The sequence below is a fragment of the Parviterribacter multiflagellatus genome (assembly GCF_056863265.1).
On record NZ_JBXPIZ010000010.1, the window covers coordinates 1 to 54,637 of the forward strand.

Below are 54,637 nucleotides of genomic sequence, written 5' to 3' on the forward strand. Positions count from 1 at the left end.
GCTGAATCAGACTGAGCGCCGCGTTAGCGTGCAGCCGCATCCGGTGCCTCCTTCGGAGAGCTGGGCGTGGTTGGCACCACCCAGCCTCCGAAGAGGCCCGGACGAAACAACGTCCTCAGGACTTACACCTAGGGCAGCTTCGCGAACTCCGCCTTGACCGCGGCGACGGCCGGCTTGGGCTGGCCGTCGTAGTCCCACAGGCCCTTCTCGTTGAGGCCCGGGACGAGGGTGATCTCGTCCACGACCTCGCGGATGGAGCCGCCGCCGAACGTCGGGATGACGCCGAAGTCGCGCAGGTTCCAGATCAGCATCCCGGTGACGCCCGGCTGCTCGGCGTACGTGCGGATGTGCGTGCGCAGGACGCGGGTCTGGAAGCCGAAGCCGCCCGGCTTGTCCGACGGGTTCTGCGTCGAGCCCTCGGCGCCGAACTCGGTCACGACCATCACGCGGTCCGGGAAGACCTGCTGGAGCGCGCCAAGCTTGCTGACGATGAGGTCGCGCAGCTCCGCGGCCGTCGCGTCGGGCCGCTCGTACCAGCCGAGGTAGTTCGTCCACCCGATCGCGTCGACGTGCTCGTACATCGGCCCGTCCTCGCGCGGCGGGTGCGAGCCCCACACGTCGAGGCCGACGAGCCGGCCGGGGTCGCGCCGCTGGAGCTCCTCCGCCATCGCGTCGATGTACGCCGCCTGCCCCGCGGGATGGCCCTGGCCGGCGACCTCGTTGGCGAGGTTCCAGGCGAAGATCGACGGGTGCGTCTGGAGCTGGGAGAGCGACGCGCGCACGCGCGCCTTGGCCTGCTCGACGAGCTTCGCGCCGCGTGACGTCCACGCACCCGGCGCGTCGACCGGGCCGACCCCCATCCAGACGAGGATGCCCTTGGCGTCGAGCTGCTCGACGAGCGATGGGCTGAGCGGGTGCTGCGCGCGGGTCGCGTTGGCGCCCAGCGCGACGAGGTCGTTGACGAGGTCGCGCTCGTCGGCGGTGCGCAGGCCGTCGCCGCGGCCCTTGACGTCCTCGTGCATGGAGGCGCCGCGCAGGCTGATCTGCTGGTCGTTGAGGAGGAGCCTGCTGCCCTCGCGCCGCAGCTCACGCAGGCCGACGCGGCCGGTCCACGCCGCCTTGCCGTCCACGCTCAGCGTCAGGTCGTAGAGGTTCGGCGCGACCGTCGACCACAGCTGGGCGTTCCGGATCGTCGCGGTGGCGCGCGGTGCTGCCGGGTCGCCGCGGAACGCGAGCTTCACGGGCGGCGTCGTGCCGGCGCCGGCCGGCTTCAGCGTGCCCGTGACGGCGCCCTTCCCGCCGCGCAGCCGGGCGGTCACCTGGACGGTCGCGGTCGTCCCGTCGACCTCGGTCTGCACCGCCGCCGAGGACACCTCGCGGCCGTCGAACGGGCGGATCGTGACCTCGCGGTTGATGCCGCCGTAGTTGAACCACGCGCGGTGCCAGCCGGTCGCCTTCATCGCGTCCGGGTCACGCCAGTCGGCGCGGACGACGAGCGTGTGGTCCTTGCCGGCCTCCAGCGTCGGGCGCAGCTCGAACGGCAGGTAGGTGCCGACGTGCCCGCCGAGGCGCTTGCCGTCGAGCCACACCTCCGCCTCGTGGTTGACCGACTCGAAGCGCAGGGCGTAGCGGCCGGTCTCCGGCACTCGCAGCGTCGTGCGGTACCAGGCGACCGACCCCTGGAAGCTCCGCTCCCCCTCCGCGCCGGTGATCTGCTTCGCGTTCGGGACGTACGGGAGCGTCACCGCCTGCCCGTCGAAGCGGCCGGCCTGGAAGCCCTTGGACGTCCCGGTCGCGTTCGGGTCGAGCGCCACCCGCCAGCGCCCGTCGAGCGCCACGCGGCCGGTCGCACCGGTCTTCACCATCGGCGCGCCGCCGTGGCCGCCGTACTGCTCGCGCAGTGACGGGGCCTCGGGATCGCTCCCGCCACCCAGCAGGACGACGACGGCCACGACGAGGGCACCGACGAGCGCGGCGGCGGCGATCAACTGGGGGCGGCGCGGGCGGAGGCGCTGCGGGGCGGACGGCTGCGGCATCGGGGAGCCGCAGAGGATGGCACGCTGCGGGGCGATGCCGTGGACGCGATCCCGCTCCGAGCGCGAGACCGAGCTGCTGCGCGGCGCCGCCGCCCGGCTGGCGACGCTCGACCTCTACCCAGAGCCCGTCCGGACCCGCCACGTGCGGATCGTCCACGCGCCGTGGCTGTTCCGCCTGCCCTGGTACCGGCGCTTCGTCGGCTACGAGATCGGGCCGCTCATCCTCGTCCGGCGACCGCTAGAGGACGTGAGCGAGGACCTCGTCACGCACGAGCTCGTCCACGTCTGGCAGGACCAGCAGCGGCGGCTGCGGCTGTGGACGAGCTACCTGTGGCAGGGGTACCGCCTCAACGAGCACGAGATCGAGGCGCGCGAGGCGGTCCGCCGCACACGCCGTCGTTAGAGCGCGACCGCCACGTACTTCCACTCCAGGTACTCGTCGATGCCGACGTTGCCGCCCTCGCGGCCGAAGCCCGACTGCTTCACGCCGCCGAACGGCGCGCCGGCGTTCGAGACGACGCCCTGGTTGAGGCCGATCATGCCGGTGTCGAGCGCCTCGCTCACCCGCAGCGCCCGCTTGAGGTCCTGCGTGTAGAGGTACGCGACGAGGCCGTACTCGGTGTCGTTGGCGGCGGCGATCGCCTCCTCCTCGGTCGAGAAGGTCGCGATCGGCGCGACGGGGCCGAAGATCTCCTCCTTGAGCAGGAGCGCGTCGGCGGGGACGTCCTTGAGGACGGTCGGCTTGTAGAAGTAGCCGGGGCCGTCGACCTTCTCGCCGCCGGTGAGGACCTTCGCGCCCTTGGACGTCGCGTCCTCGACGAGCTCGGCGACCTTGCCGCGCTGCGTGTCGTCGATCAGCGGGCCGACCTTGGAGTCGGGCTCGGTGCCGCGCGCGATCGTCAGCGCGCCCATCCGCTCGGCCAGCTTCTCCGCGAACGCGTCGGCGACCGACTCGTGGACGTGGAAGCGGTTGGCGGCGGTGCAGGCCTCGCCGATGTTGCGCATCTTGGCGAGCATCGCGCCCTCGACCGCGTCGTCGAGGTCGGCGTCCTCGAAGACGATGAACGGCGCGTTGCCGCCGAGCTCCATCGAGACCTTGAGGACCTGCTCGGCCGACTGCTCGATGAGCTTCTTGCCGACCGGCGTGGAGCCGGTAAACGAGAGCTTGCGGGCGCGCGGGTCCTTGATCAGCGGCTCCATGATCGAGCCCGACGACTTGCCGGTGATGAGGTTGACCACGCCGCCCGGCAGGCCGGCCTCCTCGAGGATGCCGACGAGCGCGAGCATCGACAGCGGCGTCTGCTTGGCCGGCTTGATGACGCTCGTGCAGCCGGCCGCGATCTGCGGGCCGAGCTTGCGGGTGCCCATCGCGAGCGGGAAGTTCCACGGCGTGATGAAGATGCACGGCCCGACCGGCTGACGCATCGTCAGGACGCGGAAGCCGCCCTTCTCGGCGGGCTTGTAGCCGCCCTCGATCCGCGTCGCCTCACCGGAGAACCAGTGGAAGAAGTCCGCGGCGTACGCGACCTCGGCCTTCGACTCGGCCAGCGGCTTGCCCATCTCGAGCGTCATGACGAGCGCGAGGTCGTCGAGCCGCTCCTGGATGATGTCGTAGGCCTTGCGGAGGATCTCGCCGCGCTCGCGCGGAGACGTCTGCGCCCAGTCGGCCTGCGTGTCCGCGGCCGCCGTCAGCGCGTCCTTCGCGTCCTCGACCGTGGCATCGGCGACGTGCGCGATCACCGCACCCGTCGCGGGATCCTCGACCGGGAGCGTGCTCTCGGTCTCCCGCCACTCGCCGCCGATGTACAGCCCCTTCGGGACCGCGTCGACGACCGCCTGCTCCTTGGACGCCACCGCCATCTTCAGACCTCACTGCCGAAATTGGAACCGCTTGTAGGCCAACGTATCCAGTACGCCGCTCCGGCCAACGCCGTTGTGGCTGATCGCGCGGTGACGCGTGCGCCGGGCGGGAGGGGCGAGCTGCCCCGCGCGCCGGCTACGGCTGTCGGTGACGGACGACCGGCAGCACGCGCGCCACTGGCGCGACTACCGAACCGCGAGCGGCGGGCGACCGGTGAAGTGGTTCCTCATCTCGCTGACGAAGGAGGAGCGCGGTGCGGTGCTCGACGCCATGAGCGAGGTCCGCGTCGAGGGACTGCGGGCCGCGCGGCACCTCCGTGGGGACGTCTACGAGGTACGCGCCGCGACGCCGGACCGAACGTTCCGGGTCCTCTTCGCGGCCGAAGGGCGGTTCGGGCAGGTCCTGCTGGCGCTTGATGCGTTCGCGAAGACGACGCGCAAGACGCCACCCCAGAAGATCCGCCTGGCCGAGCAGCGCCTGCGGGACTGGCGGGGGCGACGTTGACCGCATACCAGTTCCCGTATACCGTTTCTGATATGGACGAGCTGCGCGACGAGCCGGACTTCCTCGACGAGATGATCGCGGAGTCGACCGCGCAGTGGCCGGACTTCCGCGCCGTTCTCGCTGCCGCGGAGGAGCGGCGGCGCCTCGTGCGCGAGCTCACAGCGGTGCGCAAGCAGAAGCGCCTCACGCAGACCGAGGTGGCCGCGCGCATGAAGACGTCGCAGTCCGCCGTGGCCCGGTTCGAGGGCAACGACGACGCGAAGCAGTCGATGATCGACCGGTACGCGCTTGCGATCGGCGTCCGCGTCGATCGCCGGATCGTCGACCCGGCGGCCTAGCGGAGGCGCGTGACCGGGCCGATGATCGAGCCGGCGCGCACGCGGTAGGCGCCGGTGCGCGCGACCGGGGCGCGGTAGCGGCCGTGCTTGCGGAGGGTGGCCGTGGTCTCGGTGGACCAGACGCCGTCGGCGCCGCGGCGCTCGATGCGGACGGTGGTGCCGCGGCGCAGGCCGGTGATCGTGCCGTGGACGACCCCGCGGCGGCGGGCCGCGGCCGCGCGGGCGGCGGCGCCGCCGCTGCCCGGATCGGTCGCGGTGGTGTCGGTGCCCGCGTCGTCCTCCTCGGCCTCCGTCCCGACGACCGTGAAGTAGGCCCACGAGTCGTTGAGGCCGAAGCGTGCGCGGAGCGTCGCGCCGTTCACCGTCGTGCGGCCGCGCGAGCCGACGATCTCCGCCGACACGATGCGCGGGGAGGCCCCGCGCTGCTTGACGTCGATCGAGCGGAACGAGCCCTTCACGAGCCCGCGGAGCTTCGCGCCCGCCTGGCCCATCGACAGCCGGATCGGCCCCCAGCGGTGCTTGGGCGACTCGTCGTCGTACGGGTCGTCGACCGAGCGCAGCCACGGCTTGGGGTCGCCGCCCAGCGCGCTCGTCTCGTTGTTCTCCGTCTTGCCGCCGGAGGTGGAGAAGAAGTACGTCACCGCGGGCTCGCCCTGGTACGTGACGACCTCGTGCGCCGTCGCGGCGACGGCGGCGTCGGTCGTCGGCGTCTCGGCCGCGACACCGCCGTAGACCTGCGAGCGCGTGTCGGCGTAGTGGTCGAACCCGACGCCGTTCTTCGAGGTCGTGATCGCGTACGTGCGCGCGGCGACCGCCTGCGCCTTGAGCGCCTCGGCCGGCCACGACGCCGGCGACTCGCGCGCGATGACGCCGCGCACGTACGTCTCGAGCGTCACCGCGTTCACCGCCGACAGGCCGGACGACAGCCCGGTGCGCAGCTCCAGCGCGCCGCGGTACCTGCCGGAGTTGGAGCCGCCGACGAGCCGCCACGGCGCGCCGCCCGGGCCGACGATCCGCACCGGCGAGGAGAACGTCTTGACGGTCTTGCCCGCGCTGGTGCGAACCACGACGCCGGAGCCGGCGAACGTCGTCGCGCGGTACGTCCGCGAGGGCGAGAGCCGCTTGTCGCCCGCCTGCGCGGCGCCCGTGAACGTCACGGTCGAGCGGCCGGCCTGGAGCAGCACGCGCACGGTCGGGTCCGCGTCGAGCTGCCCGAGCGACGTGCCCGAGTAGTAGTGGCCGAGGATCTCGCGGTACGTCTTGCCCTGCTTGGCGAAGCCCATCGCGCCGTACTGGCTCATCCCCACGCCGTGCCCGAAGCCGGCACCCCGGATGACGAGGCGGCTGGCGGCGTCGGCGGACGGCGCCGTGGCGAAGGCGACCACGACGGAGGCGGCGACGGGGAGGGCGAGCGTGCGAATGCGCGACATCAGGCGGTTGGGACCCGCGAACGCGGGAAGAGTTGCGGTGCCAGGTACGGTCACGGTTACCAGATCATCGGATCCAGGGGGTTGGAAGCTTGAGCGCACGCCGCGCATCGGACGTCTTCGTGGAGTGCCTCGAGGCCGAGGGCGTGCGCTACGTCTTCGGGATTCCCGGCGAGGAGACCCTCGATCTCAACGAGTCGCTCTCGAACTCCTCGGTCTCGTTCGTCCCCGTCCGCCACGAGCAGGGCGGCGCCTTCATGGCCGACATGTACGGGCGGCTGACCGGGCGCGCGGGCGTGTGCCTGGGCACGCTCGGGCCGGGCGCGACGAACCTCGTGACCGCCGTCGCCGACGCGTTCCTCGACCGCGCGCCGCTGGTCGCGCTCACCGGCCAGTCCGACCTGGAGCGGATGCACAAGGAGTCGCACCAGTACATCGACCTGGTCGACATCATGCGGCCGATCACGAAGTGGAACACGCGGCTGAACTCGCCCGAGATCATCCCCGAGGTCGTTCGCAAGGCGTTCAAGGTCGCTGAGTCCGAGAAGCCCGGCGCCACCCACATCGAGCTGCCCGAGGACGTCATGGGGCAGGACGTCGAGGCCACGCCGCTCCCCCGCCGCCGCCTCGTCGCGCCCGAGCCCAACGCGCGCGACCTGCTGCGCGCCGCCGACTTGATCCGCAACGCGATCAACCCCGTCGCGCTGGCCGGCAACGGCGTCATCCGCACCGGGGCGGCCGCGGCGCTGCGGGAGTTCTCGCGCGCGACCGGCATCGCGGTGGCCGAGACGTTCATGGGCAAGGGCGCGATCGACTACGAGGACCCGCGCGCGCTCGGCACGGTCGGCCTGCAGTCGCGCGACTACGCGATGGCCGGGTTCGAGGACGCCGACGTCGTGATCGCGATCGGCTACGACCTCGTCGAGCACGCGCCCAAGCACTGGAACCCGCGCAAGGACAAGAAGATCATCGTCATCGACTCGGTGCCCGCCGAGATCGACGAGTTCTTCCAGCCCGAGGTCGAGCTGGTCGGCGACCTCTACCACGTGCTCAGCCGGCTGGCCGAGGAGGGGCGCGACGTGCCGCACTCCGGCGGCTCGCACCGCCTGCGCGACGTCGTGCTCGGGCGGCTGGAGGCGGCCAAGGACGACGACCAGTTCCCCATGCAGCCCCCGCGCGCGCTGTGGGAGATCCGCAAGGCGCTCGGGCGCAGCGACATCCTCGTCAGCGACGTCGGCCTCCACAAGCTGTGGATCGCGCGGATGTTCCCCGCGCACGAGCCGAACACGGTGATCATCGCCAACGGCCTCGCCGGGATGGGCTTCGCGGTGCCGTGCGGCATCGCGGCCAAGCTCGTCCACCCCGAGCGCAAGGTCGTGACGGTCAACGGCGACGGCGGCTTCATGATGAACGTGCAGGAGCTGGAGACCGCGATGCGGCTCAAGACGCCCGTCGTCAACGTCGTCTGGGAGAACCGCCAGTACGGCTCGATCGTGTGGAAGCAGGACAAGAAGTTCGGCCGCCACTTCGGCGTCGACTTCACGAACCCCGACTTCGTCAAGCTCGCCGAGTCGTTCGGCATGCCGGCGCGGCGGTGCGACAGCGTCGAGTCGGTCGGCGAGAACCTGCGCTGGGCGCTCGGGCTCGACCTGCCGTCGCTGATCGTCGTGCCGATCGACTACTCGCTCGACGTCGCGATCTCTGAGGAGCTGGGCACCGCCACCGTCGCGACCTGAGCGGGGGCGCGCGCCTACCCGGTGTAGACGCGCGTCAGGGTCTCGGCGACGCAGACCGGCTTGTCGCCGCCCTCGCGCTCCAGCGTCGCGATCATCTTCACCTGCGCGCCGCCGGGGATCTCGTCGACCGCGCCGACGGCCAGCCGCATGCGCACCTTCGACCCGGTCGGCAGCGGCGCCGGGAAGCGCAGCTTGTCGAGGCCGTAGTTCAGCGCGAACGCGACCCCGGTCATCTGGTAGAGGTCGTACGAGAACCGCGGGATCAGCGAGAGCGTGAAGTACCCGTGCACGATCGTCCCGCCGAACGGCGTGTCCTTGGCGCGCTCGGGGTCGACGTGGATCCACTGGTCGTCGCCCGTGACGCGCGCGAACGTGTCGACGTCGTCCTGCGTGACCTCACGCCAGTCTGAGACGCCGATCTCCTCGCCGACCCGCGCCTTGAGCTCGTCGACGCCGTTGATGACCACTTGCTCTGCCATGCGGCGGCACGCTACCGGCGCGCCGCCCAGAACGCGGCATCCTCCTCGCCCATCGGCGTCGAGGGCGGAGCGTCCGCCGCGTACTCGCGCACCAGCGCGCCCCAGTCGGCGCCCGCGCGCAGCTCGCCGAGGACGCTGAACAGCAGGCCCTCCATCCGCCGCAGGAGCAGCGCCTGGGCGGGGATCGTCTGGCGCCGCATGGCCTCGAAGTGCGGCGAGCGCGGAGAGCCGGTCTGCTCGACGTGGACGCGGACGTACTCGGGGTCGAGCCGGCGGAACCCGGGCTGGAAGAACCACGCGCCCGCGTCGGCGATCTGGTCGAACACGTCCTCGGGCGCGAACGCGTCCGGGTCGGGCAGGTACCCGAGCCGCGCCAGCGCGTCGTGCACCGCGCCCGCGTCCTGCGCCCACACCGCGCGCGCGAGCACGCGCTCCTCCTCCAGGTACTCCGGCGCGATCCGCCGCATGAGGCCGTAGTCGAGGAAGCACACGCGCCCGTCGGGACAGAGCAGGTAGTTGCCGGGGTGCGGGTCGCCGGCGACGAGCCGCTCGTGCTGCAGCAGGCCCCAGAAGAAGCGGAAGACGATCTCCGCGAACCGGTCGCGGGCCGGCTGGTCCATCGCCTTGACCGCGCCGAACCCGACGCCCTCGACGAACTCGCTCACCAGCACGCGCCGGGTCGAGAGCGACGTGTCGACGGAGGGCACCTTCACGTACGGGTGGCCGCGGTACAGCCGCGCGACGAGCCGCTGGTGCTGCGCCTCGACCTCGTAGTCGAGCTCCTCCCCGATCCGCTCGCGCAGCTCGCCGCCCAGCGCCTTGGTGTCGAGCCCCGGCGCGAGGCGCTTGACGAGCGGGAAGAGCATCCCCATGTTGCGCAGGTCGGTCTCGACCGCCTCCGCCACCCCCGGGTACTGGACCTTCACCGCGACGTCGCGGCCGTCGCGCGTCGTCGCGCGGTGGACCTGGCCGATCGAGGCGGCGGCGACCGGCTGCTCGGAGAACTCGGCGAAGACGCTCGACACCGGCCCGCCGAGGTCCTGCCGCAGCAGCTTCTCGAGGTCCTTCAGCGGCACGGGCGGCGCCTGGTCGCGCAGCGCGGCCAGCCGCTCCTTGAACTCCTCGCGCTGGTCCTCGGGCACGAGGTCGAAGTCGACGGTGGAGAGCACCTGGCCGATCTTCATCGCGGCGCCCTTCATCTGCCCGAGCTGGCGGACGAGCTGATCGGCAACGGCGACAGGGTCGTCCCGCTTGAGCGCGGCGCCTGCGACCATCGAGCCGAAGCGCGCCGTCCGGGCGATGCGACCACGCGGGACCTTCGGCACACAGCAAGCGTAGGCCGAGGTACCGTTCCAACGGTGCGAGGGGTGACGGGAAACCCCGGGTTCTCCGCATCCGTGGCCGAGGAAGGTGGCCGCGCGGTCCTGACGGTGGTCGGGGAGGTGGACCTGGCGGCCGCGCGCGAGCTGCGCGACCTGCTGATGGGCCACCTGGCCGACGGCCCGGTCCTGCTCGACCTCGCCGAGCTGCAGTTCCTCGACTCCTCCGGCGTCCGCGTGCTGAGCCACGTCCTGAAGGCGTGCGAGCGCGAGGGGTGGGAGCTGCGCATCCATCCCGAGCTGACGCCGCCCGTCCGCCAGATCCTGGAGATGACCGGGATGCTCGCGGTGCTGCCGCTGGAGGAGGCGTGAGCGCGGCGGCCCGCCACAACGTCACCGTCCACGGCGACCCCGGCGCGCCGCCGATGCTCTTCGCACACGGCTTCGGCTGCGACCAGACCATGTGGCGGTTCGTCTGGCCGGCGTTCGCGGACGACCACCGCATCGTGCTCTTCGACTACCTCGGGATGGGCGGCGCCGACGCCACGGCCTACGACCCCGAGCGCTACGCGACGCTCGACGGGTATGCGCAGGACGTCCTCGACATCGCCGAGGAGCTCGACCTGCGCGACGTGACGTTCGTCGGCCACTCGGTCAGCGCGATGGTCGGCGTGCTCGCGGCCGCCCGGGCGCCGGAGCGGTTCGCGCGGCTCGTCCTGATCGGCCCGTCGCCGCGCTACCTCGACGACGAGGGCTACGTCGGCGGCTTCACGCGCGAGGCGATCGAGGAGCTGCTGCAGACGCTCGACAGCAACTACCTCGGCTGGTCGGCGGCGATGGCCCCGGCGATCATGGGCAACCCGGACCGGCCGGAGCTCGGCCAGGAGCTGACGAACGCGTTCTGCCAGGCCGACCCGGCGATCGCGTCCCGGTTCGCGCGCGCGACGTTCCTCAGCGACAACCGCGAGGACCTCGCGCACGCGCGCGTGCCGGCGCTCGTGCTCCAGTGCTCGAGCGACATCATCGCCCCGCAGGAGGTCGGCGAGTACGTCGCCGCGCACCTGCCCGAGGGCCGCCTCGTGCTGATGAAGGCGACCGGCCACTGCCCCAACCTCAGCGCGCCCGACGAGACCGTCGCGGCGATCCGCGCGTTCCTGGACGAGCAGTGAGCGGCCCGGGCGACCTCCTGGAGGAGACGGCGGACGAGCTCTTCGAGGAGGCGCCGTGCGGGTACCTGAGCGCGACGCTCGACGGGACGATCCTGCGCGTCAACCGGACGTTCGAGACGCTCACCGGGTACGACCGCGCCGAGCTCGTCGGCCGCCGCACGTTCCCGCAGCTGCTCACCGTCGGCGGGCAGATCTACTACGAGACGCACTTCGCGCCGCTGCTGCACATGCAGGGCGCGGTGAGCGAGATCGCGCTCGACCTCCTGCGCGCCTCAGGCGGGCCGCTGGCGGTGCTGGTCAACGCGACCGTGCGCGCCGACGCCGAGGGCCGGCCGCGCGTGGTGCGCATGGCGCTGTTCGACGCGTCGGACAGGCGGCGGTACGAGCGCGAGCTGCTCGAGGCGCGCAAGCGCGAGCACGAGATCGCCAGCGACCTGCAGCAGAGCCTGCTCGCGGGCGAGCTGCCGGAGTCCGAGCGGCTGAGCGTCGACGTCGCGTACCGGCCGGCGGTGCGGTCGCTCGACGTGGGCGGCGACTGGTACGACGCGTTCTGGCTCGACGAGCCGCGCACGGTCGGCCTCGTGGTCGGCGATGTCGTCGGGCGCGGGCTCGCCGCCGCGGCGACGATGGGGCAGCTGCGCAGCGCGGTGCGCGCGCTCGCGTCGACCGGCCTCGCGCCGGGGGAGCTGCTCCACGCGCTCGACCGCTACTCGCGCCGCCACGACGTCGGCCAGATGGCGACCGTCGTCTACGCGGACCTCGACCTCGACACCGGGCGCCTGCGCTACGCCTGCGCCGGCCACCCGCCCCCGCTCGTGCTCGCGCCCGGCGCGCCCGCGGAGTTCGCGCTGGAGGGCCGCTCGCTCCCGCTCGACGCGGTCGCGGCGCCCGTTCCGCGCGGCCACGCGACGGCCGAGCTGGCGCCCGGCGGCATGCTCCTGCTCTACACCGACGGGCTGATCGAGCGCAGCGACCGCCCGCTCCTCACCGGGATGGAGCGGCTGCGCACGGAGGTCGAGCGTGTGCGCTCCGGGCCGGCGGGGCTGCTGCCCGGCGCGCTCGTCCACGCGCTGACCGCGGAGGCGCCGCAGGCCGACGACGTCTGCGTGCTCGCGGTCTCCCGCCGGGGGTCCGAGCGCGCGCTGCCGTAGCCTCCGCGCCCATGCCTTCCGCGCCGCTGCTCGCCGTCGACGCGCCGTCGCTGCTCTACCGCGCCTTCTTCGCGCTCCCGAAGTCGATCAAGGGCTCCGACGGGGAGCCGGTCAACGCGCTGCTGGGCTGCGCGAACCTCGTGCTCGCCGTCGTCGAGGAGCGGGCGCCGCGCGCGGTCGTCATGTGCTTCGGCGCCGAGGCGGCGGTGTACCGCAAGGAGCTCTTCCCGCCCTACCACGCCGACCGGCCCGAGATGCCGCCCGAGCTGGCGCACCAGTGGCGCCAGGCCCGCGCGTGGTTCGAGGCGTTCGGCTGGACCGTGATGGAGCACGACACGCTCGAGGCCGACGACCTGCTCGGCTCGCTCGCGCACGAGGAGACCGAGGCCGGCGGCACGACGCTGCTCTTCACCGGCGACCGCGACATGTTCCAGTGCGTGTCCGAGCGCGTGAGCGTGCTGTTCCCGCGCGGGGGCAAGGACGGGCCGGAGCTGATCGACGTCGAGGGCGTCCGCAAGCGGTACGGCATCGAGCCGGCGCAGGTGCCGGACTTCATCGCGCTGCGCGGCGACCCGAGCGACGGGCTGCCCGGCGCGAAGGGCATCGGGGAGAAGACGGCGAAGGACCTGCTCCGTGAGCACGGGACGCTCGAGGAGTGCATCGCCCAGTCGCTGCGGATGCGGCCGCGCGTCGGCGCCGCACTGCGCGACGGGGCCGAGGAGCTGCGCGCCTTCCGGGAGATCGCGACGCTCGTGCGCGTGCCGCTGGAGCTGCCGGCCGACCGGCCGACGGACTTCGCGGCGGCCGCCGAGGCGGCGCGGGAGCGGGGCATGGCGCGGCTCGGCGATCGTCTCGACAAGCTCGCTGCTGCGCAGGCCTAGGCGCTCGCGCGGCACAATGGGCGGAGCCGTGCGTCGCTCCATCCTGCTGTGCGTCGCGGCCTGCCTCGCCGCGGTGGGGTCTGCCGCACCCGTGTCCGCCGCGCCGCCCGCGCCGGTCGAGCTCGCGCGCGGGTGGGAGGTCGCGGCGACGTCCGCCGGCCCGTGGAAGCGCGTCACGGTCCCGCACGTGTTCGACGGGCGGCCCGCCGCGGAGCTGTTCGCCGGCACGACGCGCGTGTACCGCCTGCGCTTCCGCGGCCCCGCCACGGCCGACGGCGGCGCGTGGGCGCTGCGGTTCGAGGGCGTCCGGCGGCGGGCGCGCGTGCTGCTGAACGGCGTCGAGCTGGGCCGCAACGAGGATCCGTACACGCCGTTCACCCTGCCCGCCTGGGGGCTGAAGCCGGGCGCCGAGAACGTGCTCGAGGTGCAGGTCGACAACCGGCGCGAGGTGGGCTGGCGCGAGGGCTGGTGGAACTGGGGCGGCATCACGCGCGCGGTGCGCCTGATCCCGCGCGGGAAGGTGTCGCTGCGCGGCGTCGCGGTGCTGGGCGACGTCGACTGCTCGGGCACGCCGTGCCGCGCGACCGCGATCGTCGACGGGTGGCTGTCCTCGCGCGCGTCCGCACCGGTGCGGCCCACGGTGACCGTGCGCCTGCGACCGCCGGGTGGGCGCGGCCCGGTCACCGAGCGGACGGTCCGGCTGCGCACGGTCGCGCCGGGCGACACCGCGCGCGTGCACTTCCGCGTGCCGGTCGAGGGGGACCCGCAGCTGTGGGCGCCCGAGCGGCCGCGGCTGTACTCCGCGGTGGTCGAGGCCGCGCTGGGCGGCGGGGCGGTCGAGGAGCGGGTGGAGGAGCGGCTCGGGCTGCGCAGCGTGCGCGTCCGTGACGGGCGGCTCGAGCTCAACGGCCGCCGGCTCGCGCTGCGCGGCGCGTCGATCCAGGAGGACGTCCCCGGCCGCGGCCCGGCGCTGACCGACGCGGACGTCGCCCGCATCGTGGCCGACCTGAAGGCGCTGCGCGCGAACGTCACCCGCGCGCACTACCTGATGGACGAGCGGCTGCTCGACCGGTTCGACGAGGAGGGCATCCTCGTGTGGAACCAGGCGCCCGTCTACCACCGCGACGTCCAGCTGCGGACCGCGGCGGGGCGATCGTACGAGCTGGGCACGCTGCGCCGGACGGTGATCGAGGCGCGCCGCCACCCGTCGGTCATCACCCACTCGGTCGCCAACGAGCTGTCGCCGCAGCCGGACGCGAACCCGACGACCGCGCAGTGGCTGGACTCCGCGCGCACGATGGCCGCCGACCTGGACCCGACGGTGCCGATCTCCGTCGACGTGATGGCCTGGCCGGGGTTCGAGCGGCAGCGGGCGTACGCGCGGTTCGAGCTGCTCGGGATCAACAGCTACTTCGGCTGGTACGAGGGTGCGGCGTCGCGCTCGACCGCGGACCTGGCCGACCTCCAGCCCTTCCTGCGCACGATGCACGCGCAGTACCCGCGCCAGGCGCTGGTGATGACGGAGTTCGGGGCGGAGTCGACGATGGACGGGCCGGCGAACGTGAAGGAGACGTTCGCCTACCAGTCGGCGTTCGTGCGGGCGTACCTGGACGTGATCGGCCGGACGCCGTGGCTGAGCGGCGGTCTGTACTGGACGCTGCGCGAGTTCGCGGTCAAGCCCGACTGGGACGGCGGCGCCGAGCGCGAGGGCGTGGCGCGTGACGCGATCCACGACAAGGGCCTGAGCGAGTACGAGTCGGGGGCGCGCAAGCCGGCGTGGGCGGTGGCCGAGCGGGCGTTCGCGACGAACGCGCTGTACCGCTCGCCGATGCCGCGCGCGGTCGCGCCGTCGCTCGCCGAGGCGCCGGAGGCCGGCGAGCCGTCGCGGGTCACGCTCCTGCTCGCGTCCGTCGCCCTGACCGCGCTGCTCGCCCTGGCGGGGCTGCTGATGTGGCTTGCGCGGGGAGCCTGGCGCGGTGACGCTCCGTCAGGTCCGTCCGGGGACGCGGCGCGTCCAGACGCGGTGGACGAGCTCGAGGAGCGCCGGCGCCGCGTGCGCGCTGCCGCATGACCGTCTCGACCGGCTGCTTGGGCGCCAGAATTACGTGAAGTGTCGGTTCTGATGAGCAGGAGTCAAGCTCGGGGGCACGTAGGTCGACTGAGCCCGAAGTGCCGATGACCACGCTTCCCCCCGACACGACCCCCGCCCTGCTGGCGCGCCAGCCGATCCTCGACCACGACGGCCGCGTGCGCGGCCACGAGCTGCTCTTCCGCGACGCCGCCTCCCCGGCCGAGCGCGCGACCGCGACCGCCCTGGGCGCGCTGAGCGGCGGACTGCCCGCCTGGATCAAGGTCTCCCGCGAGTTCCTGCTGACGTTCGACCCGTTCCCGGTCGCCCCCGGCGCCGTGGTGCTCGAGCTCGACCCGTACGCGGTCGTCGATGACGAGCTGATCGACCGGCTGGTCGGCCTGCGCGCGGAGGGGCACGTCCTCGCGCTCGACGACTTCATCCCCGTCGCGTCCCGCGCGCCGCTGCTCGGGATGACCGACTACGTGAAGCTCGACTTCAACGCGTACGGCCCGGCGGGCGTGTCGGCGGTGCTCACGCGGCTGGGGGACCGGCGCCCGGACGTCGTGGTCTACAACGTCGCGTCGCCCAAGCAGCGCGACACGCTGATCCGCCGCGGCGTCGAGCTCGTCCAGGGCTTCTTCTTCGAGATCCCGGAGCGGATCGAGGACACGCCGGTGCCCGTCGGCGAGACCGAGGTCGACCGCCTGCGCGGCCTCATGGCGCTCGGCTCCCAGCCGTCGTTCGAGGAGATCGAGGCGATCGTCTCCGGTGACCCCGGCCTGATCGTGCGCCTGCTGCGCTTCGCCAACTCCGCTGCCGTCGGCTCGCGCCGGCGCTTCGCGTCCGTGCGCGAGGCGATGGTGCTGCTGGGGAGCGAGCGCGTCCGCCAGTTCCTGCTCGTCGTCCTGCTGTCGAACCTCGGCCGCGGCCGCCCGGCGCTCGTCGCCGCCTCGGTCCTGCGCGGCCGCCTCGCCGAGCAGATCGCCCGCGACCTCGGCCTCGGCGACCCTGACGTCGCCTTCACCGCGGGCGTCCTGTCGATCGTCGACGCGCTGCTCGACCGCAAGCTCGTCGAGATCATGAAGTCCCTCCCGATCACCGAGGAGCTCCGCTGGGCCGTCGTCGGCCACGCCGGCCCCGCCGGCCAGGCCCTCGACCTCGCCATCCGCATGGAGCGCGGGCGCGCGGGCGCCGACGCGGACAAGTTCCCGCGGCTCGACGCCACGGTCCGCTGGACCGACCAGGCGCTCCGCGGCCTCATCTCCTAGCCGTCTCGCCGACCGCCGTCGGATGCGGTCGGCGCGTCTGCGCGCCTAGTAGATACGCGGTGTATACGCGCGGTGTACAGTGGTCGGCATGTCCGTCGCCCAGACCCTCCTGGGCCTCCTCGAGCAAGGGCCCAGCCACGGGTACGACCTCAAGCAGGCCTACGACCAGCGGTTCGCGCACTCCCGCCCCTTGGCCTACGGCCAGGTCTACTCCACGCTCTCGCGGCTGCTGAAGAACGGCCTCGTCACCGTCGACGGGACGGAGCCCGGCGAGGGGCCGGAGCGCAAGCGGTACGCCATCACCGACGACGGCGTCGCGGACGTCGAGCGGTGGCTCGGGCAGCCCGAGCCGCCAGAGGCGTACCTGCAGAACACCCTCTACACGAAGGTCGTGCTCGCGCTGCTGTCGGGCCGGCCCGCGACCGAGGTCCTCGACACCCAGCGCGCCGAGCACCTGCGGGTGATGCGCGAGCTGACCCGCCGCAAGACCGCCGGCGACCTGAGCGACCAGCTCATCTGCGACCACGCGCTCTTCCACCTGGAGGCCGACCTGCGGTGGCTGGAGCTCACCGCCGCGCGGCTCGACCAGCTCCGCGGGGCGGTGACCCGGTGACCGCGCCCGCCACCACGGCCGCCGGCGCCACCGGCGCGCGCGCCGACCTCGCCCCGCTGCTCGCCGCCACCGGCGTGAGCAAGCGCTTCGGCGCGACCGTGGCGCTGTCCGACGCGAGCCTGTCCGTCAGCGCGGGCGAGATCGTCGCCGTCATGGGCCCGTCCGGCTCGGGCAAGTCGACGCTGCTCCACTGCCTCGCCGGCATCGTCGCGCCCGACGCGGGCCGCGTGACGTTCCGCGACCGCGACCTCACCGCGATGCGCGACTCCGAGCGCAGCGCGCTGCGCCGGGGCGACTTCGGGTTCGTGTTCCAGTTCGGCCAGCTCGTCCCGGAGCTGACCTGCGTCGAGAACGTCGCGCTCCCGCTCCGGCTCGACGGCGTCCCGCGCCAGCAGGCCGAGGCGCGCGCGGTGCGGTGGCTCGAGGCCCTCGGCGTCGCGGACGTCGCGGCCAAGCGGCAGGGCGAGGTGTCCGGCGGCCAGGGCCAGCGCGTCGCCGTCGCACGGGCGCTCGCCACCGAGCCGAGCGTCGTCTTCGCGGACGAGCCGACCGGGGCGCTCGACTCGCTCAACGGCGAGCGGGTCATGGAGCTGCTCACCGCGGCGGCGCGCGAGCGCGGGATCGCCGTCGTGCTCGTGACCCACGAGGCCCGGGTCGCCGCCTACTCCGATCGCGAGGTCGTCGTGCGCGACGGCCGGACGCCGGAGCGGGCGTGAGCGCCCTCGCCGGCTGGTGTCGTGACCTCGCGCTCGGCGTGCGGCTGGGCGTCACCGGGGCGCCGCTGCGCACGGCGCTCACCGCCGTCGGCATCGCGTTCTGCGTGGCGCTCCTCCTCGCGGGCGCCTCGATCCCGTCGCTCAGCGACGCCCGCGACCAGCGCACGTCGGCCCGGGACGACGACCCGATCCCGGCGCCGCAGCTGAAGGCGCGCGACACGACGCTGCGCGTCGCGACCGCGAACACCCAGCTCGGCGACGAGAGCGTGCGCGGGCGCGTCGTGCAGGCCGAGGGCCCGCGCGCGCCGGTGCCGCCCGGGGTCGACCGCCTCCCGCGCGCGGGCGAGGCGGTCGTCTCGCCCGCGCTGCAGGAGCTGCTCGACGGCCCGCGCGGACGCGAGCTGCGCACGCGCCTCGGCGACCCGCGGATCATCGGCACGATCGGCAAGGCCGGCCTCGCCGGGCCGGGCGACGCGTCCTTCTACCTGGGCAGCGACCGCCTCGCCGCCGAGCCCGTCGGCGCGATCCGGCGCATCGACCGGTTCGGAAGCGTCTCGCCGCCGAGCGGCCTCGACCCCGCGCTGCTGTTCCTCGTCGCGGTCGGGATCGTCACCTGCCTCGTCCCGACCGTGATCTTCATCGCGACCGCCGTCCGCTTCGGCGGCGAGCAGCGCGACCGCCGGCTTGCGGCGCTGCGGCTCGTCGGCGCGGACACGACGATGGTGCGGCGGATCGCTGCGGGCGAGTCCCTCGCGGCGGCGCTCGCAGGGCTGGTCGGCGGCGCCGCGATCTTCCTCGTCGCGCGAGCCATGATCGACGACCTGTCGCTGCTGGACGTCAGCGTCTTCGGCACCGACCTCACGCCGACGCCGGTGCTCGGCGCGCTCGCCGTCTTCGCCGTGCCCGTCACCGCGGTGCTCGTCACGGTCGCCGCGCTGCGGCGCGTCGCGATCGAGCCCCTCGGCGTGACGCGGCGCGCGCGGCCGGTCCGGCGCCGCCTGTGGTGGCGGGTGCTGCCACCGCTCGCCGGGGTCGCGCTGCTGGCCGCCTCGGACCTCGGTGACGGCAGCACCCGCCAGCTCTGGCAGGGCGGGATCGGCGCGGCGCTCGTGCTGATCGGCGTCGCCATGGTGCTGCCGTGGGCGGTCGAGGCGCTCGTCGGGCGCCTGCCCGGGCGCACCGTGCCGCTCCAGCTCGCCGTGCGCCGGCTCCAGCTCGACAACACCGCGGCCAGCCAGGTCGTGAGCGGGATCGCCGTCGCCGTGGCCGCCGCCATCGCGCTGCACACGCTCTACGCGGCGACGGAGGACGACTACACGACGGCGAGCGGGATCGCGGGTGACCGGGCCTGGTTCACCGTCCACCCGGATCGCACGAGCGGCGAGGACGCCGAGGCGTTCCTGGCGCGGCTCACGCGCGTGCCGGGCGTCCAGGACCAGGCCGCCTACGGGGAGCTCTCCGCGAGCAGGGCCGACGGGTTCCCGCTCGCCACCGTCGCGGTCGTGTCGTGCGCGACGATCCGCCGCATCGCCGTGGTCGGCCACTGCCGCGATGGGGACGTGTTCCGCCAGCCGGCCGACGATCCGAGCACGGCGACGCTGAAGCCGGGCGCGCGCGTCACGCTCGGCGACACGGCGCCCGACGGCAGCGCCGCCGGCCTGCCGCGCTGGACGATGCCGGCGGACGTCGACACGCTCCGCCCCCGCGAGCGCCAGGCCGGCGTGGTTGGCCTGGCGTTCGAGTGGTCGCCCGGCGCGGTGCTGGCGACGCCCGGCGCGCTGCCGCCCGAGGCCGTCGAGCGTGCGCGCGTCATCGCGTGGGTCGCGGCCGACGAGGGCGCGCCCCACATCGCGGACCGGATCCGCGACGCGGCCGCCGCGACGGGCCCGCTCGCGAGCGTCGAGGACATGACCGGCGGCACGCAGACCACCGACGACTTCGCGTCCGTGCGGCTGGGCCTGCTCGTCGCGGCCGTCGGCGTGCTCGGGCTGATCGGGGTGAGCCTCCTCGTGACGCTGCTCGAGCAGCTCCGTGAGCGCCGCCGCGCGCTGGCCGCGCTGGTGGCGTTCGGGACGCGCCGCGCGACGCTGGCCTGGTCGGTGCTGTGGCAGACCGCGCTGCCGGTGGGCGCCGGCCTGGTGCTCGCGATCGCCGGCGGCAGCGCGCTCGGCCTGCTGCTGCTGTCGATGGCGGGCGAGCCGCTCGCCATCGACCTCGCCATCGTCGGGCTCCTCTCCGCCGCCGCGGCCGTGGTGGTGCTCGCCGTGACGGCGTGCAGCCTGCCGGTGCTCTGGCGGCTGATGGACGTCGAGGGCCTGCGCGCGGAGTAGCGGCTCCGGCCGCGGCTACGGGGTGAACTTGACGGTGATGACGTCGCCGTCCTGCATCACGTAGTCGCGGCCCTCGAGGCGCAGGGTGCCGCGCTCGCGCGCCCCGGAGTAGCCGCCCGCGTCGACGAGCGCGTCCCAGCCGATGACCTCGGCGCGGACGAAGCCCTTCTGGATGTCGGTGTGGATCTCGCCGGCGGCGTGCCAGGCGGTCAGGCCGCGCTTGAGGTGCCAGGACTGGGCGGGCTTGGCCTCGCCGGCGGTGATGAAGGTCTGCAGGCCGAGCAGGTCGAAGGCGCCGGCGACCACGCGGTCGAGGCCCGACTCCTTGAGCCCGTAGTCCTCGCGCATCTGCGCGGCCTCCTCGTCGTCGAGCTCGGACAGCTCGGCCTCCAGGCGCGACGAGACCGCGACGATCTTCGCGCCCGCCTTCTCCGCGTGCGCGCGCAGGCCCTCGGGGATCTCCTCGGAGTCCTCGTTGACGTTGGCGACGAAGAGCACCGGCTTGGCGGTCAGCGCGCCGAGGTCGCGGGCCGCGTGCGGGGCCTCCTCCGGCACGGGCACGTCGCGGACGGGGCGGCCCTCCTGCAGCGCAGCGATCACCGCGCTCAGCCACTTCTCCTCCGCGATCGCGACCTTGTCGCCGCCGCGCGCCTGCCGCACCACGCGCTGGTGGCGCCGCTCGGCCTGCTCGAGGTCGGCGAAGATCAGCTCCGTCTCGATCGTCTCGGCGTCCCGCACGGGATCGACCGAGCCCTCGGAGTGGATGACGTTCTCGTCGGTGTGCGCCCGCACGACGTGGACGATCGCGTCCGTCTCGCGGATGTTCCCGAGGAACTGGTTCCCCAGCCCCTCGCCCTCGTGCGCGCCGCGGACGAGGCCCGCGATGTCGTGGAAGGCGATCGTGTCGGGGACGATCTCCGACGCCTTGACGGTCTCCGCGACCGCGACGAGCCGGGGGTCCCGCACCGGCACGACCGCGACGTTCGGCTCGATGGTCGTGAACGGGTAGTTCGCCGCCTCGGCGCCCGCGCGCGTCAGCGCGTTGAAGAGCGAGGACTTGCCCGCGTTGGGCATGCCGACGATGCCGACCTTCATCGCGCCACGCTCCCGATGGCCGTACCCAGCGCGGCGCCGACGGCGATGTCCGAGGGGTAGTGGACGCCGACGTAGACCCGCGAGCAGGCCATGGCGGCCGCGGCGCCGTAGAGCGCGCGACGACGGGAGGGCACGAGCGCGCTGTACGCGCGGGCGGCGCAGAAGGAGGTCGAGCTGTGCGCGGAGGGGAAGGAGAGCGAGGTGGGCACCTTGACGAGGGCGGGCAGGTCCTCCACCACCGGGCGGCCGCGGCGGAAGACGGTCTTGACGGCGGTGTTCGCGACCTGGGTCACGAACACGGACAGCATGGCCCGGCGCCAGCGGGGTGCGCGCTCACGGTCCAGGAGCATGCCGGTGACCCCGATCACGTACCACAGCGCTGCGTGCTCGCCCGCGGTGGTGTAGAGCTTGATCGGCCCGTGCGCGGACGGGACGGCGAGGCGCCTGCGGACGAAGGTCGCGATGTGGAGGTCGGCCAGGGCGATGCGACGGACGAGTGGACCGGCCGCCAAACGGGCACGGAGGGATCTCGTCGCACCGGGCTCCGGAGCGGGACGTGCAGACACGGCGGTCACGATAGGAGGAACATGACGACGGTGCGGCTCGGGCTCGTCGCCAACACGAAGTCCGGCGCCGCGGATCGCGCCGACCAGGTACGGAAGCTCCTCGCCGACGCGGGGGCGGACGTGCGCCTGCTCCCGTTCGGTCAGGTGTGCGACGCCCCGGACGCCGTGGACGTCACCGGGCTCGACCGGATCGTCGCGGCGGGCGGTGACGGCTCGCTCGGGCCGGCCGGCGCGCTGGCGCTGCGCGCGCGGCTGCCGCTCGCGGTCGTGCCGATCGGGACCGCGAACTCCTTCGCGCGCTGGACGGGCATCCCGCTGGGGGTCGAGGCGGCCGCGAAGCTGGCGGCGAACGGTGCGGGGTCGCGCGTGGCGGAGGTCGCCGACGCCGACGGCCGCCCGTTCGTCAACGTCGCCGCGACCGGCCTGAGCGTCCTCGCCGCCCACAAGGCGCGCCCGCTGAAGAAGCGGCTCGGCCCGCTGGCGTACGCGGTCGGCGCGGCGCGCGCGGCCGTCGGCGGGAGCCCGCTGCACGTGACGGTGCGCTGCGACGGGGAGGAGCGCTGGGCCGGCGAGGCGTGGCAGGTGCTCGTGGCGGCGACCGGCGCGTTCGGCGGCGACAGCTCCACCGGCGGCGTCGACCCGCAGGACCACCGGCTCGACGTCGCGATCGTCCCTGCCGGCCCGCGCGTCAAGCTCCTTCGGCGCGCCTACGCGATGCGGCGCGGGCGGCTCGTGCACGAGGAGGAGGTCCGCCACGTGCGCGGCGCCGACGTCGAGCTGCACGTCGCCGAGGACCCCGAGTTCAACGTGGACGGCGAGGTGCTGGCGCTCGACCGCGCCCGCTTCACCGTCCTCGGCCAGGTCGACGTGGTGGTGCCGTCGTGAACTGGAAGGAGGCCCGCTGGCCGGTCGGCATCGCCGCGGTGCTCGGCGCCTGGTACGCGTCCGACTCGCTCCGCCATCGCCGCGAGCACGGCGACGCCGGCTACGAGCTGCGCGGCAACGAAGGGCTGGACGTCGGCAGCGTCGAGTTCATGCGCGCGGCCGAGACGCTCACCGGCGCCCCGATCTCCACCGGCGACGACGTCGAGCTGCTCATCAACGGCGACGCGATCTTCCCCGTCTTCCTGGAGACGATCGCGAGCGCCGAGCACACGATCAACCTCGTCACGTACGTCTACTGGCGCGGCGACATCGCCACCGACGTGGCACGCGCGCTCGCGAAGAAGGCGCGCGAGGGCGTCGAGGTCAACCTCGTGCTCGACGCGCTCGGCACGGTGAAGATGGAGCTCGGGCTGCTGCGCGAGCTGCGCGACGCCGGCGTCCGGGTCGCCCGGTTCCGCCCGCTCAAGCCGTACGCGTGGCGCCGGCTGAACAACCGCACGCACCGCAAGCTGCTGATCGTCGACGGCAAGGTCGGCATGACCGGCGGCGTCGGCATCGCGGAGGAGTGGACGGGGAACGCCGAGGATCCCGACCACTGGCGTGACACCCACGTCCGCGTGCGCGGCCCGATCGTCCGCGGGCTGCAGGGCGCGTTCGCCGAGAACTGGCTGGAGGCGACCGGCGAGGTGCTCGTCGGCGAGCACCACCTGCCCGAGCTCGACGAGGTCGACGACGGCGGCCCGATGCAGGTCGTCAGGTCGAGCGCGACGGTCGGCGACACCGACATGGAGGCGCTCTACTTCCTCGCGATCGCGTCGGCCAAGGAGACGATCGAGCTGACGGCCGCGTACTTCGCGCCGCGCCCCGCGTTCGTCGACGCGCTGTGCGAGGCGGCCGACCGCGGCGTGCGCGTGCGCATCCTCGTCCCCGGCCCGCACATCGACAAGGGCTTCGTGCGCGTCGCGGGCCGCGCGGTCTACGACGAGCTGCTGGCGTGCGGCTGCGAGATCTTCGAGTACCAGCCGACGATGCTCCACGCCAAGACGATGGTGATCGACGGCGTCTGGTCGTCGGTCGGCTCGGTGAACTTCGACAACCGCTCGTTCCAGCTCCACGACGAGGCGACGCTGTGCGTGCAGTCCGAGCGGTTCGCGGGGCGGCTGCACGAGCAGTTCGAGCGCGACCTCGAGGTCAGCGAGGCGATCTCGCCTTCACGGTGGGAGGAGCGCTCGCTCCCGCACCGCGTGCAGGAGCGCGCTCTCAAGCTCGCGCGCCGCGAGCTCTAGTCGACCTGCTCCACGAGCAGCCAGGCGCGGTCGACGGTCACCGAGGTGCCGGCGCCGCGCAACCGCAGGTGGATCACGTCGCCGACGCCGATGCCGCCGACGATGGCCTCGCCGGCCAGCCGGTCGCTGGCGTCATCCGGCTCGTCGACGAGCTGCTCGAGCGGGCTGCCGTTGACCGTGACGAGCGCGTCGACCGTGGCCGACGCGGTCTGCCGCATGGCCCAAGCGATGCGGTAACGGCCCGCGGCCGCGACGGTCATCTGGCCAGGAGCGGTGAAGGTCACGCCGTCGAGCTCGCGCGACGCCTCGAGCGGTACGGCGCTGCCGCCGAGGGTGGCGGTGACGGCGGTCGGGCCGGACGTGTGGCCGTAGCCGAAGTCGCCCTGGCTGACGGGGCCGGCCGGACCGGCCGGACCCGCCGGCCCGACGGCGCCGGCCGGCCCCGTCGCGCCTCGCGCTCCGGCATCGCCGCGCGGCCCACGGTCGCCCTCCGGCCCACGCGCGCCGCGGTCGCCCTTCGGCCCGGACGCACCGGTCGCGCCCGTCGCGCCGCGCGGTCCCACCGGGAGCTGGCCGCGCTTGAAGTCCTTGGCCAGCAGCGTGCGGTCCTTGACGTTGGCCGACGTGATCGTGTTCTTCGCGATGTCCTTGCCGCGGATCTTCGACGCCGCGTAGGCGCCGCCGGTCGACATGGCGAAGAGCAGCGCGAGCGTCGCGGCGACGTTCGCGTAGGTGAGGTGGGGCCGGATCCGGGAGAGCACGAGGCGGGATGTTGGCGCCCCGCCTCGTGCCCCACAAGTCCGGCGAACGGCAGATCAGTCGCCACCGACGGCCTCGCGCGCCTCGTCGCGCGTGAAGCGCTCCTCGGCCGCCGCGGGCTCCACCAGCGGCGCGTCGGCCACGCCCGCAGCACGCAGCCGCTCGACCAGCGGCTCGGCGTTCGCCTCGCCGGACGCGATCTCCCCCAGCTCGAGGAACGGCGCGAAGTCGCCCACGCGGATCGGCTCGCCGGGGCCGGTGCGCAGCGGCTGACCCGCACGGTCGAGCGCGAGCACCATCGACGAGGCGAGCAGGTCGTACGCCAGCCCGCGGGCCGCGTCGTCGTCCTCCGGCTCCCGGAACCCCGGCGTCGTCTCGAGCTTGCGCTGCAGCGCGCCGGCGATGCCGTCCAGGTCGCGCGCGAGCAGCGGCGCCTCGCCCACCGTGCGGCCCATCAGGGTGTCGCCGAGGTCCTCGACCATCTGCGCGTAGCCGGCCTTCCACACGCGCTCGGTCTCGTCCCAGCCGATCGGCTCAAGCTCCCGCGCCGCGTCGCCGCCGAGCGCGGTGAGCAGCTGCAGCTCCAACCCGTCGCGGTCGAGCAGCAGCTCGACGGCGGGCCCGCTGCCGTCCTGCGGATCGTCGTGCGGCCCGGCGCCGAGCGCCTCCAGCCGCTGCGCGAGCGTCGGGTGGCTGTCGTACGGGTCGTGCTTGCTGCGCTCCAGCCGGCGGCCGAGCACCACCTGCACGTCGCGGTCGATCGTCTCGGCGCTGAGGAACCGGCGGAAGCCCTCGCCCACCGGCGGCCGCACACCGCGCTCCAGCAGCGGCGCCAGCTCCTGGTCCCAGTACGCGTCGAACGCCGCGCTGCCCGCGGCGATGCGCCGCAGCGCCCCGACCTGCGCGTCGCGCCCCGCGACCTGCGCCGCCACGGCGTCGGCCGCGTACTCCTCGCGCCGCGAGATCGCGGCCGTGATGCGCAGGAAGAGGCGCCCGTACAGCTCGAACGGCCACCGCACGAGCCGCTCGAACCAGCCCGGGTCCTCCTCGTCCCAGTGCAACGCGTCGAGCGTCCGGCCGACCGCCATCCGCGTCCGCACCACCCACAGGTTCACCCGCGTGTCGCCGCCGGCGTAGTGCGCCAGCTCGTGCGCGATCACGCCGCGCAGCTGGTCGACGGTGAGCACCTCGACCAGCGGGAGGCCGAGCACCATCACCTTGCGCTTGGGCAGCAGCGGCGCGCCCTCCTCCAGGACGCCCGCGTTGATGTCCGCGTCCAGGTGGATCGCGTCGGGCATCGGGTGACCGACCGCGTCGGCCACCTCTTCGACGACGCGGAAGAGGTGCGGTTGGCCCTCGCGGGTCAGCTCGGGGCCGTGCTCGCCGACCTTGGCGCGCCGGGGGACGAGCGCGAACAGGATGCACGCGCCCGCCGCGATCATCAGGACCGCGATGAAGATCGGGAACCCGCCGCCGCTGGCGTACTGCGCCACCGGGATGCCGATCAGCGCCGCCGCGAAGGCCAGCGCGAAGAGGTGGAAGATGACCGCCAGCGCTAGCGCGAGGATCGCCCGACCGACCAACGAGGGCCCCCCGACGCGCGCCTGACGATCCGTCGTCTGGTCGCTCATGTCGCGGCCGTTACCCGCCGCGACCGCGGATGCAACACGAACCTTGCGCGAGCGAGAGGTGACGAGCGATCAGCGCGCGGCCCACGGCGGGTCGTCCCCGCCGAGGTCGGCCAGGTCGCCGGCGAGCAGCAGCCGCCGCGTGCGGACGAGGTGGTCGCGCATCGCGTTCGCCGTCTCCTCCGCGTCGCCCGCGCGCATCGCCTCCAGCAGGCGCTCGTGCTCGGCGTAGATCGCCTGCAGGTCGCGGCCCCGCCCCACGGTCGACGCGCCGCGGAAGCGCACCGCGTCGCGCAGCCCCGCGACCACCGCGACGAGCCGCCGGTTGCCGGCCGCGCGGAGGATGACCTCGTGGAACGCCTTGTCGTGCTCCATGAAGCCGGCCTCGTCGTCCTCGGCCATCCGCTCGGCCATCGCGGCCAGCGCCGCCGCCAGCTCCTCGACGTCGGCCGGGGTGGCCAGCTCGGCCGCCCGCCGCGCGGCGGGGATCTCCAGCAGCAGGCGGAGCGAGAAGACCTCGTCGAGGTCGTGCGCGGAGGACTCCAGGATGCGCACGCCGCGGTTCTTCTCGAACCGCACGAGCCCCTGCCGCGCGAGGTGCAGCAGGGCCTCGCGCACGGGCGTGCGCGAGACCCCCAGCCGGTCCGCGAGCTTGACGACGCTCGTGAGCTCGCCCGGCGCCAACCGCCCGTCGACGATCGCCGCGCGCAGCGCGACGATCGCCTGGTCGGTCAGCGTCGAGCGCGGCCCACCGAGCGCGTCCAGCTCAGGATCCGGCGACTCGGTCAGTCGTAGAACTCCGGGCTCTGCTTGAACGTCGGCCACGCGTCCGGGTCGTGCCCGGTGACGACGGTGGCGTCGCTGCGGCGCGCGATGTGGTGGAGCTTGCGCACCGAGCGCACGGCGTCGACCGCCGAGGCGAGGAAGCCGGGCAGCGCCTTCTCCTCCCAGTGGTCGGTCGTGTACGCCGCGTCGACCGTCAGCAGCATGGCGCCGCTGTTGGGCAGCGTGACCTCGAACGACTGGTGGCCCGGCGCGTGGCCCGGCGTGCGCCAGCAGCGGATCGTGCCGTCGCCGAACACGTCGTAGCCGTCCTCGCTCTCCTCCAGCAGCGACCACTTCACGCCCGGCTTCACGTAGTCGGCCTTGATGTAGCCGCCGTCGGCGAACCAGTCGGGCGCGTGCGCGTACTCGTACTCGGTGCGCGTGACGACGACCTCGGCGTTCGGGAACTGGTCGATCGCCGCGATCGCGCCGGTGTGGTCCAGGTGCAGGTGGGAGTTGAGGATGTAGCGCACGTCAGCGGGATCGAATCCTGCCGCCTTCAGCGCCGGGACGCACGCCTGGTCCGCCGTCATGGTCGGCCAGTACACGTCCGAGATGCCGCCCCAGTGCTTGACCGGGTCGTCGGCGCACTCGGCCGCGTTGCCGCCGTCGATGACGACGAGGCCGCGCGGGTGCTCGATCAGGAACCACGGGACGGGGATCTCGTACTCCTCGCCGAGGCCCTGGTTCATCTTGATGTTCTCGACGTGGCACTTGAGCGTGCCGCATTCGAACATGTGCAGCTTGACGCCGCCGTCGGTGGTGACAGCCATCGGGATGACCTCCGGGTGGTTGGGGTGGGTGCGGGACGGGCGGTAGCCGGGGCGGCTACCAGTTGCGCATCGAGGCGCGGATGATCTGCTGCAGGTCGTCGGCGCTGGGCTCGCGCGGAGCGATGACGAGCAGGCGCTGCTGCTTGAGCGCGCCGTCGACGAGGGCCGGGATGTCGTCCTCCGTGTAGCCGAGCTCGGCGATGCCCGACGGCGCGCCGATGTCCTTCATCAGCTGCGTCAGGACGTCGGGCAGTGTGTCCGGGCCCGGGTTCTCGATCGGCTCGCCGGCGAGCAGCTCGGCCACGTGGTGGTGGCGCTCGGGCATCGCCTCGTAGGTGAACCGGAACGACGCCGGCGCGCTGACGATCACCGAGTGGCCGTGCGGGACGAACGGGTGGTCGGTCGGGTAGCCGGGCGGCTCGTAGACGTGCTTGAGGCCGGCGACCGGGTACGCGATCGAGTGCGGGATGTGCACGCCGGCCGAGCCGAAGCCCACGCCCGCCATCGTCGCGCCGAGCATCATGAAGCCGCGCGCCTCGACGTCGTCGGGGTTCTCGACCGCGCGGCGCAGGTACTTGCCGCCGAACTCGAGCGCCTTGGCCGACCACACGTCCGCGACCGGGTTGGAGCCCTGGTAGGGCGGGCGGTCGTCCGGGCCGGCGGGCCGCGGGCGGGTGTCGAACGGCTTGGACAGGAACGACTCGGCCGCGTGGCAGACGACGTCCAGGCCGGCGGACGAGGTGACCTCGGCCGCGAGCGAGCGCGTCAGCTCGGGGTCGACGATCGCCTGCGACGGGCGCATGTAGCGGTGCGAGATGCCGGTCTTGAGCTTCAGGTCCGGGATGTCGAGGACCGCGACCGTGGTCGCCTCGCTGCCCGTACCGGAGGTCGTCGGGATCGCCAGGTGCGGCTTCAGCGGGCTCGGCGGCTTGCGGCCCTCGCCGACCGGCGCGTTGACGTACGCCATCACCGGCGCGGGGTGCGACAGGATCAGGTTCGCGACCTTCGCGGTGTCCATCGACGAGCCGCCGCCGACGGAGACGAACCCGTCCACGCCGTGCTCCAGCGCGAAGTCGCACGCGTCCTGGAGCGAGTCGATCGTCGGCTCGACGCGGCTGCGGTCGTAGACGACGACCTCGATGCCCTCGGCCTCGATCAGGCCCTTGATGCGCTCGGGGTGGCCGAGGGCGGCCACGCCTGGGTCGGTGACCAGCAGGGCGCGCTTGACGCCGAGGCGCTTCAGCTCCCAGCCGGCGTCCTGCGAGGCGCCCGGCCCGAACTTCACGGGGGTGGCCTCGAGGGTGAAGATGGTCTCGTGCTCGGCGGCCATTGGGCGGCCTCTCCTCCTCGACACGGTGGACGGAACGCGAGTAGCATGTCACATGCGATGGGGCAGCTCAATTCCACTTTGGCCGCGATCGTCGGCGACCGCCACGTGCTCACCGACGCGGACCTGCGGGCGCCCTACGAGCGCGACTGGACGGGCCGGTTCGGCGGGCAGGCGCGGGCCGTCGTGCGGCCGGGCGATGCCGCCGAGGTCGCCGCGGTGGTGCGGGCGTGCGCCGAGGCGGGCGCCGCGATCGTCCCCCAGGGCGGCAACACCGGCCTGGTGGGCGCAAGCGTCCCGCGCGGCGGCGAGGTGCTGCTGTCGCTGGCACGGCTGTCGGACATCGGTGAGGTCGACGTGGCGCTCGGGCAGGTCACGGTCGGTGCCGGCGCGACGCTCGCCGCGCTGCAGGCCGCCTGCCGCGACGCGGGGCTCGACGCGGGGCTGGACTTCGGCGCGCGCGACTCGTGCACGGTCGGCGGCGTGGTCGCGTGCGACGCGGGCGGGGCGCGGGCGCTGCGCCACGGGACGGCGCGGGCGCACGTGGTCGGCCTGGAGGCGGTGCTGGCCGACGGGACGGTGGTCTCGCGGCTGGCGGGGCTGACGAAGGACAACGCGGGCTACGACCTCAGCGCGCTGCTCGTCGGCTCTGAGGGCACGCTCGGCGTCATCACCGCGGTCCGGTGGCGGACGAGCGCGCTGCTGCCGGTGCGGGTCGCGGCGCTCGTGCCGGTGGAGAGCGCGCAGGCGGCGGCGTCGCTGCTCGCATGCCTGCGGCGACACGCACCGTCGCTCGACGCGTGCGACTTCTTCCTCGACGACGGCCTCTCGCTGGTGCTCGACTACCAGCGCCGCTCGTCACCGGTCGCCTCGCGCTCCCCCGTGTACGTGCTGGCCGAGTGCGCGGGCGCGACCGACCCGACCGAGGAGCTGGCCGCCGCGCTGGAGGCGGCGGGGATCGAGGACGCGCTGATCGCCGACGACACCGCCAGCCGCGAGCGCCTCTGGCACCTGCGCGAGGGGCACACCGAGGCGATCAACGCCGCTGGCGTGCCGCACAAGCTCGACGTCGGCATCCCGCTCGCGCGGCTCGGCGAGTTCCTCGACGCGGTCCCGGGCGCCGTCGCGGATGCGGTGCCGGGCGCGCGGGCGATCCTCTTCGGTCACCTCGGCGACGGCAACGTCCACGTCAACGTGCTCGGTCCCGACCCGGACGACGAACGCGCCGACGACGCCGTGCTGGAGCTGGTGCTCGCGTGCGGCGGCACGATCAGCGCCGAGCACGGCGTCGGCATCGCGAAGGCGCGCTGGCTCGAGCGGGCGCGCGGCGGGGCGGAGCTGGCCGCGCTGCGGGCGGTCAAGCGCGCGCTCGACCCCGCCGGCCTGCTCAACCCCGGCGCGGTCCTGCCCTAAGCCGCCAGCACGGCGCGCTCCTGCGCGAGCGCCTCCAGCCACGCGATCCCCGCGTCGACCGGCGGCAGCGCCGCGATGTCGCGGGCCGCGGCGGTCGCGGTGTCGCGGTACGCCGGGTCCTGCGCGAGCGCGACGACCGCGGCCGGCAGGCGGCTGAGGTCGTCCTGGTCGAGCGCGACGCCCGCGCCCATCGCGACGATCGCCTCGGCGTTCATCGGCTGGTCGGCGAAGAGCGGGATGACCGCCATCGGGACGCCCGCCGCGAGCGCGTCGAGCCCGGAGCCCGAGCCGCCGTGCGTGACCGTCACCGCCGTGTGCGGGAGCAGCGCGCGCTGGTCGACCCACTGGCGCACGGTCACGTTGGCCGGCACGGGGCCGAGCTCGTGCGGCTCGCGCTGGTGGCCGATCGCCACGACGACGTGCGCGCCGAGCGGCGCGACCGCGTCGACGATCTCCCGGTACAGCGCGGGGAAGTAGCCGCGGCTGTGGATCGGGGCCTCGGAGCCGAGCGAGACGTAGACGAGGTCGCGCGGCGCGCCGGTCGCGGCCGGGCGGTCGGGGTCGCGCAGGCGCAGGACGCTCGGCGGGTCGGCGGGCGCGTCGTCGCCGTCGACGACCCGCGGGGCGAGCGTGAGGAACGGCGCCTCCTCGAACGCGTGCGTCCCGGGGCCGAGGCCGGCGGCGGCGCGCAGCTCGTCGTACACCGTCGCCGCGAGCGCGCCGCCGCGCAGCTCGAGCGCGGTCGAGAGGCAGATCCCGACGCGCGCGAACGGGACGCCGTGCGCCGCGGCAGCGACAGGCGAGGCGAGCTCCATCGACTCGGCGACGACGGCGTCGGGCCGCCACCGGCCGATCGTCTCGAGCAGGCCGGGGAGGGCCGCGCCGGCGTACGTGCGGCCGAACAGGTCGAGCACGGCGGCGACCATCATCTGCTCGCGCGGGAGGCCGCGCATGCTCGCGTGGACGCCGGCGAGCCGGTCGGGATCCGGCGCGCCGATCGGGCGGTGCGGGAGGCCGGCGCGCGCGACGTGCGGCGCGCCGTCGGGAGCGGTCGCGAAGAGGACCTCGTGCCCCGCGCGGCGGGCGGCGCGGGCGAACGGGAGCAGCGGCCCGATGTGCCCGGCGCCGGCGGTGGAGGCGAAGAGGATGCGCATGGCCGCACCCTCTCCGCTCCCGATTACGGGCCGCTTACCCCTTGCGCGCGACGAGGACCGCGAAGCGGTGGTCCTGGAAGCGGCAGTCGACGTCCGCGAAGCCCGCCTCGCGCAGCCAGGCGAGCTGGTCCTCGACGGTCGCGCAGCGGTCGAAGCGCATCCGCTCCTCCGCGCCGGCCCACTCGGCGTCGTCGCTGCCCGCGGCGCGCGCCCGCTCCTCGTGCCAGGCGCGGTACAGCGCGTCGAGGTCCGGCGTCGGCCCCGCGACCTGCTCGGCGTTGACGAACACGCCCTTCGGCTTGAGCGCGGCGTGGACCCGCGCGAACAGGTCGCGCTTGCCGGCGTCGTCGAGGTGGTGGATGGCCAGCGCGCTGACGACCGCGCACCACGGCCCCTCGGGCAGCGCGTCCGTCAGGTCCGCAGCGACGTAGGACACGCCGTCCTCCCCGAGCGTCCCCCGCGCCTGCTCGAGCATCGCCGGCGCGCCGTCGAGCAGCGTCAGCGCCGCGTCGGGCCGCGCCTCCCGCACCATCGCGCTGAGCAGCCCGGTCCCCGCGCCGAGGTCGAGCACGGTCTTCGCCTTGACCGGGACGGCGCCGACCGCCGTCCCGTAGAAGGCGTCGAACGGCGGGATGAGCCGCCGCCGGGCGCTGTCGTACGCCTCGGCGTGCGCGTCGAAGACCTGCGGTGCGTTCGTCATCACGTACAACTGTATTGGAAGACGTACGGGCGCACAACGACGAAGGGCCGGCGTGGCGCCGGCCCTTCGGTCAAGGCTGGGACTGCGCGCGGGCGCTACTTGAGGCCGAAGCCGACCCGCTGCTCGTCCTTCTCGACGCGCACCCAGGCGACGACACCGAGGTTGAGGCGGAGGTTGCCGTCCTCGCCGGCCACGTCGTGCCACCCCTCGCCGCCGAGGGCGCCGTTGAGCTTGCTCAGCTCCTCCTCCGACACCCGCAGGGCGACAGGCGGCGAGGCCTGGAAGCCGATGCTGATCCGCTGCACGCTTGCCATCAGTGAGCACCCTCCGCGGGCTGGACGATCTCGGTCAGCACGCCGCCGGACGACGCCGGATGCAGGAACGCGACCCGCGAGCCGCGGATGCCGATCCGCGGGGTCTCGTCGATGAGCCGCGCGCCGGCGCCCTTGAGCTGCGCCAGCGTGGCCTCGATGTCGGTGACCTGGTAGGCGACGTGGTGCAGGCCGGGCCCGCGCTTGGCGAGGAACTTCCCCACGGGGGTGTCCTCGGACAGCGGGCGCAGCAGCTCGACGTGGTTCTCGCCGACATCGAGGAGCACGGCCTCGACGCCCTGCTCGGTCACCGTCTCGCGGTGCACCAGCTTCATCGCGTACGTCTGCTCGTAGAGCTCGATGCCGGCGTCGAGGTCGGTGACGGCGACGCCGAGATGGTCGATCCGGGCGAACATGCAAGCGGGGAGGCTAGACGACGGGCTGGGAGATCGGTTGGTCATGGGAACGCCGCCATCGTAGCGCAACTGATTGGTTGCACGTTGGCGTGGCCGGATAGCGTGGCCGCCGCCATGTCCCGGAAGCCCTCCCTCGCCGCCGCGGTTGTCGCGGCGGCCCTCCTCGCCCTCCCGGCCGCCGCGCCGGCGCAGACGCTCACGCAGGAGCTCGACCGCCTCACGAAGGGGACGCAGGTCGCCGTCCAGGTCACCGACGCGAAGAGCGGCCGCAGCCTCTACGCGCGGCGCGCGACGGCGAAGCGCCCGCTCGCCTCGACCACGAAGCTGCTCACCTCGCTCGCCGCGCTGCAGCGGCTCGGTGGGCGCGGCGGGACGCTGAAGACGACCGTGCTGGCCACCGGCCCGCTCGATGTCGCGGGGACGCTGCACGGGAACCTGGTCCTCCACGGCGACGGCGATCCGACCTTCGGGACGTCGCAGGCGTTCACGCTCGCCGACCAGGTCGCCGCGGCGGGCGTGAAGCGGATCACCGGCGCGGTGATCGCGGACGAGTCGCTGTTCGACACCGTCCGCGGCGGGCCGGCGACCGGCGGCGCGTTCGACCCCGAGCTGAAGGCGCCGCTGAGCGCGCTCTCCTACGACCTCGGCCAGACGACGCCGGGCGGCCCGGTGAGCGGCGACCCGCTCCCGCTCGCGGCCGCGAAGTTCGACGACCAGCTCGAGGCGAAGGGGATCGTGCTCCCGAACCGCCCGGGCACGACCACGACGCCGATCGCGGGCGGCACGCAGATCGCGAGCGTCCCGTCCCCGACGATGGCCGAGCTGATCTCCACGATGCTCGCCGAGTCCGACGACTTCTTCGCGGAGATGCTCACGAAGCGCATCGCCGCCGCGCGCGGCGTCGTGCCCGCCACCACGGCGGCGGGCGCGAGGCTCGTCCAGCGCCCCGGCACGACCCTGGTCGACGGCAGCGGCCTCGACCGCCGCGACACCGGCAGCGCGAAGGCCGTCGTCTCCGTCCTGCGCTCGCTGCGCCGCGCGGGCGCCGAGTCGCTCCTCGTCAAGGCCGGCAGCGGCACGCTCCGCGGCCGCCTCACCGGGACGAAGTGCCGCGCCAAGACGGGCACGCTCTCCGGCGTCTCCAACCTCGCGGGCCTCTGCACGACGGCGAAGGGACGCAAGGTCGCGTTCACCGTCTTCGGCAGCAGCAAGACGCAGGTCGACCGCGTCGCGCGGGCGATCGTCCGCCGCGGCTAGCAGCGCGCGCGATCGGTCAGGCGTCGTCGCGCGGCGGCGTCGGGTCGGAGGCCGCGAGGCGCAGCCCCGTGACCGGCGGGCGCTCGACGCGCGGGACGTCGCCCAGGATGCGGTCGAGGTCGGCGCGGTCGAGGACCTCGCGGTCGAGCAGGGCGGCCGCGAGCTCGTCGAGCTTGGCGCGGTGGCGGACGAGGATGTCGCGGGCGGCCATCTCGGCCTCGATCGCCAGCTCGCGCTGCTCCTCGTCGCGCATCCGGCGGGACGTCTCGGACGCGACCTCGAGGTCGAGCCACGCGCGCGGGCCGGTGGCGGACGAGCCCATCGCGTAGTGCTGGACCATCGCGTGCGTGATCTCCGCGACCTTCTGCAGGTCGTTGGCCGCGCCGGTGGTGACCGAGCCGAACACGAGCTGCTCCGCCACCCGCCCGCCGAGCAGGACCGTCATGTAGTCGACGAGGTCCTCGCGGGTCTTCAGGTAGCGGTCCTCCTCGGGCAGCGACATCGCGAAGCCGAGCGCGCTGCCGCGCGGCACGATCGAGACCTTGTGCGGCCGGTCGACCGACGGCAGCAGCTCCCCGACCAGCGCGTGGCCGGCCTCGTGCCAGGCGACGACGCGGCGCTCGTGGTCGGTCAGCCGGCGCGACGACTCGACGCCGGCGACCACGCGCTCCAGCGCCTTGTCGAAGTCGTCCTGCACGAGCGCGTGGCCCTTGCGGCGCGCGCAGCGGATCGCGGCCTCGTTGGCGAGGTTCGCCAGGTCCGCGCCGGTCAGCCCGGAGGTCTGGCGCGCGACCAGGTCGAGGTCGACGTCGCGCAGCGGCTTGTTGCGGGTGTGCACGTCGAGGATCGCCCGGCGCCCCTCGACGTCCGGCGGCGCGACGAAGACCTGGCGGTCGAACCGGCCCGGCCGCAGCAGCGCCGGGTCGAGCTTGTCCAGCAGGTTCGACGCCGCCATCACGACGATGTCCTGCGAGTCGGGGAACCCGTCCATCTCGACGAGCAGCTGGTTGAGCGTCTGCTCGCGCTCGGACGAGTTGTCCGAGCCGCGCTTGGCGCCGACCGCGTCGAGCTCGTCGATGAAGATGATCGCGGGCGACGACTTGCGCGCCTCGCGGAAGAGCCGCCGGATGCGCGCGGCGCCCAGGCCGGCGAACATCTCGACGAACGACGACGCCGACTGCGCGAAGAACTCCGCGCCCGACTCGTGCGCGACGGCCTTGGCGAGCAGCGTCTTGCCGGTGCCGGGCGGCCCGTGCAGCAGCACGCCCTTCGGCGCCTTCGCGCCCAGGCGCTGGAAGCCCTTCGGGTCCTTCAGGAAGTCGACGACCTCCTGCAGCTCGGCCTTGGGCTGGTCGGCCCCGGCGATGTCCTCCCAGGCGATCGCCTGCTTGGTGTCCGGCTTGATCTGCTGGGGCTTGGTCTTGGGCAGCCCCCGCGCCATCCGCACGAAGACGACCACCAGCACCACCATGAAGACGATGCTGATGAAGCCCTGCCAGTCGTACGCCCAGTCCTGGAGCCACTGCATCAGGAGTCAGGGTCGACCATGCAGGGCCAAACCTCAACCGTCTTTCAGTCCACTGGACTAAGACGCGAGCTGTCCCACTCGCCACGGCCCTTCTTCGCGCAGGGCTTCCCGTCCACACGAACCACGTCAGCGGTGTAGTCGTTGTCGCCCCGGATCAGCGACGAGCCCACGCCGTAGGCGTCGACCGGCACGCCGAGCCGCTCGAACTCCCGGATGCGCGCGGCGGTGAACCCGCCCGACGCCACGATCCGCACCCGCCCGTGCCCCGCGTCGTCCAGCGCCGCGCGGACCTTGCGGACGAGCTTCTCGTTGACGCCCGTCGGCGTGAACGGCGGCGCGGTCTCCATCTCGTGCCACAGCGAGCGGTCCACGACCGAGCCGCTCGTGTCGAGGCGGACGCCCCACAGGTCGTCGCCGAGCGCGTCGGCGACCTCGACCGCCGTGCGCGGCGACTCGTTCTCCCAGTCGACGAGCACCGTCACGTTCATCTGGCCCGCGTAGTGCTTGGCGAAGTCGCGCGCCGCCGCGACGGTGTCGCCGCCGTACGCCGCGATCAGCCCGTGCGGGACCGTCCCGATGCCCGTGCCGCCCCACCACGACGCCTGCGCGTCCGTCGACACGCCGACCGACCCCGCGATGTGCGCCGCCCACCCGTCGCCGGTCTGGACGAGCCAATGGTCGTGCCGCGCCGGGAAGTAGAAGATCGGCTTGCCGTTCGCCGCCTCCACGACCTCCTTGACGTTGCGCATGATGAGCGTGCGCCGGGCGAGCGTGCCGAGGTAGACGGTCTCCAGGTGGGCGAACAGCTGGTAATCGCCCTCGATCGTCATCACGACCTCGTACGGCGCGATCTCGTCGCCCTCGTGCAGCGCGCGGACCTTGAGCTCGTCCCAACCGGGCACCCACGCGCCGTCCACGTGGCGCCCCGCGCCGGCCTTGAGGATCGCGATCGCCTCGTCGATCCCGCCCAGCACGGACGCCTTGCGCTGGAAGACCTGCATCAGGACGTGCGGGTGGCGCCCCTCCTTCTCGAGCAGGTCCTTCGTGTAGACGAAGTACGCGTCCGCGTAGTACCCCGAGCGGATCCGCTCGACGGGGAGCCGGAAGGTCTCCGGCGCGACCCGCTCACGCGTCGCCATCGGCGCCCTCCGCGCGCAGGATCTCCGCGAGCGCCGCGCGCCCGACCTCGAGCTGCGCGTCGGTCGGCTCGCGCGTGCCGAGCCCGACCTGCAGCGCGTGACCCGGGGCCTTGATCGCCCGCGTCGCCCCGTTGTCGGGGTGCCGCTCGGTCCACCCGAAGACCTCGACCGCGAACGCCATCGAGCCGAGCGCGACCGCCCCGCCGTGCACCGCGCCGGGCTTGTCGACGAGCTTCTTGATCAGCGCCGCGCCGACGAGGTTGGCCGCGAGCAGCGGCGCCATCAGGTGGCTGCCGCAGCGGTCGTGCTCCTTCGTCGCGCTCCCGCCGCTCTCGTACTCGCCGATCGCCATGTGCTCGGCGCCGTGGTACGCAGCCAGCTCGCCAGAGCGCAGCGCGACGACCGTGGGGAGCACCGAGATCGCCGCCGCGAGCGCCTCCGCCCCGGTCGCCCCGCGGCCGCGCCTCCGGATGACCTTCGACGCGAGCGACGCGCCCGCCGCCGCTCCCGCGACCTTCGCGTCCTCGAACGGCAGCTGCGCCTCGGGCAGGTTCTTCTTCACCAGCGGGATGACGGCCATCGCCTCGCCGAGCCGCACCACGCCGCGCGCGCCCGGCACGCCGTCGAGCGCCTTGAAGCGCGGCTTGACGCCGGAGGCCGTCCCGATCGTCCCGTCCTTGCGGCGGCACGCGGCCGCCCAGTGCGTGGGCCCGTGGACGAGCAGCCCGTTGCGCAGGGCCATCCCGCCGAGCCGCAGCTTGTCCGGCTTGTCGGGCGACTCGGTCGTCGTCAGGTCGCTCATCCGAGGATCCTCCTGGTCACGTCGGCGTAGGACCGCGTCGCCCACTCGAGGTCGCGCACGTCGATGCGCTCGTCGGCCGAGTGGATGAGCGGCCAGGTGTCGTAGAAGCTCTGGTGGCGCTGGGGGAACCAGCCGTAGGCGACGCACTCGGGGAACGCGGCGCGGAACGTCCGCGAGTCGGTGAAGCCGGGGAGGATCGTCGGGAGGACCTCGGCGCCGGGGTCCTCGACCGCCACCCAGTCCCGGATCGCGTCCATCAGCGGCGACTCGACCGGCGACTGGTTGCCGACGACCTCCTCGAAGAACTCGATCCGCAGGTCGCCGTTGCTGCTCGACAGCACGTCGCCGAGCACCTCCCGCAGCCGCCGCTCCGCCGTCTCGCGCCCGTGGCCCGGCGGGACGCGGCAGTCGACCGCGAGCGTCGCCTCGGCGGGGATGACGTTGATCTTCTCGCTGGCGAACACGCGCGTCGGCGCGAACGTCACCGCCAGCATCGGCTCGACCGTGTCGGCCAGGCGCGGGTCGGCGGCGCGCAGCTCCTCGATGCCCCCGACGCCGAGCCCGTCGAGCAGCGCCTGCGGGCCGGGCGTCACGTCGTGGCCCGCGCGGCCGCCTGCGAGCCGCTCGATGACGGGCGCGAGCTTGACGAGCGCGTTGTCGCCGACCTGCGGCGTGGACGCGTGGCCCGCCGTGCCGGACGCGATCACGCGGAACCGGAAGACGCCCTTCTCCGCCACGCAGACGCCGTAGACCCGGCGCCCGTCGTGCGGGATCACCGTGCCCGCGCCCTCGTTGAGCAGGTAGTCGCAGCGGACCAGGTCGGGGCGGTTCTCGCAGATCCACACCGCGCCCTCCTCCCCGCCGGTCTCCTCGTCGGCGACGCTGACGACGAGCAGGTCGCCGTGCTCGGGCCGCCAGCCGGACTGCGCGAGCCCGGTCGCCGCGCTCACCTCGGCCGCGGTCTGGTTCTTCATGTCGAGTGCGCCGCGGCCCCAGAGGAAGCCGTCGTGGACATCGCCCGACCACGGGTCGCGCTGCCAGTCGGCGGGCGTCGCGTAGACGGTGTCGACGTGGGAGAGCAGGCACAGCGTCGGGCCGTCGCTCTTGCCCCGCAGGCGGGCGGCCAGGTTCGGGCGCTCGGGCGTGCGGCCGACGAGCTCGACCTCGAAGCCGGCGGCGGTCAGCAGCCCCGCGAGGAGCTCCTGCGCGGGACGTTCGTTCCCGGGCGGGTTGACCGTGTTCAGGCGGATGAGGCGCTGCAGGAGCGCCGTGGCGTCCATCCCCAGAGCGTACGTGTGGCATCGTGCCCGCGACATGCCGCCGGTCTTCGACGGACACAACGACGTGCTGACTTCCGCCGAGGCGGCCGAGATCGCCGCGGGTCGCGAGGGCGGCCACGTGGACGTCGAGCGGGCCGCAGCCGGCGGCCTGGCGGGCGGCATCTTCGCTGTGTTCTGCGACTCGGTGAACGAGCCGCTGGACGCGATCGAGTTCGGGGAGGGCGGCTACGACGTGCCGCTGCCGGCGCCGCTCCCACACGAGGACGCGCTGGCCGCCGCGACGCGCTTCGCCGCGCGGCTGTTCACGCTCGAGGCGATGGGCGCGGTGCGCGTCGTCCGCTCCACCGCCGACCTGGACCTGTCCGTGCGCGACGGCCGGCTCGCCGCGGTGCTGGGGCTGGAGGGCGCGGAGCCGATCGCCCGTGACCTCGCCGGCCTGGACGACTGGTACGAGGCGGGTGTGCGGGTGATCGGGCCGGTGTGGTCGCGCCCCAACGACTTCGGCCACGGCGTCCCGTTCCGCTTCCCGTCGTCGCCGGACACCGGTCCGGGGCTGACCGCGGCCGGGGAGCGGCTCGTGCGCGCGTGCAACGAGCTGGGCATCGTCGTCGACCTCAGCCACCTCAACGAGAACGGCTTCTGGGACGTCGCGCGGATCTCCACCGCGCCGCTCGTCGCCTCCCACTCGGGCGCCCACGCGCTGTGCCCGTCGTCGCGCAACCTGACCGACGAGCAGCTGCGCGCGATCGCCACCACGGGCGGCCTGGTCGGCGTCGTGTTCGCGGCGCCGTTCCTGCGCGCGGACGGCGCCGACGACACCGACACGCCGCTCACGGTGCTGGTCGAGCACATCCGGCACGTGGCCGACGTCGCGGGCATCGACCACGTGGCGCTCGGCTCGGACTTCGACGGCGCGCCGATCCCGGACGCGCTGGGCGACGTCGCGGGCCTGCCGAGGCTGCTCGACGCCCTCGCCGAGGACGGGTTCGGCGAGGACGAGATCGAGCAGATCGCGTGGGGGAACTGGCGCCGGGTGCTCGGCGCGTCCTGGCGCGACTAGCGCCCGCGCTTGGCCTTCTTCTTCGCGCACGTCCGGTAGGTGCGCTTCAGCGTCAGCGTCTCGCCGGTCGAGAGCTTCGCCGTCACGGTCACCTTGAACGTGCCCTTGGGCAGGCCGCGCAGCGAGACCTGCGTGCCGGTGAGCCTGCGGGCCTTCCCGCCGCCGACCTTCGCGGTGGCGGAGACGACCTTCGCGCCCTTCGGCGCCCTCAGCCGCAGCGCGATCGTGCGGCGCGAGACGCAGGTCCTGGCGGCGGGCAGCGCGATCACGTCGGCCGCGCGCGGGACGACCTTCGACGCGGGCGGCGGCGTGACCGGCGCGGCGCTGCCGGGCGCGGGGGCGGGCGGCGCCGGCGGGCCGGGCTCGGCGGGCGGGCCGGGCTGCGCGGGCGGAGCGGGATCGGGCTTCTCGCTGCCGTTCACCCGCGCCGTCACCATCCGCAGCCCGCCGACCGACGTGCCTCCGGTGCCGGTGACGAGCAGGTCGCCGGACGGCTCGACCGCGAGGCCGTTCGCCGCGCTGAGCGGCAGCCCGCCGTCGAGCAGCGCGGTGCCGTCGCCGGAGAACGACGGGTCCGGCTGCCCGTCCGCGGCCAGGCGCTGGACGTACGCCTTGCCCTCGGTCGCGCTGGACTGCTGGAGGCCCGCGACGACGAGTCGCCCGTCCGGCAGCGCCTCGATCGCCGCCGACGCCGCGGGGTACGCGCCGTCGGTGAACCGGCGCTCGCCGCCGAGGAAGGTCGCGTCGGGCAGCCCGCTCGAGGTGAGGCCCTCGATGAAGCTCGCCCCACCGCTCACGTCGCCGATCACGCGCACGCTCCGGTCGGGCAGGACGACGAGGTCGTCGACCTCGACCGAGCCGCTGGCCTCGTCGATCAGCCGCCGGCCGTTGGAGCCGAAGCCGATGTCCTGCGTCGGGGAGGAGTGCATGTTGATCCGCAGGACGAACCCGGCACCGCCGGCCTCGAAGAGCCTCCCGCCGATCGTGAGCTGCACGCCGGAGCTGACCGCGGCCGACGGCCGCTCGGGCCCGCCGGAGTCGTAGCGCCACAGGCCGTCGCCGGAGAACGACGTGTCGGCCGCGCCCTCCGGGGTGATGCGCGCGACGAGCAGGTCCTGCGCCGGGCCGGCGTCGGTCGAGCCGACGAGGACGAGGCGCCCGTCGCCGTCGACGGCGACCGCGCCGAGCTGCTCCTGCTTGTCGACCAGGCCGATGCGGAAGACGCCGTCGGCGAGCCCGTCGCCGCTGCCGAAGTTGGGATCCACCGTGCCGTCGGCGCGCAGGCGCTGGACGAGGTAGTCGTCCGAGCTCGCCCCCGAGACCTGCCCCGTGCCCGCGACGAGCAGCCGGCCGCCGGACAGCGGGACGATCCCCGCCGCCGGCCCGTCGTCGCCGGGCAGGTCGACCAGCACGCGGCCACCCGAGCCGAACGCGGGATCGGGCCGGCCGTCGGCCAGGTAGCGGGCCACGACCGGGCGCGTCGTCCCGGAGACGGTCGACACGCCGAGGACGGCGACGCTGCCGTCGGCGAAGCGCGCGACGTGCCGGCCATCGGCGCTGTCGGTCGGGGCGAACGTGAGGGGCGTGAACGCGCCGCCGTTCCAGCCAGTGTCGATCGTGCCGGCGGGCGCGGCGGCAGCGGGGACGGCGGAGGTCAGGAGCGCGGCGGCCGCGGCGGCGCCGGCGAGGAGGTTCTGGTGCGGGACGGGCATGACGGCGACTCTCGCGCCCGTCACCCCCGAGCACCTCGGGGGCGCCCCTGAACCTGCCCCCGGGACTTCGGGCGGCGGATGCCTCCGGGGGCGTGGCGATACTGGGAGGCGATGGACCAGCTCTTCACCCCGCCCGACGAGCCGCGCCGCACGCGCACGGGCGTGCCGGAGTCCGACGCGCCGTTGCCGGTGCGGATGCGCCCGCGCACCGTCGACGACGTCGTCGGCCAGCAGCACCTGCTCGGGCCCGGCCAGCCGCTGCGGCGGGCGATCGAGGAGGGGCGGCCGCACTCGATGCTGCTCCACGGGCCGCCCGGCGCCGGCAAGACGACGCTCGCCCGGCTCGTCGCCGCGTCGGGGAACGCCGCGTTCGAGGAGCTGAGCGCCGTCGAGGCGGGGCGGCCCGAGGTCCGCAAGGTGCTCGAGCGGGCCGACCACCGGCGCAAGGCCTCGGGGGAGCGGACCGTGCTCTTCCTCGACGAGATCCACCGCTTCAACAAGGCCCAGCAGGACACGCTCCTCCCCGCCGTCGAGGAGGGCCTGGTCACGCTGATCGGGGCGACGACCGAGAACCCCTACTTCTCCGTCAACTCCGCGCTCATCAGCCGCGTCCGCGTGTACGAGCTGCAGCCGCTGAGCGCCGACGACCTCGCGACGCTGATCCAGCGGACGGGCATCGAGATCGAGGAGGACGCGCTGCGGTTCCTCGCCGAGCGCTCCGAGGGCGACGCGCGCGTGGCGCTCGGCGCGCTGGAGATCGCCGCCGAGCAGCAGGGCGTCATCGACGTCGAGCGCGCCGAGCAGGCGATCCAGCGCCGCGCGATCCGCTACGACCGCGCCGCCGACCAGCACTACGACTACGCGTCGGCGTGGATCAAGGCCACGCGCGGCAGCGACCCGGATGCGTCGCTCTACTACCTCGCGGTGATGCTGGAGGGCGGCGAGGACGCGCGCTTCATCGTCCGCCGGATGGTCATCCTCGCCTCGGAGGACATCGGCAACGCGGACCCGCAGGCGCTGCAGGTGGCGGTCGCCGCCGCGCAGGCGGTCGAGCACGTCGGCCTGCCGGAGGCGGCGCACGCGCTGGCGCAGTGCGCGGTCTACCTCGCGCTCGCGCCGAAGTCCAACGCGGCGTACCGGGCGCTGAACGCGGCGCGCGCGTACGTGCGCGAGAACGGCGCGCGGCTCCCGCCCGACTACCTGCGCTCGTCCACGCGGCGGGAGAGCGGCTACGACTACCCGCACGACCGGCCCGGGCACGTCTCGCCGCAGGAGCTGCTGCCCGAGGAGGTCGTCGGGCAGCGGTTCTACGTGCCGACGGCGACCGAGCGGGAGCTGGGCGAGCGGCTGGAGCGCATCCGGCGTGCACGCGGGCGCGGGACTGGGTAGTGGCCCACGCGTGCTCCAGCTCTTCCAGGCCGAATGGTGCCCCTACTCCGCGCAGGTCCGCGAGCGGTTGACCGAGCTCGGCGTCGACTACGTCGTGCGCCAGGTCGAGCCGCGCCGTGAGGACCGCGCCCGCCTCCGCGAGGTCTCCGGGCAGGACTCGATCCCCGTCGCGGTGCTCGACGACGGGACCGTGCTGAGCGGCGACACCGACGCGATCGTCACCGCGCTGAACGAGCGGTTCGACGCCTGGGACTGGGAGCCCGGCCACGTCGACCAGGCGCAGGCGCACGCCTAGGTTCGAACCGTGCAACCGGTCGTTCACGAGGCTCCGGGTGAGGCCTGCCAGGGTGAGGGGGCGATGCCGTCCACCTACCTCGACCGCCACCACGACGTCCCCGGCTGCGGGCGCGTCCGGCTCCGCCTGCCGCGGACGAGCGACCGTGCGGAGATCACCGACTTCCTCGCGCGCATGGGCATCAGCACCGGCGACCTCGACGTCCGCCGCGGCCTGCGCTTCCAGCGCGGCGAGCGGTGGTCGATCGTCGCGACCCGGTGGGACCCGGAGCGCTCGCGCGAGGCCATCGTCGGCGTCGCGACCGTCGACGCCACCGACGGGGCCCCGACCCTGCTCGCCGACGAGCCCGCCGTGACCGCCCTGCTCGCACAGGCACTGGCCGATCACGCCGCGCGCGGCCGCGGCGTCCTCGTCCCCCGGGTGGCATAGCCTCCGCGGCGTGAGCGACGCCGCCGCCAGACACGAGTCGCTGGAGCCCGCCACCGGCCTCACGATCGGCTCGGTGGCGCTGACGCCGCCCGAGGGCGTGGCGGGCATCGTCGCGAGCGCGGCGGCCGTGCAGCCGCTGTGGGCGCAGCTGCGGCCCACCGACCGGGCGCGCTACATGGTGCGCGCGGCGCAGGCGGTGATCGACGAGCTCGACGACCTCCGCACGCTGATCGCGCGCGAGACGGGGCGCCCCGTCGTGGAGGCCGAGTCGCTGGAGATCCTGCCCGCGATCGAGACGCTGCGGTGGCTCGCGGAGGAAGGTCCGACGGTGCTCGGCGACGACCGCGTCGGGCTCTCGCACACGTTCTTCCCCCGCAAGCGCGCGCGGGTGACGCACGCGCCGCTGGGCGTCGTCGCGGTGATCTCGCCGGCCGCCGACCCGTTCGCGCAGCCGCTCGGGGACGTCGCGATCGCGCTGATGGCGGGCAACGCCGTGGTGCTCAAGCCGTCGCCGCTGGCGTGCCTGACGGGCGAGCGGATCCTGCGGGCCTTCACGCGGGCGGGACTGCCGGAAGGGCTGCTGCGTGTCGTCCACGGCGGGAGCGCGACCGGCCGCGCGTTGGTGGCTGCGCCGGTCGACCAGGTGCGGCTGGCCGGCTCGGCCGAGGTCGGGCGCGAGGTCGGCGAGGCCTGCGCGCGGGATCTGAAGGCCGTCACGCTCGCGCTGGCCGGCAACGACCCGGCGCTCGTGCTCGAGGACGCGGCGCTCGACCGCGCTGTCGCGGGGCTGGTGTGGGCGGCGTTCGCGAACGCGGGGCAGGCCGCGGGGTCCGCCGAGCGCGTCTACGTGCTGCGGCCGCGGTACGACCGGTTCGTCGCCGGCGTGGTGGAGCGCGCGTCCGCGCTGCGCGTCGGCGATCCGCTCGATCCCGCCACCGAGGTCGGCCCGCTCGCCTCCGACGCCCGCGCGGTGCGGGTGCGGGCGCTGATCGCGGACGCGGTGGAGCGCGGCGCCGTGGTGCGATGCGGGGGCGGCGGCGAGGGCGCGTACGTGGCGCCCGCGGTGCTGACCGACGTGCCGGCCGACGCGCCGGTGCTGCGCGAGGAGGTCCCCGGGCCGGTGCTCTGCGTGACCGCGGTCGACACGCTGGAGGAGGCGATCGCGGGTGCGAACGCGGCGGAGCTGGGCCTCGGCGCGTCGGTGTGGACGGGCGATCGCGCGAAGGGCGCGCGGATCGCGCGGGCGCTGCACGCCGGGATGGTCTGGCTCAACGACCACCAGGTCGCGCCGGTGGCGCCGCAGCTGCCGTGGGGCGGCGCGAAGGACTCGGGCCTGGGCCGCGTGCGCGGCGAGGCGGCGCTGCGCGAGTGCGTCACCGACAAGGTCGTCACGTGGGACCCGCCGACCGGCCGCGAGCCGTGGTGGCACCCGTACGACAGCTCCCTCCTGCGCGCCGGCGAGGCGATGGCCTGGCTGCGCTCGGGCCGCGACCGCGACCGCTCGCGGGCGTGGCGCACCCAGGCGCTGCCCGTGGCGCGCGTCGCGCGGCGGGCGCTGCGCCGCTGACGCGCGCCTGGTTCACTTCCCCCTCCGGTCCCGATGCTCTCCCGCCTGCTCGTCCCCATCCCGCTCGCCATCGGCGGCGTCCTCATCTGCGCGTCGCTCTTCGCGACGTGGTTCGACGTGTCGGGCACGCTCGAGTACAGCGGCTTCGAGGAGCCGTCGCAGAGCGAGGTCGCCAGCGTGGTCGCCGAGCTCGCGCAGACCGGCTGGGAGTTCTGGGACGGCGGCGACGTCGCGCTCTTCCTCCTCGGCGTGGGGTTGATCGGCCTGGCGATCTACGACGCGGCCGTCCACCGCGTCCCGTGGATCGTCCTCGCCGTCGCCGCGATCCTCTGCGCGATCGCGCTCGGCGTCCTCCTCGCCGACGGCTTCACCGGTGACACGGTCACGCTCGTCGAGGGCTCGTTCGGCGAGGGCGTCGGTGAGGCCCGCATCTCCCGCGACCGCGCCGGCGGCCAGTGGGTCGCGCTCATCGGCCTCGTCGCGGCGCTGATCGGCCTCGGCCTCGGCTGGCGCGAGCGGCGCCACCCGCCCGAGCCGCCGCCCGCCGCGCCCGACGCGCTCGTCTGACCCGCGCACGCGGCGAAGCAGGGCGCCGCCGTGCCGGTCATGCTGCCAGCGACGTGCGACGACGTGTCGACGAGCTCCATCGTGGCCCGGTCATCATCGCGGCCCTCGCCCTGGCCGGCATCGCCGCCGCGGTCGCCCTCACGCCGCTGGACGGCGGCGCGCCCCTTGCGAACGCCGCGTGGCACCGGGCGCCCGACGACGCCCTGACGTACGCCGCCGCCGCGGAGCCGCTGATCGCCACCGCACGCGGCGCCGGCCTGGCGCTGCTGGCCCTCGCGGTCGCGGCGCTCCTGACCGCCGCGGCGCTGCTCGCCCGGACGCCGGTGACGGTCCGGCTCGTCGAGCGCCCGCGGCTGGCGGTCGCCGGGTTGGCGCTCGCCGTCGCCCCGTGGCTCGTGTGGGCACGGCGCGCGGAGGAGGACGACCTCACGCTGGCGGTCACGGGCTGGGGGGCGCTGGGGCGGCCCTGCTGGGTCGCGATCGCCGGCGGCGCGCTGCTCGCGATTCTCGCCACCGGCCCGCCGCGCCCATGGCACCGGCTGGTCGCGTGCGTGACGGCGGTTCCGATCGCGGTCGCGTTCCTGTCCGGCGACGTCGCCATCGAGCTGCTGACGCCGGGCGTCGCCGTCACGGCGATCGCCCTCCCGCTCACCATCGTGCTCGCCGCACGACCCGCGCCCGATCCCGCGGCGCCGAGCACCCCGGCCACGCTCCTCCTCCTCGTCGCCGGCGTGGCGCTGGCGCTCGCGCCCCAGGGGCTCTGGGAGATCGTGCACCCCGACGTGCCCGGCGCGACCGACGCCGCCGACGACGACGGCGTCCTCGCCCTGATCGTCACGACGGGCGTCCTCGCGCGCGACCTCACGGACGTTGCGGCGATCCCCGCCGCGCTGCTCACCGTCGCCGGCGTCATCTGCGTGGCGGTCTCCAGCGGACGGCTCGGCAGCTTGGCGCCGCGTCAGACGGGCCTGCTCCTCTGCGGACTCGCGCTGGCCGTGTCGCCCTGGCTGCCGGTCTGGGACCCGACCCTCCCGACCGACGCCTGGCACGGCCTGCTGTGGAACGCGTGGGCGCCGTTCGCGGGCGGCGTGGTGCTCGCCGCGGCCGCCGCGACGCGGTTCCGGCGCCCGCTCCTGGTCGTGCCGCCGGCCGTCCTCGCGATCCTCGCCGCCGACGGCGCATGGCGCTGGCTCCCGCGCGAGCTGCCGCCGTCCGGTGGCATCGTCCTCGCCGTGGGCGCCGCGTCCCTCGCAGTCGCGACGCTGCTGCGCCCACCCGCTCCGACCTCGGCATGAACGCCCGCCTCCGCCGACCGCCTACCACCGTGCTCGTCGCGGCGGCGCTGGTCCTCGTCGCACTGGCCATCGCGCCGCTCGTCCCGTCGCGGGCAGCGAGGGCGCGTACTTCACCGAGTCGCAGGGCGCGCCCGCGTACTCCGGCGTCTTCGCGGTCCGGATCGACTACGACGCGCTCGTGATCCGGCACGCGGCGCCGGCGGCTGCGTGATCGCGCTCGCCGCGGCCGCCGTCGCGGGGCTCGTCGCCGTCGCGATCCTGCGGGCGGTCGACGACACGCCGGTCAGCCCCGGCCCGTACGTCGACGCTGGCGCAGCGGCGCTTGTGTGCGCCGTGCTGCTCCGGCCCGCCCAGGGCGGGGGTAGGCTCTGAGGCATGCCTGCCGCTGCGTACGCCGGGAAGGAATGCGTGTGCCAGTTCCGGCGCGGGATCTGCGATCAGACCTGCGTGCGGGACATGCTGGACACGACGTTCTACATCGCATGCCTGAAGCTGAAGGGGCGCCGCTGCCTCGTCGTCGGCGGCGGGGAGATCGGCCTCGAGAAGGTCGAGGGCCTGCTCGCCTGTGGCGGTGACGTGACGCTCATCGCGCCCGACGCGGTGCCGGAGCTCGAGCGGCTCGCCGGCGAGGGGTCGATCGAGTGGCTCAAGCGCGAGTACGCCGGACCGGAGGACCTCGAGCGGACGTTCATCGTGATCGCCTGCACCGACGACACGGACATCAACATCGGCATCTACAACGACGCCGAGGAGCGGGCGATGCTCGTCAACATCGTCGACGTCCCGCCGCTCTGCAACTTCATCCTCCCGGCGATCGTGCGCACCGGCCCGCTGGCCATCGCGATCTCCACCGCCGGCGCCAGCCCGGCGCTCGCGAAGCGGATGAAGCGCGAGATCTCCGACCTGTTCGGCGAGGAGTACGCGCAGCTCGCGATCCTCCTCAACGACGCCCGCGGCTGGGCGAAGGGCACGCTCCCCACCTACCAGGACCGCAAGGACTTCTTCGAGTCGATCGTCAACGGCGAGCCGGACCCCATCCAGCTCCTCCGCGACGGCCGGACGGACGCCGTGAAGGACCTCATCGCGTCCGCCCAGCGCACGTATCAGCCGGCGTAGCGACCGCGGTCACGCATGCCGCACGTCCGAGCCCTCAGCGGGCCGGGCGTGCCGCCGTTCCTCGCGCCGCATCCGCTTGTCGAACACGCCGTACAGGGCGACGATCGGGATCACGATGACCGGGACGACCCACGCGTCGAACCCGACGATGGCCATCGCGAGCAGCGAGACGAGGGCGACGCCGGCCAGGACGACGTAGACCATGTAGCTGGGAGGTGACATGCGGTCAGCGTCCCCACGCGCGGACGGCGACGCACGTTCCCTCCGGCCGGCCGTCGGTTCCGAACTACGTCCCGGCGCCGGGCTCCGACGTGCTCGCCCGCGCGGCCGCCCCTCTGCCGCCGGTCCATGAGGAAGTCGTGAGAGGCGGCACCCCGCCGCTCCATCTTTCGGCATACTCCGCGCCGGGTAGGCGCGCCGCACCTGGCAGGGCACGGCGCCCTGTGAACCACGAGCAGGGAGGCACCCTCCACATGAACCTTTCCCGGCGGGCGCGAGTCGCCGCCATCTCCGCCTTCGCGATCACCGCTGCCGCGACGCTGCCCGCCAGCGCCAGCGCGCTGCAGGTGTCGCTGACCGACGACGCCGGCAACCCGCAGGCCTGGACGGCCCCGGTGACCCTCCGGTCGATGAACCCGACGGTCGGCATCGCGATGGCCGCGGGCGAGAACGTGAACTACACCGCGACGTTCACCGGCCCCGACGGCGCGGGCACCAGCACCCCGATCAACTGCTACGGCATCAACGTCAACCGCCCGCAGGACTACCGCGGCAACGGCACGTACACCGTCACGATCACGACGTACGGGGCGAAGGACACGAGCTGCAAGGGCGCGGCGACCGGCACGGCGACGTACCAGTACGCCGTCGCGGCGGGCGTCGGCCTCGTCGGGCCGCCGCAGCGCGTCCTCATCCGCCAGCCGAACTCGTTCGTCACCCAGCCGGTCCCGCTCGGCTGGCAGCCGAACCCGGGCACGAACCGCAACGAGATCCGCTACGCCCTCAACGGCGCCATCGGCCCGGACGGCGGCATCGCCGGCCTGTCGCAGGAGGCGTTCGTCGACGCGGCCACCGGCACGGTCCCGCTGCGCCTCACGACCCCCGGCCGCTACGTCGCCGTCGCCCGCACCGGCGCGACCTCGGCGTCCGGCACGTTCTTCTCCCCGTGGAGCGCGCCCGTGACCGTCGATGCGGTGGCGCCGTTCGACGTCTCCACCGCGCGCACGACCGACGCGCGCGGCCCGAGCTACCGCATCCGCGTCCAGCTCGGCGAGAAGACGGCGACCGGCCGGGTGAGCATCGCGATCGCGCGCGGCTCGAAGGGCGGCAAGTACCGCTCGTACGGCAGCGCGAAGATCGGCAAGGACGGCGTGTTCGCCAAGCGCTTCACGCTCCGCCGGACCGGGACCTACCGGATGCGCTTCAAGTACAAGGGCAGCGCCACCGTCGCGGGCGGCACGATCGTGTCGAAGTTCCGCGTCTCGCGCCGCTTCGCGTTCTAGCTAGTTCAAGCGGGCCTGCATCGCCCGCTTCTCGACCTTCAGCGCCTCGCGCGTCGGCCCGTCGGCCGGCAGCGCGAGGCGCAGGTCGGCCGCGTGGAGCGCGTCGGTCAGCGCCCCGCGCCGCGCGAAGGTGTTCACGAGGTTGTTGAGCATCCGCATCGCCGTCTCGTGCGGCGTCCACGGCCGCAGCATCTCGGGCGTCGCGCCCGCCGGCGGGTCGATCACCCCGCCGCCCGCGAACGGGTCGAGCAGGAGCGGGAGCCTCGCGCCCGCGTGCGCCACCACGAAGTGGCCGGGCAGGCCGACCCCGACGAGCGGCAGCTCCGCCCGCCGCGCGACCTCGACGTAGACGACCGACAGCGCGATCGGCAGACCCGTCCGCCGGCGCAGCACGAGGTCGAGCATCGAGTTGTCGGGGTGGTGGTAGTCCTCCTGGTCGCCGGCGAACCCGTGCAGCCCGCCGAGCAGGTCGCCGCACGCGATGGCCTGCTCCTCCGGCGAGGAGCCGGTCCGTGCGACGAGATCCTCCAGCTCCGCGCCCAGCTCGTCGAGCTCGTTGAGTGCCCAGCGCGCGTCGACGTCGTCGCGGAACTCCGCGGCCAGCGCGAGGGCCAGCCGGTCGAGGGGCGCGTCGGGTCGCGCGGCGAGGTCGGTGAAGCTCTCCATCCCTACGCCCCACCGTACGATGCACCGAGGACATGGGAGAGCTGACCCACCTCGACGAGCACGGCGCGGCGCGGATGGTCGACGTCGGCGCCAAGGACGTCACCGAGCGGCGCGCGATCGCCCGCGCGATCGTGCGGATGTCGCCGGAGACCGCGGCGGCGGTGGAGCGCGGCGACGCGCCCAAGGGCGACGTGCTCGGCACCGCGCGGCTCGCCGGCATCCTCGCCGCCAAGCGCACCGACGAGCTGATCCCGCTCTGCCACGGCCTGCCGCTCTCCTACGTCGGCGTGGAGGGCGAGATCGACGCCGCCGCCGGCACGGTGACGCTCACCACCGAGGCCCGCACGAGCGCCAGGACCGGCGTCGAGATGGAGGCGCTGACCGCCGCGTCGGTCGCCGCGCTCACGGTCTACGACATGGTCAAGGGGCTGGAGAAGGGCGTCGAGATCGCCGAGGTCGTGCTGCTCCGCAAGACCGGCGGCAAGAGCGGCGACTGGCACCGCGCCGAGCCCTGAGCGCGACCTTCCCCGCGCCGCCCCGTTCCAGGGACATGAAGCGCCTGTCCCTGACCCTGCTGACGACCGCCGCCCTCGCCGCGGCCGCCCCCGCCGCGGCCCACGCCGACACCCTGCTCACGCCCGCCCCGGGCGCCGTCAACCTGGCGACCGGCGGGGGCTACCTGGCCTGGTTCGCCCCCGGCGAGGACACCGGTTGGACGCTGACGCTGCGCGCCCCCGACGGCACCGTCACGACGCCCGACATCCCGTTCTTCCCCGGCCCGACCCAGGCCTCGATCGGCACGCAGGTCGACGCGGACTTCAACCGCACCCTCGTCGTCACGTACGCGCGCAGCGACGGCGACCTGTACGCGCTGAACATCGCGACCGGGACCGAGACGAAGCTCCGCCGCCTGTCGAGCACCGCCTACACCGAGCACGCGCCGCAGCTCGTGCTCGGCAGCACCGCGTTCGTGCGGCGCGGCGGCAAGCGCCCCGGGATCTACTTCTCGTCGCGCAACGCCTCGATCCGCCGCATCTCCACCGACACGCCGACCGACCTCGCGTTCAACGGCAGCCGCATCGCCTACCCGAAGGGGAACACGATCGTGGTGCGCACGGTGTCCGGGCGCGGCCGGACGCTCGTCTTCCGCGCGGCCTCGCGGCCCAGCAGCCCGGTCCTGACGCGCTACCGCGTCGCCTGGCTGGAGCGCGCGACCGGCACCGTCCGCCAGACGCCGCGGTTCGCCGGCTCGGGCGGCCCGTACGACGTCCGCACGTCGCGGCCCGGCTCCCACACCGTGCCCGGCGCGCAGTCGATCGTCATCGACGGCAGCCAGCAGGCGAACACGTTCCTCGACGCCGAGGGCGTCAAGCGCGCGGTGCCGCCGCTGTTCGGGTAGCCGTACTAGCCTCCGCCGTCCGTGCGGACCGCCGTGCTCACCGTCTCCACCCGCGCCTCGCGCCGCCAGGCCGAGGACACCTCGGGTCCGCTGCTCGCCCGCCTCGCCGAGGAGGCGGGCGCGGACGTGGAGGCGATGGAGGTCGTGCCCGACGACTTCGCGCTGATCGAGGACCGGCTCCACCGCTTCGTCGACGACGACATGGCGCTCGTCTTCACGACGGGCGGGACCGGCTTCACGCCCGACGACGTCACGCCCGAGGCCACGAAGGCGGTCATCGAGCGCGACGCGCCCGGGTTCGCGGAGGCCATGCGCGCGAAGTCGCTCGAGAAGACGCCGATGGGCATCCTCAGCCGCGGCGTCTCGGGGATCGCGGGGCAGACGCTGATCGTCAACTTCCCCGGCAGCCCGAAGGCCGTGGAGGAGCTGTTCCCCGTCATCGCGCCGACGCTCAGGCACGTCGTCGCCACCCTCCGCGGTGACGGCCGCCACTGAGCCCGCCATCCACCTCGAGAACCTCACGCGGGTCTTCGGGGAGCGGATCGCGCTGGACGAGGTCAGCCTCACCGTCGAGGCCGGCACGTCGCTCGTCGTCTTCGGGCCCAACGGCGCGGGCAAGTCGACGCTCCTGCGCATCCTCGCCACGCTGCTGCGGCCGCAGCTCGGCACGGCGCGCGTGCTCGGGCACGCGCTGCCCGACGAGGCGTGGGCGGTGCGCGGCAAGGTCGGCCTGCTGAGCCACGAGGCGCTGATGTACCGCGACCTGTCCGTCCGCGAGAACCTGCGCTTCCACGCGCGCCTGCACGGCGTGGACGACGCGCGCATCGACGCGCTGCTGGAGGCGACGAAGCTCACCGATCGCGCCGGCGACGCCGTCCGCACGCTCAGCCGCGGCCTGACCCAGCGCGCCGCGGTGTGCCGCGCGATCCTCCACGACCCGCCGCTGCTGCTCCTCGACGAGCCGCGTGCGAACCTCGATCCCGCCTCGATCGAGCTGGTGGAGCCGCTGATCGGGCGCACGAGCGGCCGCACGCGCGTGATCACGTCGCACGACCCGCGCGGTGGGCTCGCGGAGGCCGACGTGGCGCTCGGGCTGCGCGGCGGCCGCGTGGAGCTGCTCCGGCCGGCCGCCGAGGTCACTCCCGACGACGTGGGAGCGCTGTACCGCTAGGCCATGCGCACCGCCGTCGCCGCGATCCTCCGCAAGGACCTCCAGCTCGAGCTGAAGACGCTCGAGTCGATCCCCGGCATGACGCTCTTCGCGTGCACGACGTTCGTGCTCTTCCACTTCGGCCTGGACGCCGCCTCGATGGACGGCGACCTCGCCGCCGGTGTGCTGTGGGTCACGCTCCTCTTCGCCGCCGTGCTCGGCCTCAACCGGCTGTTCGTGGCCGAGGAGGAGCAGGGCGGCTTCGACGGCTTCCTGCTCGCGCCGGTCGACCGGACGGCGATGTTCGTGGCCAAGGCGACCGGCCTGTTCCTGTTCCTCTGCGTGGTCGAGCTGGTGGCCGTCCCGGCCTTCGCGATCCTGCTGCTCGGCCCGTCCCCATGGGGCGCGATGCCCGAGCTGCTGCTCGTCCTCGCGCTGGGGAACGCGGGCGTCGCGACCGTCGGCACGCTCGTCGCCGGCATCGCCGTGCGCACCCGCGCGCGCGACCTCATCGGGCCGCTCATCACGCTCCCGCTGCTCGTCCCGGTGGTGCTGGCGGCGTCGGAGGCGACCGCGCCGCTCTTCGCCGCGGGCGGCGCGCAGGCGCTCCCCGGCCGGTGGGTGGCCGTGCTCGCCATCTATGATCTGATCTTCGGCCTCGTCGCCTACGGGGTCTTCGACTTCCTGCTTGAGGACTAGCCACGTGACGCTCTACGGCAAGGGACTCCGGTCGCTGTCCATCGCCACCGCCGTCGTCCTGACCGGCGCGCTCTTGCTGATCGCGTTCTACGCCCCCGAGGACGCGGACCAGGGGATCATCCAGAAGATCTTCTACATCCACGTCGCGATGGGGATCACGGCGCTGGTCGGCTTCACGGCCGGCGGCGTCATGGGCTACAAGCACCTGCGCACGCACGACCGGCGGTGGGATCTGCGGTCGTACGTCGCGATCCACCTGTCGCTGGTGCTCGCGGTGGGCGTCCTGCTCACCGGCTCCGTCTGGGCCAAGGGCTCGTGGGGCGCCTGGTGGGTGTGGGACGAGCCGATGCTCGTCTCGTTCCTGATCGTCTTCCTGCTGTACGCCACGTACCAGCCGCTGCGCTTCTCGATCGAGGATCCGGAGCGGCAGGCGCGCTACGCGAGCGTCTTCGCCGTCATCGGCGGGGCGTTCGTCCCCCTCAACTTCGCCGCCGTCCGGATGGCGGACTCGTTCATCCACCCGCGCACGCTGGGCACGACGACGGGCGGTATGCCCGGCGAGATGATGCTCACGTTCCTCGTCACGCTGGTCGGCGTCGGCCTGCTGTTCGTGACGCTGTGGAAGTACGAGATGGCCGCCAAGCACACGCGCGGCCAGGTGAAGGCCCTGCGCCGCCGGATCACCGGCGAGCGCCAGCTCCCGACCGGCCGCTCGGCCGCCCCGCAGGTGCACGTCTGATGCCGAACG

Annotated in this window: 57 protein-coding genes (1 of these 57 cut by a window edge); 34 read left to right on the top strand and 23 right to left on the bottom strand. The window is 74.1% G+C overall.

The window, feature by feature from the left end; translation table 11 throughout:
- Positions 1–128: 128 nt before the first annotated feature.
- Complete coding sequence (locus AC1UE5_RS20605; RefSeq protein ID WP_482927063.1) at positions 129–2,036, bottom strand: glycoside hydrolase family 2 protein; 1,908 nt, start codon at positions 2,034–2,036, stop codon at positions 129–131.
- Between the two features lie 34 nt (positions 2,037–2,070).
- Here AC1UE5_RS20605 and AC1UE5_RS20610 point away from each other — a divergent pair, with 34 nt between their 5' ends.
- Positions 2,071–2,439, top strand: coding sequence for a hypothetical protein (locus AC1UE5_RS20610; protein ID WP_482927065.1), 369 nt, complete (start codon positions 2,071–2,073; stop codon positions 2,437–2,439).
- On the opposite strand, the gene AC1UE5_RS20615 is transcribed toward AC1UE5_RS20610, so the two are convergent.
- A complete protein-coding gene (locus AC1UE5_RS20615) occupies positions 2,436–3,896 on the bottom strand; it encodes an NAD-dependent succinate-semialdehyde dehydrogenase (RefSeq protein ID WP_482927067.1) in 1,461 nt (486 codons plus the stop codon). The genes AC1UE5_RS20610 and AC1UE5_RS20615 overlap by 4 nt on opposite strands.
- 148 nt (positions 3,897–4,044) lie before the next feature.
- Here AC1UE5_RS20615 and AC1UE5_RS20620 point away from each other — a divergent pair, with 148 nt between their 5' ends.
- Both AC1UE5_RS20620 and AC1UE5_RS20625 read left to right on the top strand, forming a co-directional pair.
- Positions 4,045–4,401 (top strand): type II toxin-antitoxin system RelE/ParE family toxin, encoded by a 357-nt coding sequence (locus AC1UE5_RS20620; protein ID WP_482927069.1) that lies wholly within the window; start codon positions 4,045–4,047, stop codon positions 4,399–4,401.
- Between the two features lie 32 nt (positions 4,402–4,433).
- Positions 4,434–4,739: a helix-turn-helix domain-containing protein gene (locus tag AC1UE5_RS20625; protein ID WP_482927071.1), complete on the top strand. Its 306-nt coding sequence runs from the start codon at positions 4,434–4,436 to the stop codon at positions 4,737–4,739.
- Here AC1UE5_RS20625 and AC1UE5_RS20630 read toward each other — a convergent pair.
- Positions 4,736–6,169, bottom strand: a complete 1,434-nt coding sequence (locus tag AC1UE5_RS20630) for a SpoIID/LytB domain-containing protein (protein ID WP_482927073.1) — start codon at positions 6,167–6,169, stop codon at positions 4,736–4,738. The genes AC1UE5_RS20625 and AC1UE5_RS20630 overlap by 4 nt on opposite strands.
- 89 nt (positions 6,170–6,258) lie before the next feature.
- Here AC1UE5_RS20630 and AC1UE5_RS20635 point away from each other — a divergent pair, with 89 nt between their 5' ends.
- Positions 6,259–7,902: an acetolactate synthase large subunit gene (locus AC1UE5_RS20635; protein ID WP_482927075.1), complete on the top strand. Its 1,644-nt coding sequence runs from the start codon at positions 6,259–6,261 to the stop codon at positions 7,900–7,902.
- A gap of 14 nt (positions 7,903–7,916) precedes the next feature.
- Here AC1UE5_RS20635 and AC1UE5_RS20640 read toward each other — a convergent pair whose 3' ends face one another.
- Entirely contained in the window at positions 7,917–8,381 is a 465-nt protein-coding gene (locus tag AC1UE5_RS20640; protein WP_482927077.1) for a MaoC family dehydratase, read from the bottom strand.
- A gap of 11 nt (positions 8,382–8,392) precedes the next feature.
- Positions 8,393–9,706, bottom strand: coding sequence for an ABC1 kinase family protein (locus AC1UE5_RS20645; protein WP_482927079.1), 1,314 nt, complete (start codon positions 9,704–9,706; stop codon positions 8,393–8,395).
- Between the two features lie 72 nt (positions 9,707–9,778).
- Here AC1UE5_RS20645 and AC1UE5_RS20650 point away from each other — a divergent pair, with 72 nt between their 5' ends.
- From AC1UE5_RS20650 to AC1UE5_RS20690, 9 genes are all read left to right on the top strand, one after another.
- Complete coding sequence (locus tag AC1UE5_RS20650; protein WP_482927081.1) at positions 9,779–10,072, top strand: STAS domain-containing protein; 294 nt, start codon at positions 9,779–9,781, stop codon at positions 10,070–10,072.
- Positions 10,069–10,869: an alpha/beta fold hydrolase gene (locus tag AC1UE5_RS20655; protein ID WP_482927083.1), complete on the top strand. Its 801-nt coding sequence runs from the start codon at positions 10,069–10,071 to the stop codon at positions 10,867–10,869. Before AC1UE5_RS20650 ends, AC1UE5_RS20655 begins: the two co-directional genes overlap by 4 nt.
- On the top strand, positions 10,866–12,020 hold the full coding sequence (locus AC1UE5_RS20660; protein ID WP_482927085.1) for a PP2C family protein-serine/threonine phosphatase: 1,155 nt from the start codon (positions 10,866–10,868) through the stop codon (positions 12,018–12,020). Before AC1UE5_RS20655 ends, AC1UE5_RS20660 begins: the two co-directional genes overlap by 4 nt.
- 11 nt (positions 12,021–12,031) lie before the next feature.
- Positions 12,032–12,901: a 5'-3' exonuclease gene (locus AC1UE5_RS20665; protein ID WP_482927087.1), complete on the top strand. Its 870-nt coding sequence runs from the start codon at positions 12,032–12,034 to the stop codon at positions 12,899–12,901.
- Between the two features lie 28 nt (positions 12,902–12,929).
- Positions 12,930–14,972 carry a glycoside hydrolase family 2 protein gene (locus AC1UE5_RS20670; protein WP_482927089.1) on the top strand — a complete coding sequence of 681 codons (2,043 nt, stop codon included), beginning with the start codon at positions 12,930–12,932 and terminating at the stop codon, positions 14,970–14,972.
- A 104-nt stretch (positions 14,973–15,076) separates the two neighbouring features.
- Positions 15,077–16,240, top strand: a complete 1,164-nt coding sequence (locus AC1UE5_RS20675; protein ID WP_482927091.1) for an EAL and HDOD domain-containing protein — start codon at positions 15,077–15,079, stop codon at positions 16,238–16,240.
- Positions 16,241–16,328: 88 nt separating this feature from the next.
- Complete coding sequence (locus AC1UE5_RS20680; protein WP_482927093.1) at positions 16,329–16,853, top strand: PadR family transcriptional regulator; 525 nt, start codon at positions 16,329–16,331, stop codon at positions 16,851–16,853.
- 56 nt (positions 16,854–16,909) lie between these two features.
- A complete protein-coding gene (locus AC1UE5_RS20685) occupies positions 16,910–17,569 on the top strand; it encodes an ABC transporter ATP-binding protein (RefSeq protein WP_482927658.1) in 660 nt (219 codons plus the stop codon).
- Positions 17,566–19,899, top strand: coding sequence for an FtsX-like permease family protein (locus tag AC1UE5_RS20690; protein ID WP_482927095.1), 2,334 nt, complete (start codon positions 17,566–17,568; stop codon positions 19,897–19,899). Before AC1UE5_RS20685 ends, AC1UE5_RS20690 begins: the two co-directional genes overlap by 4 nt.
- 15 nt (positions 19,900–19,914) lie before the next feature.
- Here the strand turns inward: AC1UE5_RS20690 and ychF are convergent, their stop codons facing one another.
- Together ychF and AC1UE5_RS20700 are read right to left on the bottom strand one after the other, a co-directional pair.
- Positions 19,915–20,994: a redox-regulated ATPase YchF gene (ychF, locus tag AC1UE5_RS20695; RefSeq protein WP_482927097.1), complete on the bottom strand. Its 1,080-nt coding sequence runs from the start codon at positions 20,992–20,994 to the stop codon at positions 19,915–19,917.
- Complete coding sequence (locus AC1UE5_RS20700; RefSeq protein WP_482927099.1) at positions 20,991–21,506, bottom strand: phosphatase PAP2 family protein; 516 nt, start codon at positions 21,504–21,506, stop codon at positions 20,991–20,993. Before AC1UE5_RS20700 ends, ychF begins: the two co-directional genes overlap by 4 nt.
- A gap of 75 nt (positions 21,507–21,581) precedes the next feature.
- On the opposite strand from AC1UE5_RS20700, the gene AC1UE5_RS20705 reads away from it, so the two are divergent.
- Positions 21,582–22,445 (top strand): diacylglycerol/lipid kinase family protein, encoded by an 864-nt coding sequence (locus tag AC1UE5_RS20705; RefSeq protein ID WP_482927101.1) that lies wholly within the window; start codon positions 21,582–21,584, stop codon positions 22,443–22,445.
- Positions 22,442–23,731: a phospholipase D-like domain-containing protein gene (locus AC1UE5_RS20710; protein ID WP_482927103.1), complete on the top strand. Its 1,290-nt coding sequence runs from the start codon at positions 22,442–22,444 to the stop codon at positions 23,729–23,731. Before AC1UE5_RS20705 ends, AC1UE5_RS20710 begins: the two co-directional genes overlap by 4 nt.
- Here AC1UE5_RS20710 and AC1UE5_RS20715 read toward each other — a convergent pair.
- The 5 genes from AC1UE5_RS20715 to AC1UE5_RS20735 all read right to left on the bottom strand — a co-directional run bounded on the left by AC1UE5_RS20715 (position 23,728) and on the right by AC1UE5_RS20735 (position 29,046).
- Positions 23,728–24,492, bottom strand: coding sequence for a BclA C-terminal domain-containing protein (locus tag AC1UE5_RS20715; RefSeq protein WP_482927104.1), 765 nt, complete (start codon positions 24,490–24,492; stop codon positions 23,728–23,730). The two genes, AC1UE5_RS20710 and AC1UE5_RS20715, sit on opposite strands and share 4 nt — an antisense overlap.
- A 54-nt stretch (positions 24,493–24,546) precedes the next feature.
- Positions 24,547–26,121: a M48 family metalloprotease gene (locus tag AC1UE5_RS20720; RefSeq protein WP_482927106.1), complete on the bottom strand. Its 1,575-nt coding sequence runs from the start codon at positions 26,119–26,121 to the stop codon at positions 24,547–24,549.
- A 69-nt stretch (positions 26,122–26,190) separates the two neighbouring features.
- Entirely contained in the window at positions 26,191–26,883 is a 693-nt protein-coding gene (locus tag AC1UE5_RS20725; RefSeq protein ID WP_482927660.1) for a GntR family transcriptional regulator, read from the bottom strand.
- A 20-nt stretch (positions 26,884–26,903) separates the two neighbouring features.
- The gene (attM, locus tag AC1UE5_RS20730) at positions 26,904–27,716 is read right to left on the bottom strand and encodes an AttM family quorum-quenching N-acyl homoserine lactonase (RefSeq protein ID WP_482927108.1); all 813 of its coding nucleotides are present in this window, start codon (positions 27,714–27,716) and stop codon (positions 26,904–26,906) included.
- A gap of 55 nt (positions 27,717–27,771) precedes the next feature.
- Entirely contained in the window at positions 27,772–29,046 is a 1,275-nt protein-coding gene (locus AC1UE5_RS20735) for a hydroxyacid-oxoacid transhydrogenase (RefSeq protein WP_482927110.1), read from the bottom strand.
- A gap of 57 nt (positions 29,047–29,103) precedes the next feature.
- Between AC1UE5_RS20735 and AC1UE5_RS20740 the strand changes: the two genes are divergently transcribed.
- Complete coding sequence (locus AC1UE5_RS20740; RefSeq protein ID WP_482927112.1) at positions 29,104–30,456, top strand: FAD-binding oxidoreductase; 1,353 nt, start codon at positions 29,104–29,106, stop codon at positions 30,454–30,456.
- On the opposite strand, the gene AC1UE5_RS20745 is transcribed toward AC1UE5_RS20740, so the two are convergent.
- From AC1UE5_RS20745 to mce, 4 genes are all read right to left on the bottom strand, one after another.
- Positions 30,453–31,610, bottom strand: coding sequence for a glycosyltransferase (locus tag AC1UE5_RS20745; protein WP_482927114.1), 1,158 nt, complete (start codon positions 31,608–31,610; stop codon positions 30,453–30,455). The genes AC1UE5_RS20740 and AC1UE5_RS20745 overlap by 4 nt on opposite strands.
- Before the next feature lie 34 nt (positions 31,611–31,644).
- Positions 31,645–32,310, bottom strand: coding sequence for a class I SAM-dependent methyltransferase (locus AC1UE5_RS20750; protein ID WP_482927116.1), 666 nt, complete (start codon positions 32,308–32,310; stop codon positions 31,645–31,647).
- 95 nt (positions 32,311–32,405) lie between these two features.
- Positions 32,406–32,624: a hypothetical protein gene (locus AC1UE5_RS20755; RefSeq protein WP_482927118.1), complete on the bottom strand. Its 219-nt coding sequence runs from the start codon at positions 32,622–32,624 to the stop codon at positions 32,406–32,408.
- A complete protein-coding gene (mce, locus tag AC1UE5_RS20760) occupies positions 32,624–33,037 on the bottom strand; it encodes a methylmalonyl-CoA epimerase (RefSeq protein WP_482927120.1) in 414 nt (137 codons plus the stop codon). The genes AC1UE5_RS20755 and mce overlap by 1 nt, the downstream gene beginning before the upstream one ends.
- A gap of 114 nt (positions 33,038–33,151) precedes the next feature.
- Here mce and AC1UE5_RS20765 point away from each other — a divergent pair, with 114 nt between their 5' ends.
- Entirely contained in the window at positions 33,152–34,294 is a 1,143-nt protein-coding gene (locus AC1UE5_RS20765; RefSeq protein ID WP_482927122.1) for a D-alanyl-D-alanine carboxypeptidase/D-alanyl-D-alanine-endopeptidase, read from the top strand.
- Positions 34,295–34,310: 16 nt separating this feature from the next.
- Here AC1UE5_RS20765 and AC1UE5_RS20770 read toward each other — a convergent pair whose 3' ends face one another.
- Genes AC1UE5_RS20770 through AC1UE5_RS20785 form a run of 4 tightly spaced genes read right to left on the bottom strand, consistent with a single transcriptional unit; the run spans position 34,311 to position 39,043 of the window.
- Positions 34,311–35,822 carry an ATP-dependent metallopeptidase FtsH/Yme1/Tma family protein gene (locus tag AC1UE5_RS20770; protein WP_482927124.1) on the bottom strand — a complete coding sequence of 504 codons (1,512 nt, stop codon included), beginning with the start codon at positions 35,820–35,822 and terminating at the stop codon, positions 34,311–34,313.
- 44 nt (positions 35,823–35,866) lie between these two features.
- Complete coding sequence (locus AC1UE5_RS20775; protein ID WP_482927126.1) at positions 35,867–36,961, bottom strand: nicotinate phosphoribosyltransferase; 1,095 nt, start codon at positions 36,959–36,961, stop codon at positions 35,867–35,869.
- Entirely contained in the window at positions 36,948–37,763 is an 816-nt protein-coding gene (locus AC1UE5_RS20780; RefSeq protein WP_482927128.1) for a DUF1385 domain-containing protein, read from the bottom strand. The genes AC1UE5_RS20775 and AC1UE5_RS20780 overlap by 14 nt, the downstream gene beginning before the upstream one ends.
- Positions 37,760–39,043 carry a M20/M25/M40 family metallo-hydrolase gene (locus AC1UE5_RS20785; protein ID WP_482927130.1) on the bottom strand — a complete coding sequence of 428 codons (1,284 nt, stop codon included), beginning with the start codon at positions 39,041–39,043 and terminating at the stop codon, positions 37,760–37,762. The genes AC1UE5_RS20780 and AC1UE5_RS20785 overlap by 4 nt, the downstream gene beginning before the upstream one ends.
- A gap of 34 nt (positions 39,044–39,077) precedes the next feature.
- Here AC1UE5_RS20785 and AC1UE5_RS20790 point away from each other — a divergent pair, with 34 nt between their 5' ends.
- Entirely contained in the window at positions 39,078–40,103 is a 1,026-nt protein-coding gene (locus AC1UE5_RS20790) for a dipeptidase (RefSeq protein ID WP_482927132.1), read from the top strand.
- Here the strand turns inward: AC1UE5_RS20790 and AC1UE5_RS20795 are convergent.
- Complete coding sequence (locus AC1UE5_RS20795) at positions 40,100–41,815, bottom strand: NHL repeat-containing protein (RefSeq protein WP_482927134.1); 1,716 nt, start codon at positions 41,813–41,815, stop codon at positions 40,100–40,102. The genes AC1UE5_RS20790 and AC1UE5_RS20795 overlap by 4 nt on opposite strands.
- 111 nt (positions 41,816–41,926) lie before the next feature.
- Here AC1UE5_RS20795 and AC1UE5_RS20800 point away from each other — a divergent pair, with 111 nt between their 5' ends.
- The 8 genes from AC1UE5_RS20800 to AC1UE5_RS20835 all read left to right on the top strand — a co-directional run bounded on the left by AC1UE5_RS20800 (position 41,927) and on the right by AC1UE5_RS20835 (position 48,473).
- Entirely contained in the window at positions 41,927–43,204 is a 1,278-nt protein-coding gene (locus tag AC1UE5_RS20800; protein ID WP_482927136.1) for a replication-associated recombination protein A, read from the top strand.
- Positions 43,205–43,214: 10 nt separating this feature from the next.
- Positions 43,215–43,499, top strand: coding sequence for a glutaredoxin family protein (locus AC1UE5_RS20805; protein ID WP_482927138.1), 285 nt, complete (start codon positions 43,215–43,217; stop codon positions 43,497–43,499).
- Positions 43,500–43,562: 63 nt separating this feature from the next.
- Positions 43,563–43,928: a hypothetical protein gene (locus tag AC1UE5_RS20810; protein ID WP_482927140.1), complete on the top strand. Its 366-nt coding sequence runs from the start codon at positions 43,563–43,565 to the stop codon at positions 43,926–43,928.
- A 10-nt stretch (positions 43,929–43,938) separates the two neighbouring features.
- Positions 43,939–45,495, top strand: coding sequence for an aldehyde dehydrogenase family protein (locus AC1UE5_RS20815; RefSeq protein ID WP_482927142.1), 1,557 nt, complete (start codon positions 43,939–43,941; stop codon positions 45,493–45,495).
- Positions 45,496–45,528: 33 nt separating this feature from the next.
- On the top strand, positions 45,529–46,062 hold the full coding sequence (locus tag AC1UE5_RS20820) for a hypothetical protein (RefSeq protein ID WP_482927144.1): 534 nt from the start codon (positions 45,529–45,531) through the stop codon (positions 46,060–46,062).
- A 53-nt stretch (positions 46,063–46,115) separates the two neighbouring features.
- Complete coding sequence (locus AC1UE5_RS20825) at positions 46,116–47,357, top strand: hypothetical protein (RefSeq protein ID WP_482927146.1); 1,242 nt, start codon at positions 46,116–46,118, stop codon at positions 47,355–47,357.
- Between the two features lie 207 nt (positions 47,358–47,564).
- Positions 47,565–47,729 carry a hypothetical protein gene (locus AC1UE5_RS20830; protein ID WP_482927148.1) on the top strand — a complete coding sequence of 55 codons (165 nt, stop codon included), beginning with the start codon at positions 47,565–47,567 and terminating at the stop codon, positions 47,727–47,729.
- Between the two features lie 3 nt (positions 47,730–47,732).
- Entirely contained in the window at positions 47,733–48,473 is a 741-nt protein-coding gene (locus AC1UE5_RS20835) for a precorrin-2 dehydrogenase/sirohydrochlorin ferrochelatase family protein (protein WP_482927150.1), read from the top strand.
- A 9-nt stretch (positions 48,474–48,482) separates the two neighbouring features.
- Here AC1UE5_RS20835 and AC1UE5_RS20840 read toward each other — a convergent pair whose 3' ends face one another.
- A complete protein-coding gene (locus AC1UE5_RS20840; protein WP_482927152.1) occupies positions 48,483–48,695 on the bottom strand; it encodes a hypothetical protein in 213 nt (70 codons plus the stop codon).
- 251 nt (positions 48,696–48,946) lie between these two features.
- Here AC1UE5_RS20840 and AC1UE5_RS20845 point away from each other — a divergent pair, with 251 nt between their 5' ends.
- Positions 48,947–49,975, top strand: coding sequence for a hypothetical protein (locus AC1UE5_RS20845; RefSeq protein WP_482927154.1), 1,029 nt, complete (start codon positions 48,947–48,949; stop codon positions 49,973–49,975).
- Here AC1UE5_RS20845 and AC1UE5_RS20850 read toward each other — a convergent pair whose 3' ends face one another.
- Complete coding sequence (locus tag AC1UE5_RS20850; RefSeq protein ID WP_482927156.1) at positions 49,976–50,641, bottom strand: transglutaminase family protein; 666 nt, start codon at positions 50,639–50,641, stop codon at positions 49,976–49,978. It abuts the gene before it with no gap.
- A gap of 32 nt (positions 50,642–50,673) precedes the next feature.
- On the opposite strand from AC1UE5_RS20850, the gene moaC reads away from it, so the two are divergent.
- The 7 genes in view from moaC to AC1UE5_RS20885 are tightly spaced (at most 35 nt apart) and all read left to right on the top strand, a layout consistent with a single transcriptional unit that may run on beyond the window.
- The gene (gene moaC / locus AC1UE5_RS20855) at positions 50,674–51,156 is read left to right on the top strand and encodes a cyclic pyranopterin monophosphate synthase MoaC (RefSeq protein ID WP_482927158.1); all 483 of its coding nucleotides are present in this window, start codon (positions 50,674–50,676) and stop codon (positions 51,154–51,156) included.
- Between the two features lie 35 nt (positions 51,157–51,191).
- Positions 51,192–52,040, top strand: coding sequence for a hypothetical protein (locus AC1UE5_RS20860; RefSeq protein WP_482927160.1), 849 nt, complete (start codon positions 51,192–51,194; stop codon positions 52,038–52,040).
- 21 nt (positions 52,041–52,061) lie between these two features.
- On the top strand, positions 52,062–52,535 hold the full coding sequence (locus AC1UE5_RS20865) for a MogA/MoaB family molybdenum cofactor biosynthesis protein (RefSeq protein ID WP_482927162.1): 474 nt from the start codon (positions 52,062–52,064) through the stop codon (positions 52,533–52,535).
- Complete coding sequence (locus AC1UE5_RS20870; RefSeq protein WP_482927163.1) at positions 52,519–53,211, top strand: ATP-binding cassette domain-containing protein; 693 nt, start codon at positions 52,519–52,521, stop codon at positions 53,209–53,211. Before AC1UE5_RS20865 ends, AC1UE5_RS20870 begins: the two co-directional genes overlap by 17 nt.
- 3 nt (positions 53,212–53,214) lie before the next feature.
- Positions 53,215–53,889, top strand: coding sequence for a heme exporter protein CcmB (locus AC1UE5_RS20875; protein ID WP_482927165.1), 675 nt, complete (start codon positions 53,215–53,217; stop codon positions 53,887–53,889).
- Positions 53,879–54,628 carry a cytochrome c biogenesis protein gene (locus tag AC1UE5_RS20880; protein ID WP_482927167.1) on the top strand — a complete coding sequence of 250 codons (750 nt, stop codon included), beginning with the start codon at positions 53,879–53,881 and terminating at the stop codon, positions 54,626–54,628. The genes AC1UE5_RS20875 and AC1UE5_RS20880 overlap by 11 nt, the downstream gene beginning before the upstream one ends.
- Positions 54,628–54,637: the 5' end (the start) of a hypothetical protein gene (locus AC1UE5_RS20885; RefSeq protein WP_482927169.1), read on the top strand. It continues 173 nt past the right edge of the window; the window shows 10 of its 183 coding nt (coding positions 1–10); the start codon lies at positions 54,628–54,630; the stop codon falls past the right edge of the window. Before AC1UE5_RS20880 ends, AC1UE5_RS20885 begins: the two co-directional genes overlap by 1 nt.

Bases quoted from the DNA above. Each gene is read 5' to 3' on its own strand.
- AC1UE5_RS20665 (WP_482927087.1), top strand. From the start codon at position 12,032: ATGCCTTCCGCGCCGCTGCTCGCCGTCGACGCGCCGTCGCTGCTCTAC.
- AC1UE5_RS20675 (WP_482927091.1), top strand. From the start codon at position 15,077: ATGACCACGCTTCCCCCCGACACGACCCCCGCCCTGCTGGCGCGCCAG.
- AC1UE5_RS20735 (WP_482927110.1), bottom strand. From the start codon at position 29,046: ATGGCCGCCGAGCACGAGACCATCTTCACCCTCGAGGCCACCCCCGTG.
- mce (WP_482927120.1), bottom strand. From the start codon at position 33,037: ATGTTCGCCCGGATCGACCATCTCGGCGTCGCCGTCACCGACCTCGAC.
- AC1UE5_RS20740 (WP_482927112.1), top strand. From the start codon at position 29,104: ATGGGGCAGCTCAATTCCACTTTGGCCGCGATCGTCGGCGACCGCCAC.
- AC1UE5_RS20775 (WP_482927126.1), bottom strand. From the start codon at position 36,961: ATGGCGACGCGTGAGCGGGTCGCGCCGGAGACCTTCCGGCTCCCCGTC.
- AC1UE5_RS20780 (WP_482927128.1), bottom strand. From the start codon at position 37,763: ATGAGCGACCTGACGACGACCGAGTCGCCCGACAAGCCGGACAAGCTG.
- AC1UE5_RS20605 (WP_482927063.1), bottom strand. From the start codon at position 2,036: ATGCCGCAGCCGTCCGCCCCGCAGCGCCTCCGCCCGCGCCGCCCCCAG.
- AC1UE5_RS20615 (WP_482927067.1), bottom strand. From the start codon at position 3,896: ATGGCGGTGGCGTCCAAGGAGCAGGCGGTCGTCGACGCGGTCCCGAAG.
- AC1UE5_RS20800 (WP_482927136.1), top strand. From the start codon at position 41,927: ATGGACCAGCTCTTCACCCCGCCCGACGAGCCGCGCCGCACGCGCACG.
- AC1UE5_RS20875 (WP_482927165.1), top strand. From the start codon at position 53,215: ATGCGCACCGCCGTCGCCGCGATCCTCCGCAAGGACCTCCAGCTCGAG.
- attM (WP_482927108.1), bottom strand. From the start codon at position 27,716: ATGGCTGTCACCACCGACGGCGGCGTCAAGCTGCACATGTTCGAATGC.
- ychF (WP_482927097.1), bottom strand. From the start codon at position 20,994: ATGAAGGTCGGCATCGTCGGCATGCCCAACGCGGGCAAGTCCTCGCTC.
- AC1UE5_RS20610 (WP_482927065.1), top strand. From the start codon at position 2,071: ATGCCGTGGACGCGATCCCGCTCCGAGCGCGAGACCGAGCTGCTGCGC.
- AC1UE5_RS20790 (WP_482927132.1), top strand. From the start codon at position 39,078: ATGCCGCCGGTCTTCGACGGACACAACGACGTGCTGACTTCCGCCGAG.
- AC1UE5_RS20705 (WP_482927101.1), top strand. From the start codon at position 21,582: ATGACGACGGTGCGGCTCGGGCTCGTCGCCAACACGAAGTCCGGCGCC.
- AC1UE5_RS20810 (WP_482927140.1), top strand. From the start codon at position 43,563: ATGCCGTCCACCTACCTCGACCGCCACCACGACGTCCCCGGCTGCGGG.
- AC1UE5_RS20720 (WP_482927106.1), bottom strand. From the start codon at position 26,121: ATGAGCGACCAGACGACGGATCGTCAGGCGCGCGTCGGGGGGCCCTCG.
- AC1UE5_RS20770 (WP_482927124.1), bottom strand. From the start codon at position 35,822: ATGCAGTGGCTCCAGGACTGGGCGTACGACTGGCAGGGCTTCATCAGC.
- AC1UE5_RS20840 (WP_482927152.1), bottom strand. From the start codon at position 48,695: ATGTCACCTCCCAGCTACATGGTCTACGTCGTCCTGGCCGGCGTCGCC.
- AC1UE5_RS20755 (WP_482927118.1), bottom strand. From the start codon at position 32,624: ATGGCAAGCGTGCAGCGGATCAGCATCGGCTTCCAGGCCTCGCCGCCT.
- AC1UE5_RS20765 (WP_482927122.1), top strand. From the start codon at position 33,152: ATGTCCCGGAAGCCCTCCCTCGCCGCCGCGGTTGTCGCGGCGGCCCTC.
- AC1UE5_RS20625 (WP_482927071.1), top strand. From the start codon at position 4,434: ATGGACGAGCTGCGCGACGAGCCGGACTTCCTCGACGAGATGATCGCG.
- AC1UE5_RS20860 (WP_482927160.1), top strand. From the start codon at position 51,192: ATGAAGCGCCTGTCCCTGACCCTGCTGACGACCGCCGCCCTCGCCGCG.
- AC1UE5_RS20785 (WP_482927130.1), bottom strand. From the start codon at position 39,043: ATGGACGCCACGGCGCTCCTGCAGCGCCTCATCCGCCTGAACACGGTC.
- AC1UE5_RS20640 (WP_482927077.1), bottom strand. From the start codon at position 8,381: ATGGCAGAGCAAGTGGTCATCAACGGCGTCGACGAGCTCAAGGCGCGG.
- AC1UE5_RS20795 (WP_482927134.1), bottom strand. From the start codon at position 41,815: ATGCCCGTCCCGCACCAGAACCTCCTCGCCGGCGCCGCCGCGGCCGCC.
- moaC (WP_482927158.1), top strand. From the start codon at position 50,674: ATGGGAGAGCTGACCCACCTCGACGAGCACGGCGCGGCGCGGATGGTC.
- AC1UE5_RS20680 (WP_482927093.1), top strand. From the start codon at position 16,329: ATGTCCGTCGCCCAGACCCTCCTGGGCCTCCTCGAGCAAGGGCCCAGC.
- AC1UE5_RS20820 (WP_482927144.1), top strand. From the start codon at position 45,529: ATGCTCTCCCGCCTGCTCGTCCCCATCCCGCTCGCCATCGGCGGCGTC.
- AC1UE5_RS20850 (WP_482927156.1), bottom strand. From the start codon at position 50,641: ATGGAGAGCTTCACCGACCTCGCCGCGCGACCCGACGCGCCCCTCGAC.
- AC1UE5_RS20750 (WP_482927116.1), bottom strand. From the start codon at position 32,310: ATGACGAACGCACCGCAGGTCTTCGACGCGCACGCCGAGGCGTACGAC.
- AC1UE5_RS20845 (WP_482927154.1), top strand. From the start codon at position 48,947: ATGAACCTTTCCCGGCGGGCGCGAGTCGCCGCCATCTCCGCCTTCGCG.
- AC1UE5_RS20835 (WP_482927150.1), top strand. From the start codon at position 47,733: ATGCCTGCCGCTGCGTACGCCGGGAAGGAATGCGTGTGCCAGTTCCGG.
- AC1UE5_RS20630 (WP_482927073.1), bottom strand. From the start codon at position 6,169: ATGTCGCGCATTCGCACGCTCGCCCTCCCCGTCGCCGCCTCCGTCGTG.
- AC1UE5_RS20745 (WP_482927114.1), bottom strand. From the start codon at position 31,610: ATGCGCATCCTCTTCGCCTCCACCGCCGGCGCCGGGCACATCGGGCCG.